At 68.7% G+C, this 54,339-nt stretch carries 57 protein-coding genes (2 of these 57 running past the window's edge); 33 read left to right on the plus strand and 24 right to left on the minus strand.

The annotated features are described in order from the left end of the window. Positions 1–364 carry the start of a type III PLP-dependent enzyme gene (locus tag H5395_RS08230; protein ID WP_182792085.1) on the minus strand. 794 nt of this gene lie to the left of the window's left edge, so the window shows 364 of its 1,158 coding nt (coding positions 1–364); it begins with the start codon at positions 362–364; its stop codon lies beyond the left edge, outside the window. A 144-nt stretch (positions 365–508) separates the two neighbouring features. Here H5395_RS08230 and H5395_RS08235 point away from each other — a divergent pair, with 144 nt between their 5' ends. Next, a complete protein-coding gene (locus H5395_RS08235) occupies positions 509–940 on the plus strand; it encodes an Lrp/AsnC family transcriptional regulator (RefSeq protein WP_182792086.1) in 432 nt (143 codons plus the stop codon). 3 nt (positions 941–943) lie between these two features. On the opposite strand, the gene H5395_RS08240 is transcribed toward H5395_RS08235, so the two are convergent. Together H5395_RS08240 and H5395_RS08245 are read right to left on the minus strand one after the other, a co-directional pair. Further along, on the minus strand, positions 944–1,417 hold the full coding sequence (locus H5395_RS08240) for a VOC family protein (protein WP_182792087.1): 474 nt from the start codon (positions 1,415–1,417) through the stop codon (positions 944–946). After that, the gene (locus tag H5395_RS08245) at positions 1,414–2,079 is read right to left on the minus strand and encodes a helix-turn-helix domain-containing protein (RefSeq protein WP_234450731.1); all 666 of its coding nucleotides are present in this window, start codon (positions 2,077–2,079) and stop codon (positions 1,414–1,416) included. The genes H5395_RS08240 and H5395_RS08245 overlap by 4 nt, the downstream gene beginning before the upstream one ends. Positions 2,080–2,184: 105 nt before the next feature. Here H5395_RS08245 and H5395_RS08250 point away from each other — a divergent pair, with 105 nt between their 5' ends. The 4 genes from H5395_RS08250 (at position 2,185) to H5395_RS08265 (ending at position 7,249) form a co-directional block, all read left to right on the plus strand. Continuing rightward, on the plus strand, positions 2,185–2,916 hold the full coding sequence (locus tag H5395_RS08250; RefSeq protein ID WP_182792088.1) for a DUF1428 domain-containing protein: 732 nt from the start codon (positions 2,185–2,187) through the stop codon (positions 2,914–2,916). 76 nt (positions 2,917–2,992) lie between these two features. Continuing rightward, positions 2,993–3,796 carry a VOC family protein gene (locus tag H5395_RS08255; RefSeq protein ID WP_182792089.1) on the plus strand — a complete coding sequence of 268 codons (804 nt, stop codon included), beginning with the start codon at positions 2,993–2,995 and terminating at the stop codon, positions 3,794–3,796. A 70-nt stretch (positions 3,797–3,866) separates the two neighbouring features. Next, complete coding sequence (locus H5395_RS08260) at positions 3,867–6,926, plus strand: valine--tRNA ligase (RefSeq protein ID WP_182792090.1); 3,060 nt, start codon at positions 3,867–3,869, stop codon at positions 6,924–6,926. Beyond that, on the plus strand, positions 6,923–7,249 hold the full coding sequence (locus H5395_RS08265; protein ID WP_182792091.1) for a DUF1992 domain-containing protein: 327 nt from the start codon (positions 6,923–6,925) through the stop codon (positions 7,247–7,249). The genes H5395_RS08260 and H5395_RS08265 overlap by 4 nt, the downstream gene beginning before the upstream one ends. Before the next feature lie 363 nt (positions 7,250–7,612). On the opposite strand, the gene H5395_RS08270 is transcribed toward H5395_RS08265, so the two are convergent. Then, entirely contained in the window at positions 7,613–8,653 is a 1,041-nt protein-coding gene (locus H5395_RS08270) for an FAD-binding oxidoreductase (protein ID WP_182792092.1), read from the minus strand. Positions 8,654–8,696: 43 nt separating this feature from the next. Between H5395_RS08270 and mnmD the strand changes: the two genes are divergently transcribed. Beyond that, complete coding sequence (gene mnmD / locus H5395_RS08275) at positions 8,697–9,347, plus strand: tRNA (5-methylaminomethyl-2-thiouridine)(34)-methyltransferase MnmD (RefSeq protein ID WP_182792093.1); 651 nt, start codon at positions 8,697–8,699, stop codon at positions 9,345–9,347. Here mnmD and H5395_RS08280 read toward each other — a convergent pair. Continuing rightward, a complete protein-coding gene (locus H5395_RS08280; RefSeq protein WP_182792094.1) occupies positions 9,344–10,069 on the minus strand; it encodes a rhomboid family intramembrane serine protease in 726 nt (241 codons plus the stop codon). The two genes, mnmD and H5395_RS08280, sit on opposite strands and share 4 nt — an antisense overlap. 142 nt (positions 10,070–10,211) lie before the next feature. Here H5395_RS08280 and H5395_RS08285 point away from each other — a divergent pair, with 142 nt between their 5' ends. Together H5395_RS08285 and H5395_RS18860 are read left to right on the plus strand one after the other, a co-directional pair. Then, a complete protein-coding gene (locus H5395_RS08285) occupies positions 10,212–11,537 on the plus strand; it encodes a 4-aminobutyrate--2-oxoglutarate transaminase (protein ID WP_182792095.1) in 1,326 nt (441 codons plus the stop codon). 144 nt (positions 11,538–11,681) lie between these two features. Then, positions 11,682–12,896 carry a BON domain-containing protein gene (locus tag H5395_RS18860; protein ID WP_234450730.1) on the plus strand — a complete coding sequence of 405 codons (1,215 nt, stop codon included), beginning with the start codon at positions 11,682–11,684 and terminating at the stop codon, positions 12,894–12,896. Between the two features lie 50 nt (positions 12,897–12,946). On the opposite strand, the gene H5395_RS08295 is transcribed toward H5395_RS18860, so the two are convergent. From H5395_RS08295 to H5395_RS08315, 5 genes are all read right to left on the minus strand, one after another. Further along, complete coding sequence (locus H5395_RS08295; protein ID WP_182792096.1) at positions 12,947–13,744, minus strand: alpha/beta hydrolase; 798 nt, start codon at positions 13,742–13,744, stop codon at positions 12,947–12,949. Next, on the minus strand, positions 13,741–14,538 hold the full coding sequence (locus H5395_RS08300) for a crotonase/enoyl-CoA hydratase family protein (RefSeq protein ID WP_182792097.1): 798 nt from the start codon (positions 14,536–14,538) through the stop codon (positions 13,741–13,743). Before H5395_RS08300 ends, H5395_RS08295 begins: the two co-directional genes overlap by 4 nt. 5 nt (positions 14,539–14,543) lie before the next feature. After that, the gene (locus H5395_RS08305) at positions 14,544–15,470 is read right to left on the minus strand and encodes an AEC family transporter (protein ID WP_182792098.1); all 927 of its coding nucleotides are present in this window, start codon (positions 15,468–15,470) and stop codon (positions 14,544–14,546) included. 64 nt (positions 15,471–15,534) lie between these two features. Then, positions 15,535–15,765 carry a sulfurtransferase TusA family protein gene (locus tag H5395_RS08310; protein ID WP_182792099.1) on the minus strand — a complete coding sequence of 77 codons (231 nt, stop codon included), beginning with the start codon at positions 15,763–15,765 and terminating at the stop codon, positions 15,535–15,537. Next, the gene (locus tag H5395_RS08315; protein WP_182792100.1) at positions 15,762–16,259 is read right to left on the minus strand and encodes a DUF2478 domain-containing protein; all 498 of its coding nucleotides are present in this window, start codon (positions 16,257–16,259) and stop codon (positions 15,762–15,764) included. Before H5395_RS08315 ends, H5395_RS08310 begins: the two co-directional genes overlap by 4 nt. An 88-nt stretch (positions 16,260–16,347) precedes the next feature. Between H5395_RS08315 and mobA the strand changes: the two genes are divergently transcribed. The 6 genes from mobA (at position 16,348) to pdeM (ending at position 23,703) form a co-directional block, all read left to right on the plus strand. Next, the gene (mobA, locus tag H5395_RS08320; RefSeq protein WP_182792101.1) at positions 16,348–16,935 is read left to right on the plus strand and encodes a molybdenum cofactor guanylyltransferase MobA; all 588 of its coding nucleotides are present in this window, start codon (positions 16,348–16,350) and stop codon (positions 16,933–16,935) included. Then, positions 16,926–17,837, plus strand: a complete 912-nt coding sequence (locus tag H5395_RS08325; protein ID WP_182792102.1) for a DMT family transporter — start codon at positions 16,926–16,928, stop codon at positions 17,835–17,837. The genes mobA and H5395_RS08325 overlap by 10 nt, the downstream gene beginning before the upstream one ends. 23 nt (positions 17,838–17,860) lie before the next feature. Beyond that, complete coding sequence (locus H5395_RS08330) at positions 17,861–18,856, plus strand: ligase-associated DNA damage response exonuclease (RefSeq protein ID WP_182792103.1); 996 nt, start codon at positions 17,861–17,863, stop codon at positions 18,854–18,856. Between the two features lie 70 nt (positions 18,857–18,926). Then, entirely contained in the window at positions 18,927–20,642 is a 1,716-nt protein-coding gene (locus H5395_RS08335) for a cisplatin damage response ATP-dependent DNA ligase (RefSeq protein WP_182792104.1), read from the plus strand. Continuing rightward, positions 20,639–23,077: a ligase-associated DNA damage response DEXH box helicase gene (locus H5395_RS08340; RefSeq protein ID WP_182792105.1), complete on the plus strand. Its 2,439-nt coding sequence runs from the start codon at positions 20,639–20,641 to the stop codon at positions 23,075–23,077. Before H5395_RS08335 ends, H5395_RS08340 begins: the two co-directional genes overlap by 4 nt. After that, positions 23,074–23,703: a ligase-associated DNA damage response endonuclease PdeM gene (pdeM, locus tag H5395_RS08345; protein WP_182792106.1), complete on the plus strand. Its 630-nt coding sequence runs from the start codon at positions 23,074–23,076 to the stop codon at positions 23,701–23,703. The genes H5395_RS08340 and pdeM overlap by 4 nt, the downstream gene beginning before the upstream one ends. 53 nt (positions 23,704–23,756) lie before the next feature. Here pdeM and H5395_RS08350 read toward each other — a convergent pair whose 3' ends face one another. The 6 genes from H5395_RS08350 to H5395_RS08375 form a co-directional block, all read right to left on the minus strand. After that, the gene (locus tag H5395_RS08350; RefSeq protein WP_255440568.1) at positions 23,757–24,461 is read right to left on the minus strand and encodes an outer membrane protein; all 705 of its coding nucleotides are present in this window, start codon (positions 24,459–24,461) and stop codon (positions 23,757–23,759) included. A 284-nt stretch (positions 24,462–24,745) separates the two neighbouring features. Further along, positions 24,746–27,184, minus strand: a complete 2,439-nt coding sequence (gene gyrB, locus H5395_RS08355) for a DNA topoisomerase (ATP-hydrolyzing) subunit B (RefSeq protein WP_182792108.1) — start codon at positions 27,182–27,184, stop codon at positions 24,746–24,748. Positions 27,185–27,295: 111 nt separating this feature from the next. After that, positions 27,296–28,261: an ABC transporter permease gene (locus H5395_RS08360; RefSeq protein ID WP_182792109.1), complete on the minus strand. Its 966-nt coding sequence runs from the start codon at positions 28,259–28,261 to the stop codon at positions 27,296–27,298. Further along, positions 28,261–29,340 carry an ABC transporter permease gene (locus H5395_RS08365; protein ID WP_182792110.1) on the minus strand — a complete coding sequence of 360 codons (1,080 nt, stop codon included), beginning with the start codon at positions 29,338–29,340 and terminating at the stop codon, positions 28,261–28,263. Before H5395_RS08365 ends, H5395_RS08360 begins: the two co-directional genes overlap by 1 nt. Next, entirely contained in the window at positions 29,340–30,944 is a 1,605-nt protein-coding gene (locus H5395_RS08370; RefSeq protein WP_182792111.1) for an ABC transporter ATP-binding protein, read from the minus strand. Before H5395_RS08370 ends, H5395_RS08365 begins: the two co-directional genes overlap by 1 nt. 6 nt (positions 30,945–30,950) lie before the next feature. After that, positions 30,951–31,934 carry a BMP family protein gene (locus H5395_RS08375; RefSeq protein WP_182792112.1) on the minus strand — a complete coding sequence of 328 codons (984 nt, stop codon included), beginning with the start codon at positions 31,932–31,934 and terminating at the stop codon, positions 30,951–30,953. Positions 31,935–32,079: 145 nt separating this feature from the next. Between H5395_RS08375 and bioB the strand changes: the two genes are divergently transcribed. From bioB to H5395_RS08415, 8 genes are all read left to right on the plus strand, one after another. Beyond that, positions 32,080–33,117, plus strand: a complete 1,038-nt coding sequence (gene bioB / locus H5395_RS08380; protein ID WP_182792113.1) for a biotin synthase BioB — start codon at positions 32,080–32,082, stop codon at positions 33,115–33,117. Continuing rightward, positions 33,114–34,262, plus strand: a complete 1,149-nt coding sequence (locus H5395_RS08385) for an 8-amino-7-oxononanoate synthase (protein WP_370576415.1) — start codon at positions 33,114–33,116, stop codon at positions 34,260–34,262. Before bioB ends, H5395_RS08385 begins: the two co-directional genes overlap by 4 nt. Beyond that, positions 34,247–34,876 (plus strand): dethiobiotin synthase, encoded by a 630-nt coding sequence (bioD, locus tag H5395_RS08390; protein WP_182792114.1) that lies wholly within the window; start codon positions 34,247–34,249, stop codon positions 34,874–34,876. Before H5395_RS08385 ends, bioD begins: the two co-directional genes overlap by 16 nt. After that, on the plus strand, positions 34,873–36,114 hold the full coding sequence (locus H5395_RS08395; RefSeq protein WP_182792115.1) for an adenosylmethionine--8-amino-7-oxononanoate transaminase: 1,242 nt from the start codon (positions 34,873–34,875) through the stop codon (positions 36,112–36,114). Before bioD ends, H5395_RS08395 begins: the two co-directional genes overlap by 4 nt. A 158-nt stretch (positions 36,115–36,272) precedes the next feature. Continuing rightward, positions 36,273–36,608, plus strand: a complete 336-nt coding sequence (locus H5395_RS08400) for a hypothetical protein (RefSeq protein ID WP_234450728.1) — start codon at positions 36,273–36,275, stop codon at positions 36,606–36,608. 17 nt (positions 36,609–36,625) lie between these two features. Continuing rightward, positions 36,626–36,898, plus strand: a complete 273-nt coding sequence (locus tag H5395_RS08405; RefSeq protein ID WP_182792116.1) for an I78 family peptidase inhibitor — start codon at positions 36,626–36,628, stop codon at positions 36,896–36,898. Positions 36,899–37,038: 140 nt separating this feature from the next. Next, positions 37,039–37,374: a DUF2794 domain-containing protein gene (locus tag H5395_RS08410; RefSeq protein WP_182792117.1), complete on the plus strand. Its 336-nt coding sequence runs from the start codon at positions 37,039–37,041 to the stop codon at positions 37,372–37,374. A gap of 82 nt (positions 37,375–37,456) precedes the next feature. Beyond that, complete coding sequence (locus H5395_RS08415) at positions 37,457–37,807, plus strand: hypothetical protein (RefSeq protein WP_182792118.1); 351 nt, start codon at positions 37,457–37,459, stop codon at positions 37,805–37,807. A 3-nt stretch (positions 37,808–37,810) separates the two neighbouring features. Here the strand turns inward: H5395_RS08415 and H5395_RS08420 are convergent, their stop codons facing one another. Then, positions 37,811–39,673 (minus strand): extracellular solute-binding protein, encoded by a 1,863-nt coding sequence (locus H5395_RS08420; protein ID WP_182792119.1) that lies wholly within the window; start codon positions 39,671–39,673, stop codon positions 37,811–37,813. Between the two features lie 353 nt (positions 39,674–40,026). Continuing rightward, positions 40,027–40,467 carry a DUF1440 domain-containing protein gene (locus H5395_RS08425; protein ID WP_182792120.1) on the minus strand — a complete coding sequence of 147 codons (441 nt, stop codon included), beginning with the start codon at positions 40,465–40,467 and terminating at the stop codon, positions 40,027–40,029. A gap of 150 nt (positions 40,468–40,617) precedes the next feature. Here H5395_RS08425 and H5395_RS08430 point away from each other — a divergent pair, with 150 nt between their 5' ends. Further along, positions 40,618–41,400 carry a 3-hydroxybutyrate dehydrogenase gene (locus tag H5395_RS08430; RefSeq protein ID WP_182792121.1) on the plus strand — a complete coding sequence of 261 codons (783 nt, stop codon included), beginning with the start codon at positions 40,618–40,620 and terminating at the stop codon, positions 41,398–41,400. On the opposite strand, the gene H5395_RS08435 is transcribed toward H5395_RS08430, so the two are convergent. Next, positions 41,397–42,284, minus strand: a complete 888-nt coding sequence (locus H5395_RS08435; RefSeq protein ID WP_182792122.1) for a LysR substrate-binding domain-containing protein — start codon at positions 42,282–42,284, stop codon at positions 41,397–41,399. The two genes, H5395_RS08430 and H5395_RS08435, sit on opposite strands and share 4 nt — an antisense overlap. Positions 42,285–42,385: 101 nt before the next feature. On the opposite strand from H5395_RS08435, the gene H5395_RS08440 reads away from it, so the two are divergent. The 7 genes from H5395_RS08440 (at position 42,386) to H5395_RS08470 (ending at position 47,892) form a co-directional block, all read left to right on the plus strand. Beyond that, the gene (locus tag H5395_RS08440) at positions 42,386–42,634 is read left to right on the plus strand and encodes a hypothetical protein (RefSeq protein ID WP_182792123.1); all 249 of its coding nucleotides are present in this window, start codon (positions 42,386–42,388) and stop codon (positions 42,632–42,634) included. Between the two features lie 138 nt (positions 42,635–42,772). Then, positions 42,773–43,507 (plus strand): response regulator transcription factor, encoded by a 735-nt coding sequence (locus tag H5395_RS08445; protein WP_182792124.1) that lies wholly within the window; start codon positions 42,773–42,775, stop codon positions 43,505–43,507. A gap of 5 nt (positions 43,508–43,512) precedes the next feature. Next, a complete protein-coding gene (locus H5395_RS08450; protein WP_182792125.1) occupies positions 43,513–44,646 on the plus strand; it encodes an FIST N-terminal domain-containing protein in 1,134 nt (377 codons plus the stop codon). Continuing rightward, positions 44,640–45,965 (plus strand): hybrid sensor histidine kinase/response regulator, encoded by a 1,326-nt coding sequence (locus H5395_RS08455; RefSeq protein WP_182792126.1) that lies wholly within the window; start codon positions 44,640–44,642, stop codon positions 45,963–45,965. The genes H5395_RS08450 and H5395_RS08455 overlap by 7 nt, the downstream gene beginning before the upstream one ends. Before the next feature lie 74 nt (positions 45,966–46,039). Next, positions 46,040–46,714 carry a hypothetical protein gene (locus tag H5395_RS08460; RefSeq protein WP_182792127.1) on the plus strand — a complete coding sequence of 225 codons (675 nt, stop codon included), beginning with the start codon at positions 46,040–46,042 and terminating at the stop codon, positions 46,712–46,714. Continuing rightward, entirely contained in the window at positions 46,711–47,046 is a 336-nt protein-coding gene (locus H5395_RS08465) for a hypothetical protein (protein WP_182792128.1), read from the plus strand. Before H5395_RS08460 ends, H5395_RS08465 begins: the two co-directional genes overlap by 4 nt. A gap of 63 nt (positions 47,047–47,109) precedes the next feature. Further along, a complete protein-coding gene (locus H5395_RS08470) occupies positions 47,110–47,892 on the plus strand; it encodes an SDR family oxidoreductase (protein ID WP_182792129.1) in 783 nt (260 codons plus the stop codon). A gap of 114 nt (positions 47,893–48,006) precedes the next feature. Here H5395_RS08470 and H5395_RS08475 read toward each other — a convergent pair whose 3' ends face one another. Further along, positions 48,007–48,519: a CAP domain-containing protein gene (locus H5395_RS08475; protein WP_182792130.1), complete on the minus strand. Its 513-nt coding sequence runs from the start codon at positions 48,517–48,519 to the stop codon at positions 48,007–48,009. A gap of 146 nt (positions 48,520–48,665) precedes the next feature. After that, complete coding sequence (locus H5395_RS08480; protein WP_182792131.1) at positions 48,666–49,133, minus strand: Rrf2 family transcriptional regulator; 468 nt, start codon at positions 49,131–49,133, stop codon at positions 48,666–48,668. Positions 49,134–49,318: 185 nt separating this feature from the next. On the opposite strand from H5395_RS08480, the gene H5395_RS08485 reads away from it, so the two are divergent. Continuing rightward, the gene (locus H5395_RS08485; protein ID WP_182792132.1) at positions 49,319–49,978 is read left to right on the plus strand and encodes an alpha/beta hydrolase; all 660 of its coding nucleotides are present in this window, start codon (positions 49,319–49,321) and stop codon (positions 49,976–49,978) included. 42 nt (positions 49,979–50,020) lie between these two features. On the opposite strand, the gene H5395_RS08490 is transcribed toward H5395_RS08485, so the two are convergent. Beyond that, positions 50,021–51,157: a Hint domain-containing protein gene (locus tag H5395_RS08490; protein ID WP_182792133.1), complete on the minus strand. Its 1,137-nt coding sequence runs from the start codon at positions 51,155–51,157 to the stop codon at positions 50,021–50,023. A 239-nt stretch (positions 51,158–51,396) separates the two neighbouring features. Here H5395_RS08490 and H5395_RS08495 point away from each other — a divergent pair, with 239 nt between their 5' ends. Then, on the plus strand, positions 51,397–52,611 hold the full coding sequence (locus tag H5395_RS08495; RefSeq protein WP_182792134.1) for an NADP-dependent isocitrate dehydrogenase: 1,215 nt from the start codon (positions 51,397–51,399) through the stop codon (positions 52,609–52,611). A 63-nt stretch (positions 52,612–52,674) separates the two neighbouring features. Here the strand turns inward: H5395_RS08495 and H5395_RS08500 are convergent, their stop codons facing one another. Continuing rightward, positions 52,675–53,223, minus strand: a complete 549-nt coding sequence (locus H5395_RS08500) for a hypothetical protein (protein WP_182792135.1) — start codon at positions 53,221–53,223, stop codon at positions 52,675–52,677. A gap of 19 nt (positions 53,224–53,242) precedes the next feature. Next, entirely contained in the window at positions 53,243–54,031 is a 789-nt protein-coding gene (locus H5395_RS08505) for an MBL fold metallo-hydrolase (RefSeq protein ID WP_182792136.1), read from the minus strand. 132 nt (positions 54,032–54,163) lie between these two features. Between H5395_RS08505 and purQ the strand changes: the two genes are divergently transcribed. Beyond that, a protein-coding gene (purQ, locus tag H5395_RS08510; RefSeq protein WP_182792137.1) for a phosphoribosylformylglycinamidine synthase subunit PurQ crosses the window boundary here: on the plus strand, positions 54,164–54,339 show its start. Its footprint extends 493 nt past the window's final position; only the first 176 of its 669 coding nucleotides appear in the window; its start codon is at positions 54,164–54,166; its stop codon lies off the right edge, out of view.

Below are 54,339 nucleotides of genomic sequence, written 5' to 3' on the forward strand. Positions count from 1 at the left end.
CCACCGACCAGGCCTTGATGCCGGCGGCCACCGCATGGGCGATCTCGGCGCGGCTTCGCACCGGGTTGTGGTAATGCCGCGCGGCCATGGGGGCGAGGCGGCCGATCAGGTCGATCTCGAAGGGCGAGGCCACGTCGAAGCCCTTGATCCCCGCCTGCACGAGATTCTGGATCACCGCCTCGTCGGGGTTCGACTTGACGGCATAGGTGACGAAGCCGGGAAAGCCCGCCAGGAAGGCGCGGGCGCGGTCCTGCAGGACGGTGGGGGCGAAGACCATCACCGGGTTCTCGGGCTTGAGGCTGCGGACGATCTCGGCCGGGTTCTCCCACACGGTCTTGGCCAGGTGGCCTTCGGTCAGTCCCATGCGCAATCCTTTCCATGTCCGGGGGGTCCGCCGATCAACGCGGAAAGCGCCCTATGGGACGCATTCGGGGCGATGAAAAGGATGGATCGTCGCGCGGGGCCGGTTAATGTGACCGGCAAGGCCGTCAAATCGACAAGAGGGACCATGGACGACACCGACCGCGCGATCATCGCGCATCTGGGGCAGGATGCGCGGATGTCGGTGGCGGTGCTGGCGCGGCGGCTTAAGCTGGCCCGGTCAACGGTGCAGGCCCGGCTGGAACGGCTGGAAACCAATGGCGCCATCGCCGGATACACCCTGCGGCTGGGCGAGGCCGCCCGCGTCACCCGCATCCGCGCGACCTGCCTTCTGACGATCGAGCCGAGGGCGCAGGCCGCGATCCTCGGGCGGCTCAAGGCGCTGCCGGCGGTCGAGAAGGTCCATTCCACCAGCGGGCGGGTCGATCTTCTGCTGCAACTGGGCTGCGCATCGACGGTCGAACTGGACGAACTGTTGGACCGCATCGGCAATCTGACGGGGGTGCGGTCGTCCGAAAGCTTGGTCCACCTGTCCACCAAGTTCGACCGGGCGGTGTAAGGGTCAGCCCGCGAAGGCGCGTTCCAGTTGGGCGAGGTCCAGCTTGACCATCCCCATCATCGCCTGCGCGGTGCGCGCCGCGCCGTCGCGGTCGTCGCTTCGCATCATCTCGGCCAGCCGCTTTGGGGCGATCTGCCACGCCACGCCCCAGCGGTCGCGCAGCCAGCCGCATTGTTCAGGGGCGCCGCCGTCCAGAAGCGCGTCCCAGATGCGGTCGATCTCTCCTTGCGTGTCGCATTCGACCATCAGTGAGATTGCATGGTTGAACGTGTCCATCGGTCCGCCGGTGAAGCCGACCATCGGCTGTCCTGCCAGCGTGAACTCGACAATGGTGACGCTGCCGGGCGGGCCTGACGGGGTTTCGATGGGCATCGTCGTGACGTGGTCGATCCGGCTGTCAGGGATCACCGAGGCATAGAAGCGGGCGGCTTCCTCGGCCTCGGAATTGTACCACAGATGGGGGATAAGGCGGGTCATGCGTCTTCTCCTGCGGGAATGGGGCGACGCAGGCGGAACAGGTCCACGAAACCCTGCCCGCGCGAAAGGTCGCCGGTGAAACGGACCTGCCCGCTTGCGGCGACATCCGCCAGCGGAACGGGGCCGTAGATCGTCGCGGCCATGTCGTTGGGATGGCCGGTGAAACTCATCTCTCCGGCCGCTGCGTCGGTGCGGCGGATGTGCAGGCCTTGCGCGTCGGCGGTCAGGGCGAAGGCCTCGCCCTCCATCTCGAAGCCGGCGGTGAAGCGTCCGGCGGGTCGGATCATCGCCTCCATCGACAGCATCAGCGCGGTCGGGCTGATCGGCAGCCGGGGATCGTGGCCCGGCATCGCCGCGCCCCAGCGGCAGAGTTCGCGCAGCACCGGGCGCAGGCCAAGGCCGCTTTCGGTCAGTTCATAGGCGGGCGCGCTGGCGGGCGCGGGCAGGCTGCGGCGGCGCAGGATGCCCGCGCGTTCCAGGTCTTCCAGCCGGCGGGTCAGGATGTTGCTGGCCACCCCCGGCAGCCCGGCGCGGATCGCGCCGAAGCGCTTGGGGCCCAGCATCAACTCGCGCACCACCAGCAGCGCCCAGCGGTCGCCGATCAGGTCCAGCGCATGGGCGGCAATGCAGCCCTCGCCATAGGTCTTGCGGATTTCTGCCAATGCGGGTGCCTCCTGCTGGCACCTTACAACATTTCAGTTGCTTTTTGCAACCGATCTGGCAGCCTAAGTCGCATCGGACGACATTCCACCGGAAAGGACAGCGAGATGCCTTACTACACCGGATCGGTTACTCCCGTGCCGAAGACCAGCAAGGACGCCTACCTGCAGATCAATCGCCGCGCCTGGCCGCTGATGCAGCGGCGGGGCGCGGTCCGCATGGTCGAGACCTGGGCCGAGGACATCCAACCCGGCAAGCAGACCGACTTCCTGCGGGCCGTGGATGCGCAGGATGGGGAGGCCGTAAGCTTCGGCTGGGTCGAATGGCCCGACCGCGCAACCTCGGACGCCGCCTGGGCCGACATCATGCAGAACCCCGAGGAAATGCGTCAGACGATGGGCGAGACGCCTTATGACGGCAAGCGGATGATCTTCGGCGGGTTCCAGTCCTTCGTGGCCGATGGCAGCGACCGGGGCGGCGGCTATTATCAGGGCTTCCTGACGCCCGTGCCGCAAGGCAACCGCGACGCCTTCGAGAAGCTCGCCCATTCGGCATGGGAGGAGATGTTCAGGCCCTTCGGCTGCCTCGGCAATTTCGAAAGCTGGGGCGACGACGTGCCGCGCGGCAAGCTGACCGACATGTATCGGGCGGTCGACGCGCAGGAGGGCGAGGTGATCGTCATGTCATGGGCCGGCTGGCCCGACCGCGCCACCTGCGAGGAGGCGGGGCGCAAGATGGAGGCCGCGATGGAGGGCCAGCCGATGCCCGACATGCCCTTTGACGGCAAGCGCATGATCTGGGCCGGGTTCGAGACGCTGTTCGACAGCGACCGGGCCTGAGGGACGCGATGCAGGACCGTGGCGCGGGGCCTTCTGCAGCGCCACGGCCGCGCGGCAGCACAGTCGGGAGAGAGGCATGACCTATCAGGGCAACCCCTGCTGGTACGAGCTGGGGACAGGCGACGTCGAGGCGGCCCGCGCCTTCTATGCCGGGCTTCTGGGATGGGAGATCACGGACGCCGGCATGAAGGACTTCACCTATCTGCTGGCGCAGTCGGGCGGCGATATGGTCGCCGGGATGATGTCGCTGCAGGGGCAGGAGGGCGCGCCGCCGCCCAACTGGCTGATCTATTTCGCCGTCGATGACTGCGACCGGACGGCCGAGGACATCGCCCGCGCAGGTGGCCGGGTGATGCGCGGCCCGGCCTATATCCCCGGCACCGGCCGTTTCGCCATCGCCGCCGATCCGCAGGGCGCGGTCTTCGGCATCCTCGAACCCGACATGACGGGCATGAGTGAAGCTGACGCTGCCAAGGCCGAGCGCGGCGAGGGCGCCTTCGACCAGCGGAAGGAGGGGCATGGGAACTGGCATGAACTCATGTCCTCGGACCCCGAGGCGGGCTTTGCCTTCTACGCGGAGCTGTTCGGCTGGACCAAGGGCGAGACGATGAACATGGGGCCGATGGGCACCTACCAGCTGTTCCGCCACAAGGGGACGGATATCGGCGGGATGATGGGCTTGGGCGATGCCTCCGCCCCTGTCTGGCTGCCCTATTTCGGCGCGAACGGCATCGTGGGCGCGATCAGCCGCGTCAAGGCTGCGGGCGGCGCGGTTGTCCATGGCCCGGTCGAGGTGCCGGGCGGGGCCTTCATCGCGGTCTGCAGCGATCCGCAGGGCGCATGGTTTGCCTTGGTCGGGCCAAGGGAACATACGGGCTGACGCATCCGCTTGCCCCTTGGCCCCTTCCCCTTGCTTCGGTAAGTCCGATCCAAGCAAGGGGACCCGACCGATGAGCATGGACAAGATCTTCGACGCCGCCACCGTTGAGGCCCGCATCGCGGCTGAGTGGGACAAGCGGCAGGCCTTCGCCGCCGGCGCGAACGCGAAACCGGGGGCGCCCGGCTTCTCGGTCGTGATCCCGCCGCCGAATGTCACCGGCAGCCTGCACATCGGCCACGCGCTGAACAACACGCTGCAGGACATCCTCGTCCGCTGGCACCGGATGCGCGGCTTCGACACGCTGTGGCAGCCGGGGCAGGACCACGCGGGCATCGCCACCCAGATGGTGGTCGAGCGCCAGATGGCCGAAGCGCAGGAGCCCGGCCGCCGCGAGATCGGGCGCGAGGAGTTCCTGCGCAAGGTCTGGGCCTGGAAGCGCGAATCCGGCGGCACCATCACCGGCCAGTTGCAGCGGCTGGGGGCAAGCCTCGACTGGTCGCGCAATGCCTTCACCATGTCGGGCGCTCCGGGCGCGCCCGAGGGCGAGGGCGGCAACTTCCACGACGCCGTGATCCGCGTCTTCGTGGACATGCATGACAAGGGCCTGATCTATCGCGGCAAGCGGCTGGTGAACTGGGACCCGCGCTTCGAGACCGCGATCTCGGACCTCGAGGTCGAGAACCGCGAGGTCGATGGCCAGATGTGGCACTTCAAGTATCCGCTGGCCGGCGGCGAGACCTATGAATACGTGGAACGCGACGCCGACGGCAACGTGACCCTGCGCGAGACGCGGGACTACATCTCGATTGCCACGACCCGGCCGGAAACCATGCTGGGCGACGGCGCGGTGGCGGTCCATCCGGGGGATGCGCGCTATGCCCCCATCGTCGGCAAGCTGTGCGAGATCCCGGTCGGGCCGAAGGAGCATCGCCGCCTGATCCCCATCATCACCGACGACTACCCCGACCCGGATTTCGGCTCGGGCGCGGTCAAGATCACCGGGGCGCATGATTTCAACGACTATGGCGTGGCGCAGCGGAACGGCATCCCGCTTTACGCCCTGATGGACGGGCAGGCGCGGATGCGCGAGGACGGGCTGTCCTATGCCGAGTCCGCCGCCATCGCCACCGCCGCCGCGCGGGGCGAGGACGTGGGCGACGTGTCGGCGGTCAACCTTGTCCCCGAGGACCTGCGCGGCCTCGACCGCTACGAGGCGCGCGAGCGGGTGGTCGAGGCGATCAACGCCGAGGGTCTGGCCGTCACCGACGCCGAGGGCAGCCCGTGGGTCGAGCGCCGGAAGATCATGCAGCCTTTCGGCGACCGCTCGGGCGTGGTGGTCGAGCCGATGCTGACCGACCAGTGGTTCGTGGACACAGCGAAGATCGTCCAGCCCGCCATCGACGCGGTGCGCACGGGCCGCACCCGCATCCTGCCCGAGCAGCATGAGAAGGTGTATTTCCACTGGCTGGAGAACATCGAGCCGTGGACGATCAGCCGCCAACTGTGGTGGGGCCACCAGATCCCGGTGTGGTATGGCCTCGATCTGGAAGCGCCCGATTTCCGCGACGACCAGGGCGACGACCAGCTTGACCCGGTCGAGATGCTGCGCCTGCTGAACGAGGACCGGCTGGTGCGGCCGGGCGAGATCCAGCATTGCGCCGCCAGCTTCGACGAGGTGCGGGCGAAGTTCTTCGACGAGCTTGCCGCCCAGCCTGCGCCCATCGCCACGGGTTCGGTGATCGAGGTCGAGGACCGCGAGGCCGCAGTGGACGCCTTTGCCATGGGACTGGCGGAATACCAGACCACGGGCGATCCGACCCGCATCGTCTATCCCGTCTGGCGCGATCCGGACGTGCTGGACACCTGGTTCTCCTCCGGCCTCTGGCCCATCGGGACGCTGGGCTGGCCCGAGGACACCGAGGAACTGCGCCGCTATTTCCCGACCGACACGCTGATCACCGGCTTCGACATCATCTTCTTCTGGGTGGCCCGGATGATGATGATGCAGCTTGCGGTCGTCGGAGAAGTCCCCTTCCGCACCGTCTATGTCCACGGCCTCGTCCGGGACGAGAAGGGCGCGAAGATGTCCAAGTCCAAGGGCAATGTCATCGACCCGCTGGACCTGATCGACCAGTTCGGGGCGGACGCCCTGCGCTTCACCCTGACCAGCATGGCCGCGATGGGCCGCGACCCCAAGCTGGGGCCGAAGCACGTCGAGGCGAACCGCAACTTCGTCACCAAGATCTGGAACGCCACGCGGTTTGCCGAGATGAACGGCGTGTTCTCGGCCCCCTCGGACCAGCCCGCGCCGCAGCATACGGTGAACCGCTGGATCATGGGCGAGACGGCACGGGCGCGGCTGGCTCTGGACGAGGCGCTGGCGGGCTATCGCTTCAACGACGCGGCGCAGGGGCTTTACGCCTTTGTCTGGGGGAAGGTCTGCGACTGGTATGTGGAGTTCGCCAAGCCCCTGCTCGACGGCGAACATGCGGATGAAACCCGCGCCACGATGCGTTGGGTGATCGAGCAGGCGATCACCATGCTGCATCCGATCATGCCCTTCGTGACCGAGGAAATCTGGGCGCTGACCGGCAACCGTTCGACCATGCTGGTGCACGGGGACTGGCCGACCTATGGGACGGAACTGATCGACCCGGTGGCGGACCGGCAGATGAATTGGGTCATCGGGCTGGTCGAGGGTATCCGGTCTGCCCGCGCCCAGATGGGGGTGCCGGCAGGGGCGAAGCTGGACCTGATCGTGACCGAGGCCGATCCGGCCGCCCGCGCGGCGCTGGCCGCCAACGCGCCGCTGGTCGAGCGGCTGGCGCGGGTGAACCCGCCCGTTGATGGCGCGGCGGGGCGCGGGATGATCGCGGTGGCGGCGCCGGGCGCGTCCTTCGCGCTGCCCATCGGGGACGTGATCGACGCGGGCGCCGAGACGGCGCGGCTGGAGAAGGCATTGGCCAAGGTCGAGAAGGACGCGGCAGGCTTGCGGGGGCGGCTGTCGAACCCCAGGTTCGCGCAGAACGCCGACCCCGAGGTCATCGAGGACACGCGCGGCAAGCTGGCCGATCTGGACGAGGACATCGCCCGCACCCGCGCCGCGCTGGAGCAGTTGAGGAGTTTTTGACGCATTGGTTTGAACGCATCGCCCTGCGGCGCATCGACGAGGCCGCGGCGAGGGGGCAGTTGAGCGGCTTGCGCGGCGAAGGCAAGCCGATTGACCGCGACCGCCTGCGGGAAACCTCGGAGGATGTCATGTACCGCATGATGTCCGACGCGGGCTTCCTGCCACCCGAGTTGCAGATGGCTAAGGACATCGAGGCCAAGCGTGCGGTCCTGGACCAGATCGAGGACGAGGCCGAGCGCACCCGCCTGCAGAAGCAGATCGCCCTGCTGGAACTGAAGCGCGGCATGGCTGCCGACCAGCGCAGGCGCTTCGCGTCGGGCTGAGGCACTTGAGGTGCGGCCGCGCCCCAAGATGGGTACTTGGGCCAGAAAGAAGCCGTGGGTGGTATGCTGCAGCGGCAGATGGTGCGCGCAAAGGCTGCCCGTATCATTCCCAAGCCTTATTGGAGGGGTGTCCCACGCACGCATCCTTGTGATGCGCCATCAGTGTGGATGGTGCGTGAAGATCACGCATCCTGCCTCTGCCTCTGCGTCCGGGTTTGGCGCTGGCGAAAGGGATATCAGGATTTTTCGGGAATGCAGGGTGAGCGATCTGCACGCACTGCTATAAAGCAGTGTCACTCAAGATGGTGCGCGCAACAAACCATCCTGCGTCGTTCAAGCCGTTCGGCTACATGGTCCGCATTGTCATTTCAGGCGGAAATCGGCGGGGATGCGATCGGTGGCTTCGAGGACCAGATCGGCCATCAAGGCGGCGATGACAGGGGCCATGGCGAAGCCGATCTTGAAGCCTCCGTTTGCCACGAAATGGCCGGGGCGGCCGGGCCATGGGCCCAGCAGCGGAGCGCGGCTGGCGGCGCGGGGGCGGATTCCGGCCCAGCGGTCGATGATGGGAGCATCGGCCAGCGCGGGGCAGAGGGTGCGGGCGCGCTCGATCAGGGGGTCGAGTTGGGTGTCCGTCTCCGTGGCGTCGATGAAGTCGCGTTCCGATGTCGAGCCGATGGCGACCGTGCCATCCGCATGGGGGACGATGTGCAGGCCTTCGGCAAAGACCTGCGGCGCGTCCGGGGCGGCATGGGCCAGCAGCGCGGACTGTCCCTTGACGCCATTGCCCATGCTGCGCCCGAGATCGATGGAAAGGGCGGCAAGCCCGGCAGCTCCGGCGGCCCAGATGGCGGGGCTTTCCACCCTGTCCGGCGATTGCTGCCCGGCGCCTTCCTCGATCTCGCCGTCCTTGGCTCGGATCGCCGCGGCCAGCGCCGCACAGGCGCGGCGAGGCGACAGGCGCGCGGAAAGGGTGTCGGTGAGATAAAGCCCGCTGTCGCTGACGGGCAGCAGCAGTCCTTCTGGCGTCTCGGTCAGCGCCATGCGGAAGGGCGCGGGCCAGACTTCGGCCGCCGCCGCGATGCGGGCGCGGAGGCGGTCCGGCGTGGCGGGATCGACCGGCTGGATGCGGCCAGTCCGCGCATAGCCGGGATCGACGCCACCCGCTTGCGCGATCCCGGCCCACCAGCCTTCGGCCGCGAGCAGCGCGTCAAGCTGCATCTGCTTCTTGGCGTTCCAGTTCTCGGGCGCATGCGGGGCCAGCGCCCCCACCGTGCCGCCGCTGGAGCCTGCGCCGACACGCTCGGCCTCAATCACCCGCACTTGCGCGCCTCGGCGCATGCACTCCCAGGCGCATGCGAGGCCGAAGATCCCGGCGCCGATCACCGTCACCCTGCTTGCCATCGCATCGCCCTTTCCGCATGAGCCGCGAAGGGAGTTAGCGCCGATGACCGATGACGACCAGAGCGGGCTGGACTGGCGCGGCGCGATCCCGGTGTCGCGGCGCTTCGACGACCCGTATTTCAGCTTGGCCGGGGGGCTGGAGGAGACGCGCCATGTGTTTCTGGCGGGCAACGACCTGCCCCTGCGCCTGCGGCCCGGCTTTCACGTCGCGGAAACGGGTTTCGGCACCGGGCTGAACCTGCTCGCGCTGGCCGAGGCCGCAACCGTGCCTGTGCGCTTTTCCAGCTTCGAGGCCTTTCCGATGACGGTGGACGAACTCGCCCGCGCCCATGCCGCCTTTCCCGGACTGGCCCGGCTTTCGGCCGAGTTGCGGGCAGGCTGGGGCGCGCCCAGCTTCCGCGTCGGCCATGTCACCGCCGGGATCATCACTGGCGATGCGCGTGAGACGCTTCCCGCATGGCAGGGCATGGCCGACGCCTGGTTCCTGGACGGCTTTGCGCCCGCGAAGAACCCGGAGTTGTGGTCCGAGGCGCTGCTGGCCGAGGTCGGCCGCCACACCGCGCCCGGCGGCAGCTTCGCCACCTATACCGCCGCGGGCCATGTCCGCCGGGCGCTGGCGGCGGCGGGCTTCGCCGTCGAGCGCGCGCCCGGCTTTGCCGGCAAGCGGCACATGAGCCGGGGCGTCAGGCCCTAGCGGCGCACCTGCGGGATGCGGCTGGGGGCGTATTCGACCGGCGGATGGGGCGGCTGGCCGTGGGTGATCCGCCAGAAGGCGGGGCCTCCGCGCCGCAGGAACAGGGGCAGGGCCAGCACGATCCCGGCGACGAAGCCCCCCGCATGGGCCCAGTAGGCCACACCCGCATCGCCCCCGATCATCGCGTAGCCCGAGAAAAGCTGGACCGCGAACCAGACCGCCAGCATCACCCAGGCCGGGATGGTGAACATCTTGATGAGAATGATGATGATCGCCACCACATCCACCTTGGCGCGCGGGAACATCAGCAGGTAGCCCCCCATCACCCCGGCGATCGCGCCCGAGGCGCCGACCATCGGCACGCCCAGCATCGGCTCGGCCCAGACCTGCGCCGCGGCCGCCGCCAGCCCGCAGCCGAGGTAAAAGACCAGAAAGCCAAGATGCCCCATCTGATCCTCAAGGTTGTCCCCGAAAATCCACAGGAACAGCATGTTGCCGCCAAGGTGCAGCAGGCCCGCGTGCAGGAACATGTGGGTGACCCAGCCCCACAGCAGTTCCCCATGCACCACCGCGACGGGGTAAAGCGCCAGCCGTTCCCACAGCCAGACCATGCCGCCGGCCCAGGGCATGGTCAGCAGGAACATCGCCACGTTCAGCACGATCAGCGCATAGGTGACAACGGGCGTGCGCTCGGACGGGTTGTGGTCGCGGATCGGGAACATGGCCGGCCCTTTCGGCTGCAGGGATGGTGGGGTGCGGTGCCCGACCGTGCCACCCAAACACCCCATTGTGCGGATCGGTTCACAGGCTACAGATAAGGCCGACGGGCGCCGATGGCGCCGATGCACGCCGGGGAACGCGCCGATGACCACGATGACCGACCGCAGGAACGCCGCGATCTCGCGCGGGGTGGGGATGACCACGCAGATCTATGCCGAGCGGGCCGAGAACGCCGAGATCTGGGACAAGGACGGCAACCGCTATATCGACTTCGCCGCAGGCATCGCGGTGGTGAACACGGGCCACCGGCACCCGAAGGTGGTGCAGGCAGTGAAGGACCAATTGGACCGCTTCACCCACACCTGCCACCAGGTCGTGCCCTATGAGAACTACGTTTCGCTGGCCGAGCGGCTGAACGCGCTGGTCCCCGGCGATTTCGAGAAGAAGACCATCTTCGCCACTACCGGCGCCGAGGCGGTGGAAAACGCGATCAAGATCGCCCGCTTCGCCACCGGCCGCAGCGCCGTCGTGGCCTTCACCGGGGCCTTCCACGGCCGCACCTTCATGGGGATGACGCTGACCGGCAAGGTCCAGCCCTACAAGGCGGGCTTCGGGGCGATGATGCCCGACGTCTGGCACCTGCCCTTTCCGAACGAGTTGCACGGAGTCACCCAGGCGGATGCGCTTGCCGCCGTGGACAAGCTGTTCAAGGCCGACGTCGATCCCGCCCGCGTGGCCGCGATCATCGTCGAACCCGTGCAGGGCGAGGGCGGCTTCTACCCCGTCCCTTCGGGCTTCATGCAGAAGCTGCGCCAGCTTTGCGACGACCACGGGATGCTGCTGATCGCCGACGAGGTGCAGACCGGCTTTGCCCGCACAGGGCGGTTGTTCGCAATGGAGCTGCACGGGGTCGCGGCCGACATCACCTGCATGGCCAAGGGTCTGGGCGGTGGACTGCCGATTTCCGCTGTCACTGGCCGTGCCGAGGTCATGGACGCGCCGAACCCCGGCGGGCTTGGCGGCACCTATGCCGGCAACCCGCTGGGCGTGGCCGCCGCCCATGCGGTGCTGGACGTGATCGAGGAGGAGGGGCTGGCCGAGCGGGCCGAGCGGCTGGGCCAGCGGCTCAAGCAGCGCCTCGCGTCCTTGCGCGACGATGTGCCCGAGATCGTGGACATCCGCGGCCCCGGCCTGATGAACGCGGTCGAGTTCAACGTCGCAAACAGCGACAGGCCCTCGCCCGAGTTCACCAACCGCGTGCGAGAAGAGGCGCTGAGGCGCGGCCTGATCCTTCTGACCTGCGGCGTTCACGGCAATGTGATTCGTTTCCTGCCGCCGCTTACCGTGCCCGATCCGGTCTTTGACGAGGCGCTGGACATCATCGAGGATTCAATCAGGGCGGCGCGCGTATCCTCCCGCGGGGCCTTGGAAAAAGATGGGCAACTGGCACCGGGAAAGCAGGAGGCCTGAGGCGCGGCGCACGGTCCCGGCAGTGCCGCCTGCCCGCGGAACAGGCAGACCTGCGGTGATCTGCCTGTAAACCAAGCGGCATCGAAAAACATTGTCCTTGTGTCGCCGCTGCCACAGCGGCTGTGCAAAAGGAGGATGTTCCCAATGCAGGACGACAATCGCTACGACCGTGACAACCGGCGCCGCGAGGCGGGGCGCAATGACCGGGACGACGAGTTGCGGGCCAGCCGCCGCTATGGCGACCCCGACCATCCCGGCATGATCAGCGACCGTGACTGGGCGGGGCCTTCGGAATATGGCCGTCATGACAGTGGCCGGGGCTATCGCGGCGGTGACTACGGCAGCGGCTATGGCGGCGGCGACTCGGGCCGCGGCGGTTACGGCGGCACAGAACAGGGCCGCGGTGGCTACGGCGGGGGTGGCTACGGCGGCCGAGGCTACGGTGGACAGGGTGATTACGGCCAGTCCGGCCGTGGCATGTCCACCAGCTATGACTATGCCGGCCGCAATCTCAGCGGCGGCTCGTCGCGCGGCTATGGCGGCGACTACGGCCGCAGCGGCGGCTATGGCGGTGGCGGTCAGGACCGCGACTGGAGCGACGAAGCGGACCGCGGCGCCCAGCGCGGCGGGCAGTGGCGCGGCTCGGACTTCGGGTCCGCTGGCTACTCGGGTGGCTCGGGTGGCTATGGCTCCGGCTATTCGGGCGACTACGGGTCCGGCTACTCGGGCGACTACGGCTCGGGCTACGGCGGCGGTATGGGCGCGCGGCGCGGTGCCGGAATGGGCGCGGGCATGGGCGCGGCCGGCGGCGGCTTCGGCCGGGGCGTGGACACATGGGGCGAGGACGGCTCGTTCCGCGGCGCCCAGGGCGGCAGCGGAGAGACGGGTTCCCATCGCGGGCGAGGCCCCAAGGGCTATTCGCGGTCCGATGACCGGGTGCGCGAGGACGTGTCCGACCGCCTGTCCGACGACCACATGATCGACGCCTCTGACATCGAGGTCGAGGTCAAGGGCGGCGAGGTCACGCTGAGCGGCCAAGTGGAGAACCGCCAGGCCAAGCGCCTGGCAGAGGACATCGCCGAGCGGGTCATGGGCGTGAACCACGTCCAGAACAACCTGCGCGTCAAGGGCTCGTCCTCGGGGTCGATGAGCGGGTCAGGCGGGTCCTCGGGCGGCAGCAGCGGGACGACCGGGGGCTTCGGCTCCGGCGAGTCCGGCGGCTCGTCGGGCACGATGAGCGGCTCGGTCGGGTCGGGTAGCGGTTCGTCCAGCGGTTCCAGCGGCAGCGGCTCGTCCGGCTCGTCCTTGGGCTCGTCCAGCGGTTCCTCGACGGGTTCGGGTTCGTCCAGCCGCAGTTGAGCGGAGCGGATGAAAGAGGCGGGCGGCCGACGGGCCGCCCGTTTCCGCGTCTAGAGGCCGCCCAGAAGCGCCTCGGTCAACGGATGCGCAGGGTCGGTCAGCCCGTCGATGACATCCAGGTGGTGCCGCCCGGCCTCGACCATCAGCTCGGTCCGGTTCGGGATACCCGCCCATGCCGCGTGGATCAGGCGCGACTGCTGGACAAAGACTGGCCGCTCGTCCGCGCCGACCCAGACATGCAGGTCGAGATCGCGGGCGGGCAGGTGGAACAGCGGGCTTTCGCTATGCGCGACCTCGTCCGTCAGCCCGAGGTCGCCCTGCATGGCGGTGAACTGCAGCGGCCGCAGGTCGAAGAGGCCCGAGATCGTCAGGCAGCGCCGGATGCGGGCCAGCACCGGCGCCGGAAGCGGGCTGTCCCTGCAGATCAGCCGCGCGGCCAGATGACCCCCTGCGGAATGGCCGGCTAGCGCGATCGGTCCCTTTATCCGCTCGGCCGCCATGGCCACCTGCGCCGCCACCGCGTCCCGCATTTCGGCCAGTGTGCCCGCCGGCGCAAGCGGATAGCCGGGTAGCACCACCGCCCAGCCCCGCGCCAGAGCGCCTTGCGAGAAGTGAGAGAACCACCCCGGCCCGAACTTCACCCAGTAGCCGCCGTGGACAAAGACCATCAGCCCCTTGGGTGGCCCCTCGGGGCGGTAAAATTCGCCAGCTTCGCCCGCCTCGGGTGGGTGCATGGCCCGAAAGGCGGCGGCGTCGCGCAGCCATCGGTCCGGGATCTCCGCACCGCCGGGGATATGGGCGATATTGGCATAAGCGTCGTCCCAGTCGGCGATGCCATCCACGATCATGCGGGCTTCACCTTGGCCGCCGTCCCCTTGGCGAAAGCTTCCAGCCGGGCCTTGGCGGCCTCCTGCGTGTTCACCATGCCGGCCACGACCGACTCGGCATAGGCCGCGTCCAGCGCGCTCATGTTCTGCATGTGGCTAATGGCCGAGCAGATGGCGAAGTTGGAAAGCGGCGGGTTCTGGGCCGCGGCGCGAGCGATCTCGTAGGCCTTGGCCTCGGCATCATCGACCAGATACTGGGCAAGGCCCACGTCCACCGCCTCCTGCCCGCGATACAGGCGGCCCGACAGCATCATGTCGATCATCCGCGCCTTGCCGATCAGGTCCGCCACCCGGATCGTCGCGCCCCCGCCGGTGAACAACCCGCGCTGGCCTTCCGGCAGGCCAAAATAGGTGGACTGGTCCGCGACCCGGATATGGGCGGCCGAGGCAAGCTCCAGCCCCCCGCCCACGACCGCGCCCTTCAGGGCGGCGATGATGGGGACGCCGCCGTATTCCATCTTGTTGAAGGCCTCGTGCCAGCGCAGGCAGACATGCATGAAGTCGGACGCGCTGCGGTTCGCGTGGTAATGTTCCACCAGATCCAGCCCTGCGCTGAAGTGCGTGCCTTCGCCCCGCAGCACGCAGGCGCGCACGCCCGCGCGGGGCAGGGCGGTGAAGACGTCCACCAGTTCCTCGACCGTGGCCGCGTCCAGCGCGTTGCGCTTGGCGGGGCGGTTCAGCGTCACCGTGGCGATGCCATCTTCGTCCACGTTCAGGCGGAGGTTTTCCAAGGGCAGGTCAGGGAGGGTCCGCATGAGGTTCAGCCTTTCGTAATCAGGTGGATGACATAGGGCAGGGTCAGGATGCAGCCCGCCGTGGACACGAGGATCGTGGCCGAGACGCGCTGCTCGGCCAGCGCGAAGTGGTGCGCGAGGATATGGACGGTGCCCGCGACCGGCAGGGCGGCGGCGGCGATCATCACCCCGGCGGCCGTGGGTTCGACCGCCAGCACGAAGGCCGCAAGCGCCACGGCGGCCGGGTGCAGGATCAGCTTGGCCCCGCTGAGCCACGCGGCCGGCCCCAGCCGTTCGGCCGGACGGTGCGCCAGCGAAGCGCCGATGGCGAACAGCGCGCCGGGGGTCGCGGCCCCGCCCAGAAGCGTCATGAACTCGGCCGCGGGCGCGGGCCATGGCAGGCGCAGGGCGGACCACAGCAGCCCCGCCGCCATCGAGCCGATCATCGGGTTGCGGATGATGCCCTTCAGGACCGGCAGGAAGGTGCCGAACCCGATGCGGCCGTGGCGGACCGCCGCGACGATCAGCGTGACCAGCATGGCGAAGACCGCCAGATCCAGCGCCAGCACCATCAGCACCGGCCCGACCGCCGCCGGCCCCAGCAGCACGACCAGCATCGGCACGCCCAGAAAGCCCGTGTTCCCCGTGATCGCCGTATGGGCCAGCATCGCTGCCTCGGGGGCGGGCGAGCCACGGCTACGGGCGATGGCTGCGACCAGCAGCCAGACCACGGCAGAACCTGCCACATAGGCCAGCGCGAAACGCAGGTCGAACAGTTCGCGGATGTTCAGCGAGGCGGCAAAGCCGAACAGCATCGCCGACAGCGCGAAATAGAAGACGAATTTCGTCAGCGCCGCCGTCGCCTCGGCCGAGAACAGCCGCAGCCGCCCGGCCAGCCAGCCGGTCCCGATCAGTGCAAAGAACGGCAGCGTCTTGAGAAAGATCGCCAGCACGGGCGTTCCTCCCTCGACCGCCTTCGGGGCGCGACAGAAGCATCCCCGTGCGCGGGACGCAAGATCAGCCGCGCCGCACGAGGTAGCGGCGGGCGCCGTCGGGCAGGGGGTTTGAGGCGACCAGTTCATGCCCGCCCTCGGCGCAGAAATGCGGCACGTCCAGCACCGCCGCCGGGTCGGTCGCCACCAGTGCCACCGTCGCCCCGGCGGGCAGGGAAGAGAGCGTCCGGCGCAGCTTCAGCACCGGCAGGGGGCAGAGAAGATGCCGCGCGTCGATTTCCGCGTCCGCGGTCATGCGGCGGCGCGGTGGCTGCGACACCAGCCTTCGGCCCCGGCCCAGGTCAGCGGCCGGGCATAATCTCCGGCGAAATCGATGAAGGCGGGGACAAGCTCGGGCGCGACGGCGACCAGGACGGGGGTGCCGTTTGCCAGCGCGTCGGCGATGAAGTCGCGGAAGCCCCGACCCGCGGCCTCCTGCTTGCCGAACTTGTTGACCAGCGCGAGGTCGGCGCCTTCCAGCCCCCGGGCCGCCAGCGCCGCCGCCCGTTCCAGCGCATCCGTATCCAGCCGGCAGCCCTGCGCGCCCGCGCCCAGCGATTGCGAGATGCGGATGGGCGGGGCGTCTGTGCCCAGCACCGTCAGTTCCATGTCGCAGGCGCAGTCGCCGCCGCGGTCAAGGTTGGCCTGCACGGCGCCCGCCAGCCGCAGCCCTTGCGCCGCAAGCCTGCAGGCCAGCGCGGCCATCCGGGCGTTGCCGTCGTCCTCGTCGTGGATCACATATCCCAGCATGGCCGCGATCCTAAGATGAGCGGCCTGCCCCGGCAAGCCGCTGCGTGCCTGCTTGCGGCCCTCCGACGCGCAGCGCAGACTGTGCCGGATGAGCAGGGAAATCGCGGGAATCGTGCTGGCCGGGGGGCAGTCGCGTCGGATGGGCGGCGGCGACAAGGGGCTGCTGGACCTCGGCGGGCGCCCGGTCATCGCCCATGTGATCGAACGTCTGGGCTGCGCCCGCGCGATCAGTGCGAACGGCGATCCGGCGCGTTTTGCAGACTTCGGCCTGCCCGTTCTGCCCGACAGCCTGCCGGACTGGCCGGGGCCGCTGGCGGGCGTGCTGGCCGGGATGGACTGGGCGGCGGCGCGGGGTATCCCCCGCATCGTCACCGCCGCCGCCGACACGCCCTTCTTCCCGCGCGACCTCGCGGCGCGGCTTGCAGGCGTCGAGGCGCCGGTGATCATGGCGAGCAACGACGGCGACCATCCCGCCTTCGCCCTCTGGGACGTTTCCCTGCGCGACGACCTGCGTGCCGCGCTGCACTCGGGCACCCGGCGGATGCGCGACTGGATGGACGCGCATGGCGCCGTCCGGGTCGGGTTTCCGGGCGACGATCCCTTCTTCAACATCAACACGCCCGCCGAGCTGGCAACGGCCCGCCTCAGGCTGTCGCAGGAACAGGAATGGACCTGAAATCCGCCCTCATGGGCCTGAGCTTCGCGGCGATCTGGGCCTCGGCCTTCACCTCGACGCGGATCGCGGTGATCGAAATGCCGCCGCTGCTGGCGCTGGTGATCCGATTCAGTGCCTCTGCCGTCATCGCCATCGGGCTGGCCTATGCGATGGGCCAGTCGATGCGGCTGTCGCGGGCCGAGTGGCGCACGGTGGTCGTCTTCGGCCTCTGCCAGAACGCGCTCTACCTTGGCCTCAACTGGGTCGGGATGCAGTGGGTCGAGGCGTCGGCCGCCTCGATCATCGCCTCGATGATGCCGCTGCTGGTGGCCTTCGCGGGCTGGGCCTTCCTGCGCCAGCCGCTGCGGCCGCAGGCGGTGGCGGGACTGGTGATCGGCGTTGTCGGAGTCGTCATCATCATGAGCGTGCGGATCTCGCAGGGGATGAACCTTCTCGGCCTCGCTCTGTGCCTTGCCGCCGTGGTGGCGCTGACCGTCGCCACGCTGGCGGTGCGCGGCGCGGGCGGGGGGCCGAACGTGATGATGATCGTGGGCCTGCAGATGGCGGTGGGTGCGGTGGCGCTGGTCCTGCCCGCGGCGGCGCTCGAATGGGGCCGGTCTTTCGAATGGAGCGGGCGGCTGATCGGCGCGCTGGCCTATTCGGTCCTCGTGCCCGGCATCCTTGCGACTTTTATCTGGTTCCGGCTGGTCACGCGCATCGGCGCGGTCAGGGCGGCGGCCTTCCATTTCCTGTCCCCGCCCTTGGGCGTCGCTACCGCCGCGCTGTGGCTGGGCGAAAGCTTCGGCTGGTCGGACGTGATCGGGTCCATCATCGTCGCCATCGGCATCCTGATGGTGCAGCTTGCCCGTGTCGCCCCCACGCCTGCCGTGCCGGGCCTCGCGGCGGAACCACGGAACGCATGACCCCCCGCCGAGGTTGAGCGGCGATGCGCGCCGACGATTTCCTTCATCCCACCGATGCCGGGCTTTACTGCCCTTCGGGTGATTTTTTCATTGACCCACTGCGACCCGTGCCCCGCGCCCTCATCACCCACGGCCACGGCGACCACGCCCGGTCCGGCCACGGCGCGGTCATGGCCACGCGCGAGACGCTGGAGATCATGGCGATCCGCTATGGCGAGGATTTCACTGCCTCCCGGCAGGTGGCCGACGGGCCAACGCAAGTGGGCAGCGTTGAGGTCAGCTTCCACCCCGCGGGCCACATCCTCGGCTCGGCCCAGATCCGGCTGGCCTGTCAGGGCGGGCCAGTCATCACCGTTTCCGGCGACTACTGCCGCACCCCCAACCCCGTCTGCGCCCCGTGGGAACCTGTCCCCTGCGACATCTTCGTGACCGAGGCGACCTTCGGCCTGCCGGTCTTCAAGCATCCCGACCCGGCGGCGGAAACGCAGAAGCTGCTCGCCAGCATGGCCGAGTTCCCCGACCGCCCGCATCTGGTCGGCGCCTATGCCTTGGGCAAGGCGCAGCGGGTGATCGCCCTGCTACGGCAGGCGGGCTACGACGCGCCGATCCACCTGCACGGCAGCGCCCAGCGGCTGAGCGACTACCATGTGGCCGAGGGCATCCCGCTGGGCGACTTGCGCCCCGCCACCACGCCGAAACAGATCGAGGGGCAGGTGGTCATCGCCCCCCCCTCGGCTTTCGCCTCGCCTTGGGTCCAGCGCTTCCGCGATCCGGTGATCTGCTTCGCCTCCGGCTGGATGGCCGTCCGCGCCCGCGCCCGGCAAAGGGGCGTGGAACTGCCGCTGGTCATCAGCGACCACGTGGACTGGCCACAACTGACGCAGACGCTCACTGAACTGCGCCCCTCGGAAGTCTGGGTCACCCATGGCGCCGAGGAAGCGCTGGTCCGCTGGTGCGAGCTGAACCAGCTTCGCGCCCGCCCCCTGCGGCTGGTCGGCTACGAGGACGAGGAAGAATGAGAGGTTCTTCTTCGGACAAATATCCCCGGGGGGCTCGGGGGGCAGGCAGCCCCCCGTCCGGCGGTGCCGCATGAAGGCCTTCGCCGCCCTGCTGGAACGGCTGGCCTTCACGCCCGCGCGCAATGCCAAGCTGCAGATCCTGCAGCACTACCTGGAACGCACGCCCGACCCCAACCGCGGCTATGCCTTTGCCGCTCTGACGGGCAATCTCAAGCTGCGCGCCGTCACACCCGGCCTGCTGCGCGGCCTCGCGGTCGATCGCTTCGACGAGCTGCTCTTCGCCCTGTCCTACGACTTCGTCGGCGACCTCGCCGAAACCATCGCGCTGATCTGGGAAGGCGAGCCGCAGGGTGACCTGTCCATCACCGAAGCCGTTCACCTGCTGGAAACCACCGGCAAGGCCGGGCTGCCCGCCGCCATCGCCGGCGTTCTGGACCGGCTCGGCCCCTCCGAGCGGCTGGCCTTCCTCAAGCTCGCCACCGGCAACCTGCGGATCGGCCTGTCGGCGCGGCTGGCGCGCACGGCGCTGGCGCAGATGGGGGCGCCCACGCTGGGCGAGATCGAGGAGGTCTGGCACGGCCTCAAGCCCCCCTATCCCGAGGTCTTCGCCTGGGTCGAGGGCGGCCCGCGCCCTGACCGCGCGGCGCTGGCGCCCTTCCGGCCGGTGATGCTCTCGACCCCCACGGACTTGGACGAACTCCGCGCGCTCGACCCTGCCGACCATGTCGCGGAATGGAAATGGGACGGCATCCGCGTGCAGGCTGTCAGCGAGGGCGGGGTCAGCCGCCTTTATTCCCGGACCGGAGAGGACATTTCCGGCGCCTTCCCCGACCTGATCGCCGAGATGACCTGGGAAGGCGCGGTCGATGGCGAGCTTCTGGTCCGCAACGAGGGCGGGGTCGCCACATTCAACGACCTCCAGCAGCGGCTGAACCGCAAGACGGTCAGCCGCGCCATGCTGCAAAGCCACCCGGCGGGCCTGCGCGTCTATGACCTGCTGATCTGGAACGGCGAGGACCAGCGCGCCCGCCCCCTGACGGACCGCCGCGCCGTGCTTGAGACGGCGGATTTCCGGTCCGACCGCATCGACATCTCGCCGCTTCTGCCGTTCGGGACATGGGACGACCTCGCCGCCCTGCGCGCCGATCCGCCCGACCCGGTGATCGAGGGGGTGATGATCAAGCGCCGCGACGCGCCTTACACCGGCGGCCGTCCCCGTGGTCCCTGGTTCAAGTGGAAGCGCGACCCCCGCGTGGTGGACGCGGTGCTGATCTATGCCCAGCGCGGGCACGGCAAACGCTCGGGCTATTATTCGGACTTCACCTTCGGCCTCTGGGATGGCGACACGCTGGTCCCGGTCGGCAAGGCCTATTTCGGCTTCACTGATGAGGAGCTGCGCGAACTTGACCGCTTCGTCCGCAACAACACGACGGAACGCTTCGGCCCCGTCCGCGCCGTCGCCCCGAAGCTGGTGGTCGAGGTCGCCTTCGAGGGCGTCAACCGATCCGCCCGCCACCGTTCCGGCGTGGCCCTGCGCTTCCCGCGCATCAGCCACATTCGCTGGGACAAGCCGGCGGTCGAGGCGGACCGGCTGGACACGCTGGAAGCGATGATCGACGCGCCCAATGTCTTCGACGCCGAGGCAGCTCGGGCCGGCGTGCGCCACGGGCGGACGAAGCGGCGTAACGGGGCGAGCGATCTGCCCGAAGAAGCGGGGGCTTCGCGCCCCCTGAATGGCGTCGAGACGCCATCCACCCCCGCGGGATATTTGGACGAAGAAGAATGAGCCTTCCCCCCGCCTTCGCCGACTGGTTCGCGCGGCAGGGCTGGACTCCGCATCCGCACCAGCTTGCGCTGCTGGAGGCCACGGGCGACAGCCTGCTGATCGCGCCCACGGGGGGCGGCAAGACGCTGGCCGGGTTCCTGCCCTCGCTGGTGGAACTGGCCGGGGGGTGGAGGGGGCTGCACACACTCTATGTCTCGCCGCTGAAGGCGCTGACGGCGGACATCGGGCGCAACCTCGCGCGCCCTGTCGCGGACCTGAACCTGCCCATCCGGGTCGAGGATCGCACCGGCGACACCAAGGCCAGCGCCCGCCAGCGCCAGCGCACCGACCCGCCGCAGATCCTGCTGACGACGCCCGAAAGCCTCGCGCTGATGCTGAGCTACCCCGAGGCGCCGAAGATCTTCGGCAGCCTCCGCCGCGTGGTGCTGGATGAATTGCACGCGCTGGCGGAATCCAAGCGCGGCGACCAGTTGATGCTGGGACTCGCGCGGCTGCGCAGCCTTTCGCCCGGCCTGATCGCCACCGGCCTGTCGGCGACGGTTGAGGACCCGCAGGCGCTGGCCGGGTTCATGGGCGGGGCGCAGGTCGTCCATGCCGATCCCGGCCCCGACCCGGACATCGCCATGCTGCCGACCAGCCGCCCGCCGCCCTGGGCCGGGGCAGGGGGGCGCTATGCCGTCAGCGACGTGCTGAAGGCCGTGGCCGAGGCCCGCACGACGATCATCTTCATCAACACCCGCGCCCAGGCCGAGCTGTTCTTCCAGGCGCTCTGGGCCGAGAACGACCAGAACCTCCCCATCGGTCTGCACCACGGCAGCCTTGCGCGCGAGGCGCGCGCGCGGGTCGAGGCCGCGATGGCCGCGGGCGAGTTGCGGGCAGTTGTGGCGACGGGCAGCCTTGATCTCGGGATCGACTGGGGCGACGTCGATCTGGTGATCCAGGTGGGCGCGCCCAAGAACGTCAAGCGGCTGGTCCAGCGGATCGGACGGGCGAACCACCGCTACAACGCGCCGTCCCGCGCCCGCATGGTCCCCGCCAACCGATTCGAGGTGATCGAGTGCATCGCCGCGCTGGAAGCCGTGCGCGAACGCGACCTTGATGGCGACGCGAGGGGGCCGGGGCCGCTTGACGTCCTCTGCCAGCATATCCTGCTGACCGCCTGCGCGGGGCCTTTCGACGCCGATGCGCTTTATGCCGAGGTCCGCACCGCCGGTCCCTACCGTGACCTGTCCCGCGCCGATTTCGACGATTGCCTGAACTTCGCGGCGACGGGAGGCTATGCGCTCCGCGCCTATGACCGCTGGCAGCGGCTGATGCAGCGGGGCAACCTGTGGGGCCTGCGCGACCCCCGTGCCGCCCGCGACCTGCGGATGAACGTCGGCACCATCGTGGAAGCCGAGATGACCAAGGTCCGCTGGAAGCGCGGCGGCGGGCTGCTGGGCGAGGTCGAGGAATCCTTCGCCGCCACCCTCGTCCCCGGCGACAGCTTTCTGACCGGCGGCAAGATCGTCCGCTACGAATCCCTGCGCGAACTGGTGGTCGAGGTCAGCCCCAGCCCCCGCAAGGAACCCAAGATCGCCGTCTTCACCGGCGTCAGGATGCCCATGTCGGCGGAACTGAGCCACCGCGTCCTGTCCCTGATCGGCGATCCTTCCCGCTGGGAGGTTCTGCCCCGACCCACCCGCGACTGGCTGTCCCTGCAGGCCCAGGTTTCGGCCGTGCCCCGCCCCGGCACGCTGCTGGCCGAGACCTTTCCGCACATGGGCCGCTGGCACATCGCGGTCTATGGCTTCGCCGGGCACAATGCCATGCAGACGCTGGGCCTGCTTCTGACGCGGGCGATGGAGGAGTCGGGGCTTGGTCCGCTAGGGTTTTCCTCGACCGACTACGCGCTGCTGATCTGGTCGCTGGACCCGGTGAGGGACCTTGCGCCGCTCTTGGACCGTGACAAGCTGCGGGCGGGCCTGGGGGACTGGCTCGCGGGCAATGCGGTGATGAAGCGGACCTTCAAGAACGTCGCCATCATATCTGGCCTGATCCAGCGCAACATGCCGGGCGGGCGGCGGTCGGGCAAGCAGGCGACCTTCTCGACCGACATCCTTTACGACACCCTGCGCCGGCACGACCCCGACCACCTGTTGCTGCGGATCACGGCAGCCGAGGCCGGTCGCGGCCTGGTCGATTTCGGCCGTATTGAGGAGATGCTGGACCGCTCGCCCGTCCTTGACCACCGGCAACTGGACCGCGTATCCCCGCTGGCCGCGCCCCTGATGCTGGAAATGGGGCGCGTCAGGATCGAGGGGCAGGGTCGGATGCGGCTGGCCGAGCAGGAGGCAGAGGCTTTGATGCAGGCGGCAGGATTGCAGTTTACCGACAATCCGGCGGGCTTCGACACGCCGGCCGAGCCGCCGCATCGCTCGCGCCGGGCGCGATGACCGGCTTTGCCTTCACTTGGCACGGGCTTCAGCTTGAGGCGCGCTGCTCGGGCGCGCTGTGGTGGCCCGAGGAGCGCTGGTTGGTTGTCGCCGACCTGCATCTCGGCAAGTCCGAGCGCATGGCCCGGCGCGGCGGCGCGCTGCTGCCGCCCTATGAGGGGATCGAGACCCTGCGCCGCCTTGAGGCAGAGGCCGAGGCGCTGGACCCGGCAGTGATCGTCAGCCTCGGCGATGGCTTCGATGACGACGCGGCCGCAGAGGGGCTGAACCCCGCTGTGGAAAAGGCCGTCGCCGCGCTGGGGCAGGGGCGGCGCTTGCTGTGGATCGCGGGAAACCACGACCCGAAAACCGGTGGCGAGGCGCTGAAGATGGGCCGGGCCACCCTGCGGCACGAGCCGCAAGGGGACGGCCCCGACATCAGCGGCCATTTCCACCCGGTCGTGCGGCTGGCGGGGGCGCGGCGGCGGGCGCTGCTGGTCGGGCCGTCGCACATGATCCTGCCGGCCTTCGGGGCCTATACCGGGGGGCTGGATGCGGGCTCGCGGGTGATCACCCGCTGGGTGCCGCAGGGGTTCGCGGTCGCTTGCCTGCACAAGGCCCTGCCGGTGCCCCTGCGGGCCGCATGATCGGAAAAGGCCGCCGGAAGAACCAGCGGCCTGCATGGGTCCTGAATCTCCGCTCAGAAGCGGAAGTTCAGACCGACCTTGACGTTGTGGAAGCTGGACGAGGCGGAAGTGTTCGCCCCCAGAATTTCGACGTCGGTCGTGCCGAAATCGCTGTACTCCCATTCACCCGTGACGGAGAGGCGATCATTGATGAGCCGCTCGACACCGAGGCCGACGACATACCCATCCGCGTCATATTCGACGTCACTTCCGCCGGCCGACAAGGTGAAGTTACCCTCCTGATAGCCGGCGATGCCGTAAACCAGGGTATCCGGCCGCGCCAGATAGCCGGTCTTCAGCTTGAGTGCCCAAAGATCGTCCACTTCGGATTTGAACGTTCCGCTTCCCAGACCGGGAACATCATAGCCGAAGTCATCCGAGATGTTGCTGAAGGTGTAAGAGAGTTCCGGTCCGATCACCCACCGATTGCGCTGCCAGCGATACCCGACGTGCAGCCCCCCGTTGGCCCCCGAAATTTCCGCATCCCCCAGATTGGCGATGAACCGGTCGTCGGCGGTATATGCGCCAACCCTGTCATCCCCCCCGAACGCATAGCCCAGCGTGATGCCGGCATAGCCGCCCTGCCAGTCGGACGCGGCCGGTGCGACGATGACCGGTGCGGGTTCGACATCGACGACGGGGGCGATATAGCCGCCGGCGTAAGCGGAGGGGACCGAGAACAGGACAGCGGCAGAGGCCACGACGAGGTTGATGCGCAAGGTGAACCTCACTTCATAAGGATTCGGTTCCTGGCAGGGCCCGGACCATCTATGACTGACAACTGGCATGAAATCGCTCTGTTCCCAAGGGGATGAGCGGAAAACTACGGGTTTGTGTGACGGCATGGGCACGATCCCGAAAGGGGCAGCGGATCATGGTCGGGACCGGCCCGTCGAAGCCTGCTTTCCGTAACTGTCTGATACGAAATCCATTTTCCCGGACAGCTCCGGTGCCCCCCTCGGTCGCGCAGGCCCGAGCCTGTCAGGCGAGGGTGGCGGATTTGTCACGTATCAAGGTTTTCGACGCTCAGCGCATTGGCCTGGATGAAGTCCCGGCGCGGTTCAACCACGTCGCCCATCAGCTTGGTAAAGATGTCGTCGGCCTCGGCCACGTCCTCGACCCGGACCTGCAGCAGGGTGCGGGCCACCGGGTCCAGCGTGGTTTCCCACAACTGCTCGGGGTTCATCTCGCCCAGTCCCTTGTAGCGCTGAAGGGTCAGGCCCTTCTCGCCTTCCGCGAAGATCGCGTCCAGCAGCGACAACGGCCCGTGGATCGGGATGCTGCGGTCCTTGCGGACCAGCGTCGCCCGGTCGCCGTAAACTTCGCGCAGGGCGTCGGTCAGGGTGCCCAGCCGCCGGCTTTCGGCCGAGCGCAGCATCGGGCCGTCGAGCAGCCGCGACTCCTCGACCCCGCGCAGCAGGCGCGACAGGCGGATGCCGCCGTCCTGCGTGGGGCGCGCGGACCAGCCGCGTTCATATTCCTCGGCGATGGCGTCCAGCCGGGCCGCCACGGCCCCGCCGACGCCTGCCGCATCGCTGTCGATGGCGCCGGGAACCATCGCGCCTGCAATGGCCGCCTGTTCGGTGATGTGATGCGGATAATGGGTCGGATAGGTGGCGATGACGCGGCGGGCAAGCCGCGCCTCCTCGACCACGCGGGCGAGGTCGGCGCCGGTGATCTCCTCGCCGGAACCGAGCCGCAGGGCAGTGCCCTCGATCCCCTGCTGGATCAGGTAATCCTCGAGCGCGGCCTGGTCCTTGAGATAGACCTCGGACCGGCCCCGCGCGACTTTGTAAAGCGGGGGCTGGGCGATATAGAGATGGCCTGCTTCGATCAGTTCCGGCATCTGCCGGAAGAAGAAGGTCAGCAGCAGCGTGCGGATATGCGCGCCGTCCACGTCAGCGTCGGTCATGATGACGATCTTGTGGTAGCGCAGCTTCTTCAGGTTGAACTCGTCCCGCCCGATGCCGGTCCCCAGCGCCGTGATCAGCGTGCCGATCATGTCCGAGGACAGCATGCGGTCGAAGCGGGCACGTTCCACGTTCAGGATCTTGCCCCGCAGCGGCAGCACCGCCTGGTTCTGGCGGGAACGCCCCTGCTTGGCCGACCCGCCGGCCGAGTCACCCTCGACAATGAACAGTTCCGCCAGCGAGGGGTCTTTTTCCTGACAGTCGGCCAGCTTGCCGGGCAGGCTCGCCACGTCCATAGCGGTCTTGCGACGGGTGAGTTCGCGGGCCTTGCGGGCAGCTTCGCGGGCCAGGGCGGCCTCGACGATCTTGCCGACGATCTGGCGAGCCTCGGCGGGATGCTCCTCGAACCATTCGGCCAGCTTCTCGTTCACCAGGTTCTCGACCGCAGGTCGCACTTCCGAGGACACCAGCTTGTCCTTGGTCTGGCTGGAGAACTTGGGGTCCGGCACCTTGACCGACAGCACGCAGGTCAGTCCCTCGCGCGCGTCGTCGCCGGTGAAATCGACCTTTTCCTTTTTGGCGATGCCGCTGTCCTGGGCGTATTTCCCGATCACCCGCGTCAGCGCGCCCCGGAAGCCCGCAAGATGGCTGCCGCCGTCGCGCTGGGGGATGTTGTTGGTGAAGGGCAGCACGGTTTCGTGATAGCTGTCGTTCCACCACATGGCGATCTCGACGCCGATGCCGTTGCGTTCGCCCACGATGAAGATCGGCTCGGGCATGACCGGGGTCTTCGAGCGGTCGAGGTATTTGACGAACTCGCGGACCCCGCCCTCGTAGAACAACTCGGTCCGCAGCGGTTCGGCGGGGCGTTCGTCTTCCAGCAGGATGCGGACGCCCGAGTTCAGGAAAGCCAGTTCCCGCAGCCGCGTTTCCAGCGTCTTGAACTGGTAGTCGAGGTTCGAAAAGGTTCCGCCCTGCGCGTTCTCCTTGCAACTGGCGAGAAACCGCACCTCGGTCCCCTTTTCGCCCGGCGCGGCGTCGCCCACGACGCGCAGGTGTTCCACCGTGTCGCCGTTCTCGAAGCGGACGAAATGCTCTTTCCCGCCCCGCCAGATGCGCAGTTCCAGCCAGTCCGACAGGGCGTTGACGACCGAAACGCCGACGCCATGCAGCCCGCCCGAGACCTTGTAGCTGTTGCTGTCGAACTTACCGCCTGCGTGAAGCTGGGTCATGATGACCTCGGCGGCGCTGACGCCCTCGGTCGGGTGCATGTCCACGGGGATGCCGCGGCCGTTGTCGCGGACGCTGACGCTGCTGTCGGCGTGGATGGTGACGCGGACATAGTCGGCGTGGCCCGCCAGCACCTCGTCGATGCCGTTGTCCACGACCTCGGTGACCATGTGATGGAGGCCCGAGCCGTCATCGGTATCGCCGATATACATGCCGGGCCGCTTGCGGACGGCTTCCAGACCCTTCAGAACCTTGATGGAATCGGCGCCGTATTCGATCGGCTGCGCGGTGGCTGCGCTCATTGCTGACATTATCCTGCGATTGTTGCCCATCATATAGGGCTCGCGCGCGCGAATGTCACGGGAAACACACAAGATTTTGCGGGTTTCCGGGGGGTTCCGGCAGGGTCTTGCCTAGCGTTCCTTGACGTAAGGCTCGCCCCCCGCGCGGGGCGGCGTGGCGCGGCCGATGAAGCCCGCGAGGATGATGACGGTCAGCAGGTAGGGCAGGGCGCTCATGACCATCGAGGGAATGGTGACGGGGCCGAGGTCGATCTCGGGATAGCGGTTGGCGACCGCCTCCATCAGCCCGAAGAGGAAGGTTGCCCCCAGCGCCCGCCAAGGCAGCCAGTTGGCGAAGATCAGCGCGGCCAGCGCGATATAGCCGCGGCCCGCCGTCATCTCCTTGACGAAGCCCGCCGAGAGGCCGGTGGCGAGGTAAGCCCCCGCCAGCCCCGTCAGCACCCCGCAGATCGCCACCGCCGCCCAGCGCAGGCGCGGCACCGACACGCCCGCCGTATCGACCGAGGCCGGGTTTTCCCCCACCGCCCGCAGCCGCAGCCCGAAGCGGGTACGGTAAAGCAGCCACCAGGTCCCCGGCACGAGCAGCGCCGCGACATAGACCAGCGCCGTGTGGCCCGACACGACCTCGGCGTAGAAGGGGCCGAGGACGGGGATGCCCCGCAGCGCCTCGGCCCCCGGCAGGGTGATGCTGCCGAAACGCGCCGCGCCCTCCAGCGAGGGCGTGCGGCCGCCCAAGCCGAACCAGCTTTGCCCCAGCAGCACCGTCAGGCCGGAGGCGAGGAAGTTGATCGCTACCCCCGAGATCAACTGGTTGCCACGAAAGGTGATCGCCGCCAGTCCGTGGATCAGCGACATCCCCACGGCCGCCAGAACCCCCGCCAACAGCCCCAGCCAGACGCTGCCCGTGATCGCCGCCGTGGCCGCCGCCGAGAAGGCCGCCATCAGCATCTTGCCTTCCAGCCCGATGTCGAAGACGCCCGCGCGTTCGGAATAAAGCCCGGCGAGGCAGGCCAGCAGCAGCGGCGTCATCAGCCTGACCGCGCTGTCGAGGATCTGCAGGACCGTCGCGTAATCCATCAGCGCGCGCCGAACAGACGGTTGAGGGGCATCCTGACCATGTTGTCCAGCGCCCCCGTGAACAGGATCACCAGCGCCTGGATCACCACGATCAGCTCGCGCGGGATCGAGGTCCAGAGCGCCAGTTCCGCGCCGCCTTGGTAGAGGAACCCGAACAGCAGCGCGGCCAGCACGATGCCGACCGGGTGGTTGCGCCCCATCAGCGCCACGGCGATGCCGATGAAGCCCGCGCCCTCGGCGCTGTTCAGAAGCAGCCGCCCGGCCTCGCCCATGACGTTGTTGATGGCCATCATCCCGGCCAGCCCGCCCGAGATCATCATGGCGATGACGATGATCCGCGTGGGCCGGATGCCCGCATAGCGCGCGGCGCGTTCGGACCGGCCGAAGGCGCGTATCTCGTAGCCCAGCGGCGTGCGCCAGATCAGCAGCCAGACCAGCAGGCAGGCGGCAAGGGCGATGAGGAAGCTGATGTTGGCCGGCGTGGACTTGCCCCACTCGATCCCCATCGCCGCCGCCATGTCGGTCAGGCGCGGCAGTTGCGTGCCCTCGGGGAAGCGCGCCGAGGCCGGGTCCATGCTGCCCACGGGGCGCAGCACGTTGACCAGCAGCCAGTTCAGCAGCGCGGCGGCGAGGAAGTTGAACATGATCGTCGTGATGACGATGTGGCTGCCGCGTTTCGCCTGCAGGATCGCCGGGACGAAGGCCCACATCGCCCCGAACAGCGCCGCCCCCACCATCGCGGCGGACAGGGCCACGCCCCAATGCGGCCAGGGCAGCGACAGCGCCACCAGAGCGACGCCAAGCCCGCCAAGGCTCGCCTGCCCCTCGGCCCCGATGTTGAACAGCCCCGCGTGGGCGGCCACTGCCACCGCGAGCCCAGTGAAGATGAAGTTCGTCGCGTAATAAAGCGTGTAGCCCCAGCCGTAGGACGACCCGAGCGCGCCCGTGACCATCACCTTCAGCGCCTCGACCGGGTTCTGGCCGATGGCCAGGATCACCAGCGCCGAGATCGCGAAGGCGAGGGCCAGCGAGATCAGCGGCACCAGCACGAGGTCGGCCCAGCGGGGCAGGCGGGTCATCAGATCATCCCCTTGGTGGGCTCGGGTTCAGGGACATCAGGAACACCCGGCTGGCCTGTCTCGGGCGGAATGCCTGATGGTGAGGCGCCCGCCATCAGCAGCCCCAGTTCGGCGGCCGAGGTCTCATCCGGCAGCCGCTCGCCCATGATGCGGCCATCGAACATGACGGCGATGCGGTCGCTGAGCGCCATGATCTCGTCCAGTTCCACCGAGACCAGCAGGATCGCGGCGCCGGCGTCGCGCAGTTCGATCAGGCGGCGGTGGATGAACTCGATGGCGCCGATGTCCACGCCCCGCGTCGGTTGGCCCACCAGCAGCAGAATCGGGCGGCTCTCGATTTCACGTGCGACCACGATCTTCTGCTGGTTGCCGCCGGAAAAATTGCGGGCGGGCAGGTCGGGGTCGCGGGGGCGGACGTCGAAACGCTCCATCTTGGCGGCGGCTTTGCTGCGGATGGCGACGTTGTCCATCAGCGCCCCGCCCTCGCGGTGGTGGCCGAGGACCGTGTTCTCCCAGGCCGAGAACTCCATCACCAGCCCCTCGGCCTGCCGGTCCTCGGGGATGTTGCCGATGCCCGCCTGCCTGCGCGCCCGCGCGTCGGTGCCGTCGAGCGGCAGGAGACGGCCCGCCAGCCGGGCCTGGCCGGTGACCTGCGCACCCGCCTCGGGATAGCCCCCAAGAATGTCCAGAAGCTGCGTCTGCCCATTGCCGCTGACGCCCGCGATCCCGAGGATCTCGCCCGCCCGCACCGTCAGGTCGATGCCGCGCAGCCGCTCCACCCCCGCCCGGTCCATCATCCGCAGCCCGCTGAGTTCCAGCACCGGCGCGCCCGGCGCGGCAGGTGCCTTGTCCACCCGCAGCAGCACCTTGCGGCCGACCATCAACTCGGCCAGCTGCTCGGGCGAGGTCTGCCGCGTCGAAACTGTCGCCACCATCTCGCCGCGCCGCATGACGCTGGTGTTGTCGGTGATCTCCATGATCTCGCGCAGCTTGTGGGTGATCAGGATCACCGTCTTGCCACGATCCCGCAGGCCCTTGAGGATGCGGAACAGGTGGTCCGCCTCGGCCGGGGTCAGCACGCCTGTCGGTTCGTCGAGGATCAGGATGTCGGCCTGCCGGTACAGCGCCTTGAGGATTTCCACCCGCTGCTGGTGGCCGACCGACAGGGTTTCCACCACCGCATCGGGGTTCACGTCCAACTGATACTCCGCCGCCAGCCGCCGCAGTTCCTTGCGCGCCCGCGTCACCGAAGGCGCCAGCAGCGCCCCGTCCTCGGCCCCGAGGATGACGTTCTCGACCACCGTGAAGTTGGGCACCAGCTTGAAATGCTGGAAGACCATGCCGATCCCCGCCCGGATCGCCGACTGGCTGTCGGTGATCCCGGCGTCGCGCCCGCCGACCATGATCTGCCCCGCGTCCGGCCGGTAGAAGCCGTAAAGGATCGACATCAGCGTGGACTTGCCCGCGCCGTTTTCCCCCACGATGCCGTGGATCGTGCCCGAAGGCACGACCAGGCTGATGTCGCGGTTGGCCTGCACCGGCCCGAAGGCCTTGGAGATCCCGCGCAGCTCGATCGCGGGCGGCGCGGGGGCCGGGGTGACCATGCGCCGTCAGTCCGCCGGGCAGGCGTTGTCGGTCATGTAGTCATGCGGCACGATTTCCCCGGCGATGATCTTGGCCTTGGCCTCCTCGACGGCGGCGGTCATCTCGGGCATGATGAGGGGCGCGTTGTTTTCATCCATCGCCAGACCCACGCCGTCGGCCTTGAGGTCCATCAGCTTGACGCCCGGCTCGACCGCCTCGCCCGCCGTGAACGCCTCGTAGACCGAATTGTCCACGCGCTTGACCATCGAGGTCAGCACCTTGCCCGGATGCAGGTGGTTCTGGTTGGAATCGACGCCGATGGACAGGATGCCCTCGTCCGCCGCGGCCTGCAGGACCCCGATGCCGGTGCCGCCCGCCGCCGCATAGATCACGTCCGCGCCCTGCGCCTTCTGCGCGCGGGCGAGTTCCCCGCCCTTCACCGGGTCGTTCCAGGCCGCCGGGGTCGTGCCGGTGAAGTTGGTGATGACCGTCCCGTCCGGCCGCACGGACTTGAAGCCCTCGGCGTAGCCGCAGCGGAACTTGTGGATCAGCGGGATGTCCATGCCGCCGATGAAGCCCACGATGCCGGTCTGCGACGCCATCCCCGCCAGAATCCCCGCGAGATAGGACCCCTCGGGTTCGGCATAGACGTTGGACTGGACGTTCGGCTGGTCCACCACCGTGTCGATGATGACGAAGCGGGTGTCGGGATAGTCGGGGGCAACCTTGTTCAGCACCTCGCCAAAGGCGAAGCCCGTGGTCACGATGGGGTTCAACCCGGATTCGGCCAAGCGGCGCAGGGCCTGCTCGCGCTGGGCCTCGGACTGCATTTCCAGTTCCTTGTAGCTGCCCCCGGTTTCCTCCTTCCAGCGGGTCGCGCCGATATGGGCGGCCTCGTTGAAGGACTTGTCGAACTTGCCGCCGAGGTCGAAGACCAGCGCGGGCTCGGCCCAGGCGGCGGCGGTAGACAGCGCCAGCGCGGCGCTCGCCAGGCGAAGGGTCAGGGTCATGGCGGCTTTCTCCCGTTGGGTCTGGCGGGATTACAGGAAAAGCCCCGTGCGGCGTCAATCGGAAACGCCGCGGATGGCGCAGCGTCCGTTGGACAGGCGGCGGCGTTGCTGCTAACCGGCGGGGCAGACCAGACGAGAGGCCGCCATGAACGCTCCCACTGTTGCCCCCGTGACCGGACGCAGGCACTGGACCGCGGCCGAGGCGCGGGCCGTCATCGACCAGCCCTTCATGGACCTGCTGTTCCAGGCCCAGACGGTGCATCGCCAGCACTTCGACCCCAACCGAATCCAGTTGTCGCGGCTGCTGTCGATCAAGACCGGCGGTTGCCCCGAAGATTGCGGCTACTGCAGCCAGTCCGCGCGGCACGGCTCGGACCTGTCGGCCTCCAAGCTGATCGAGGTCCAGCGCGTGATTGCCGAGGCCGCGAAGGCCAAGGCGGCGGGCGCCACGCGCTATTGCATGGGCGCCGCCTGGCGCAGCCCCAAGGAACGCGACATGGCGCAGGTCGTGGCCATGGTCGAGGGCGTCAAGGCGCTGGGGATGGAGACCTGCATGACGCTGGGGATGCTGGACGCCGGACAGGCGCGGCGGCTGAAGGACGCGGGGCTGGATTACTACAACCACAACGTGGACACGTCCGAGTCGCATTACGCCAACGTGGTGACGACCCGGACCTATGCCGACCGGCTGGAGACGCTGGCGGTGGTGCGCGACAGCGGCATCAAGGTGTGTTCCGGCGGCATCATCGGCCTTGGCGAAGGCCAAGGGGACCGCGTCGAGATGCTGGTGACGCTGGCGAACCTGCCCGAGCCGCCGGAGTCGGTGCCGATCAACCTGCTGATCGCCATTCCCGGCACGCCGCTGGAGAACGCGGCCCCCGTCGATCCCATCGCCTTCATCCGCACGATTGCGCTGGCGCGGATCATGATGCCCCAAAGCCATGTGCGGCTGTCGGCGGGCAGGACCGAGATGTCGGACGAGATGCAGGCGCTGTGCTTCTTCGCGGGCGCGAACTCGATCTTCATGGGCGACACGCTGCTGACGGCGGCGAACCCCGGCGACGACCATGACATGAAGCTGCTGGCCAAGCTGGGGATGCAGCCGATGGTCGCGTGGGAACACGCGCCCGAGGACGTGGCCGCGCCCGCACCGGGCGAGATGCCGGTGCCGATCCTGCGGTGAGCATTTCTCCCGACGACCGGCTCGCGCCCTTCCGCGCGGATCTCGACGCCATCGCGGCGGGCGGGCGGACGCGTCGGCTGATCGGCCGCGCGGGGGTGGATTTCGCGTCGAACGACTACATCGGCCTTGCGGGCTCGCTGCGGCTGGCCAATGCCGTGCGCCGCGCACTGGAGGAAGGCGTGCCGGTCGGCGCTGCCGGTTCCCGCCTGCTGCGGGGCAATACCGAGTGGCACGAGGGCTTCGAGGACACCGCCGCGCGCTTCTTCGGGGCCGAGTCCGCGCTGATGCTGGGCGGCGGCTATCAGGCCAACGTGGCGGTGCTGGCGACCCTGCCCCAGCGTGGCGACCTGCTGCTGATGGACGGGCTGTCCCATGCCTCGACCCGCGAAGGCGCGCGGCTGACCCGCGCCGAGGTTGCCGAGTTCCGCCACAACGACGCCGGCCACGCGGCCGAGGTGATCGCGGGCTGGCGCGCGAAGGGGGGCAAGGGCGCGGTCTGGATCTGCGTCGAAAGCCTTTACAGCATGGACGGCGACCGCGCGCCGCTGGACGCCCTCGCGCCGTTGGCCGACCGCGAGGGCTTCCTTGTGGTGGACGAGGCCCACGCCACCGGCGTCTGGGGGCCTGACGGACGCGGGCTGTCCCATGCGCTGGAAGGCCGCGAGAACGTCGTGACCCTGCACACGCTGGGCAAGGCGCTGGGCGGCTCGGGCGCGGTGCTGACCCTGCCGCGGGTCTTGCGGGACGTCATCGTGAACCGCGGGCGGCCCTTCATTTTCGCCACGGCTCCCTCGCCGCTGATGGCCGTGGCGGCGACCGAGGCGCTGGCGATCCTGCGTGACGAGCCCGAGCGGCGCGCGGCGCTGCAGGGCCTGATCGACCTGTTCACGGCGGAACTGGCGCGGCGGCTGTCGCATCTGCCGCCCTCGGGCAGCCAGATCGTGCCGCTGATCGTGGGGGCCGAGGAGCCGACGATGCGCCTCGCCGCCCGTTTGCAATCCGAGGGGCTGGACGTGCGCGGCATCCGCCCGCCAACCGTGCCCCCCGGCACCTGCCGCTTGCGGGTGTCACTGACGCTGAATGCCCGACCTGCCGATATCACCCGGCTGGCCGAGGTGCTGGAGGACGCATGGCCCGCTTCGTGATCACCGGCACGGGGACCGACATCGGCAAGACCGTCTTCGCCGCCGGGCTGACCGGACTGATCGGCGCGGATTACTGGAAGCCCGTGCAGACCGGTGTCACGGGGCATGGTCCCGCGCCAAAGGGCAGCGACGCCGCCTTCGTTCATGGGATGACCGGCGCGCGCATCCACGGCAGCCTCGCGATCCTGCCCGTGCCGCTGTCGCCCCACCGCGCGGCGGAACTGGCGGGCGTGACCCTGGAGCCGGACACCTGGACACTCCCCGACGCCGACCCGCTGGTGATCGAGGGAGCAGGGGGCGTGCTGGTGCCGATCACCCGGCAGCTTCTGTCGGCCGACCTCTTCGCCCGCTGGGGTATCCCCGTTGTGCTGGTGGCGACCACGGGACTGGGGACGATCAGCCACAGCGTCACCGCCGTCGAATCCCTGTGCGCGCGGGGCGTGCCCCTGCACGGGATCGCCTTTGTCGGCGACGACAACCCCGACAACATCGCCACCATCGCCGACCTGACCGGCGCGCGGGTGCTGGGGCGGCTGCCGCGCCTTGATCCGCTGACGCCCGACGCCTTGCGCGCCGCGATGCAGGCCGCCTTCGACCCGCAGGATTTCGCATGACCGACTCGCCCGTCTGGCGCCCCTTCACCCAGCACGCGACCGAGCCCGAGCCTCCGGTCGTGCGGCGCACCCATGGGGCGATCATCGAGACCGACCACGGCCTCCTGATCGACGCGATCTCAAGCTGGTGGGTCATTACCCACGGCCACAGCCATCCGCCCATCATGCAGGCGATCCGCGAAGCCTCGGAAACGCTGGATCAGGTGATCTTCGCCGGGCTGACCCATGAACCCGCCGAATCCCTTGCCCGCGAACTGGTGGCACTGGCGCCGAAGGGACTCACACGCGTCTTCTACTCCGACAGCGGCTCGACCAGCGTCGAGGTCGCGCTGAAGATGGCGCTGGGCTTCTGGCGCAATACCGGCCGCCCGCGCCACCGCATTGCCGTTCTGCAGGACGGCTATCACGGCGACACCATCGGCACCATGAGCGTGGGCGAGCGCGGCGTTTTCAACGCGGCCTACGAGCCGCTGATGTTCGCCGTGGACAGGCTGCCCTTCCCGGAAGGAGACGGCGCGGAAACCCTTTCCGCCTTCGAGGCGATGGCTGCGGGTGGCGACATGGCCGCCATCATCCTTGAACCGTTGGTGCTGGGCGCGGGCGGGATGCGGATGTATGACCCGCAGGTGCTGGACGGCATCCGCCGCATCTGCGACCGCCACGGCGTGCTGATGATCGCCGACGAGGTGATGACCGGCTGGGGCCGCACCGGCCGGACCTGGGCCTGCGATCACGCGGGGGTCTCGCCGGACATCCTCTGCACGTCCAAGGGCCTGACCGGCGGCGCGATTCCGCTGGCGGCCACGCTGGCGACCGAGGACATCTTTCAGGCCCACTGGTCCGAGGACCGCAGCCGCACATTTTTCCATTCCTCCAGCTACACGGCCAACCCCCTCGCCTGCGCGGCGGGGCTGGCGAACGCCCGCATCTGGGCGGCAGACGGGATGCAGGCGCAACTCGACGCGGTCGCTGCCATGCAGGCCGAGCGGCTGCAGGCAATCGCCCGTGGCAGCCCCTTCACCAACGCCCGCCAGACCGGCACCATCGCCGCCATCGACCTGAGGGTGGATGCGGCGGGCTATCTCGCCGCGGTGGGGCCGCGGTTGCGGGCCCATGCGCTGGATCGCGGTGTGCTGCTGCGGCCCTTGGGGAACACGGTCTATGTCATGCCGCCCTATTGCATCACGGCGGATCAGCTTGATCAGGTCTGGCAGGCCATCGCGGATTTCGCCGGCTGAAACCGCCTGCTGATGCGCGATTGTGACAGGGGCGCCACCTTGCAACCCTGTGATCCCGCGCATGCTTTCCGGCTGCCGGACCCCCGCTTATAGTGGCCGGACCCGGAAAGCGCCGGAACAGGCCGCCCGACGAACAGACTCCAACAACGGTTGATGCGATGACAAGACTGACCGCCCTTGCCCTGACCACCGCCATGCTGGCTGGCTGCGTGGCCGTCCCGCCGCCCGCGCCGGTCGTCATCGACCCGGCCCCGGTGGCCGTCCCGACCGTCACCGGCGTCGCCGGTCTGCAATCGCGCGAACCCGACGGCTGCAAGGCGGGAACCTACCGCAGCGCCATCGGTCAGCCCGGCGCGGCGATCCCGACGCTCGGCATCACGCGGGAATATCGCATCGTTGAATACCGCGGGATCGAGCCGCAGGAGTATGATCCGCTGCGGCTGGTGTTCCGCCTGGACTCCGCCGGCAACATCCAGGCCGTCGATTGCGGCTGACCGAAAAGGAAACGACGATGCGCGCGCTTGCCCTTCTTCCCCTGCTGGCGCTGGCCGCCTGCGTCCAGCCGATCCTCGTTCCGGTCGAGGAACCCGACACCGACCAGTGCAACGCCTCGGCGCTGCAAGGCCTGATCGGCCAGCCCGCCACCGTGCTGCGCGACATGATGCTGAAGGCCGGCACCCGGGTCATCAACCCCGGCGACGCGGTCACGATGGATTTCCGCCCCGACCGCATGAACATCGAGATCGGCGCCTCGGGCCGGATCGAGAAGGTCGCCTGCTACTGAGGCGACCCTGACCGGCAGGCAAGGCGCGGGCGGTCCCGGACGGGGCCGCCCGTTTCCATGCGAGGGCTTTGCGGGCCGACGCGGCGGCGACCCGCATTTTGCCCGTTGATCGCATTCCGGCGCGGTGTCACGCTGGGGGCATGACGGTCCATCCCCTGCCTCCGCCCGGCCCCGCGCCCGATGTCGTTTCCTTCGACCGGCAGGAACTGGGGGTGATCCTGTCGCTTTACGGCCGGATGGTCGCGGCCGGGGAATGGCGCGACTACGGCCTGTCCTTTCTGCGCGAGATGGCGGTGTTCTCCGTCTTCCGCCGCGCGGCCGAGAACCCGCTTTACCGCATCGAGAAGCGGCCGAAGCTGAGGAATGCGCAGGGGATGTATTCGGTCGTGGCCATGGACGGCCAGATCCTGCGCCGCGGCCATGACCTGGCCACCGTTCTGCGCGTCCTGGAACGCAAGCTGATCCGTCCGGTCTGACCCGCGCAAGGGAACCGCGTCCCCTTGCCGCGGTTTGGGGCAGGAAGGCGGCCAGCCCGCTCAACCGGATGGAGATCAAGCGATGAGATGGACCCATGTGCAGGCGAACTGGTCTGCCTTCTACGAGGCCATTCTTGAGAAATGGGAGGATGCCGAGGAATCGATGCTGGACGAGATCGACGGCGACCAGCGCGCCTTTGTCCGCTACATCGCCGAGATCACCCAGCAGGAGCCCGAGGAAGCCCGCGACGAGATCAAGCAATGGCTTGCCGGGGAAATCCCTTCGGACATCGTGATGGACCCGCTGCACGACAATCACTCGATCGCGTTGTCGGGTAAGTATGTGGGCGAGGGCGAGGACGAATACTCGGACGATGCCCGCTTCGGGGATGACGACGATTATCCCGACGACGGCGACAACGAAAGCCGCTGAGGCTCAGTCGTCCGCCCGTTCCGACCACCACAGGTCCGGCAGGAACCCCGGCCAGTCGCCGTATTCGGTGGGCCGCGCCGGATAGCGCAGCCACGAGGCATGGGCGATGCGGCTGACCGGCGAATAGCTGACCGGGATCACATAGCGGCCCGTGGTCAGCAGCCGGTCGAGCGCGCGGATGGCGGCGACATGCCTGGCCTCGGTTTCCGCGTTCACCGCCTCGGCGATCATCGCATCCACCGCGGGTGACCTGACCCCCATCCAGTTGCGCGAACCCTGCTGGTCGGCGCTGGCCGATCCCCAGTAAAGCGCCTGCTCGTTGCCCGGCGACAGCGACAGCCCGCGTTCATACCAGCTCATGTCGAAGGCGAAGCGGTTGGTGCGTTCCACATACTGGGCGCTGTCCAGCACCGTAACGCGCGGTTCGATCCCCAGCGGCCGCAGGGCCTCGGTGTAGATGTCGACGATCTGCTGGACCTCGGACCCGGCGCGCATGGCGCTGCCCGACTGGTTCAGCACGATTTCAGGCGCGAAGACCAGCCCCTCGGCGTTCCTCAGAACCCCGTCGCGCACGGTCCAGCCCGCCTCGGCCAGCAGCCGCATCGCCTCGCGCAGCGACGCGCGGTCCAGCATCCGGTCGGAACCGGGCGGCAGGGCATAGCCCTGGAAGGTGCCGGGCGGCACCTCGGCCGCAAAGGGGGCCAGCAGCGCAGCCTCGCGCCCCTCGGGCGGGCCGGGGCGCATGGCAAGGTCGGAATTGGCGAAATAGCTGGTGATCCGGGGATCGGTGCCGCCGGTCAGGGTCTGGTTGATGAAGCGGTAGTTGAAGGCCAGGATCATCGCCTCGCGCACCCGCCAGTCGGAAAACAGGGGCGAGCGGGTGTTCATCGCCAGCCCCATGATGCCGGATGGCCTGCGGTGCGGGATCTCGGACTTGACGACCCGGCCGCTGGTCATGGCCGGGAAGTTGTATTCCGTCGCCCATTTGACCGGGCTGAATTCGCGCCAGACATCGACCGCCCCGGCCTTGAAAGCCTGAAACATGGCGCTGCTGTCGGCGAAATAATCGTAGCGGATGGTGTCGAAGTTGTGCATCCCCCGCGTCAGGGGCAGGTCGCGCCCCCAGTAGTCGGGGTTGCGGCGGAAGCTGATGGACCGGCCCGGATCGACCCGGTCCACGACGTAAGGCCCCGACCCCACCGGCACCTCCAGCGACGAGGCGGCGAAATCCCGGCCGTCCCACTGGGCCTTCTTCAGCACCGGGCGCAGTCCCATCAGCAGCGGAAGCTCTCGGTCCTGTTCCGAGAACTCGATCCTGAGCGAGCGTTCCCCCGTCCGGCTGATCGAGGCGACCTTGGCCCAAGCCCCGGCATAGCGCGGATGCCCCTCGGTCCCCAAGGTCTGGAAGGACCAGATCACATCCTCGACCGTGACCGGCGAGCCGTCGGAAAACCGGGCCTCGGGACGCAACGTAAAGGCGACCCAAGAGCGGTCCTGATTCGTTTCAACGGTCTCGCACAAAAGACAATACAGCGTGAAAGGCTCGTCCAGGGACCGCAGCATCAGCGGTTCCGCGACATGCACGCCGACCGCCCAGGCCGGGTTGCCTTTCAGAACCCAGGGCTTGAGAGAATCGAAATTTCCGGGTTCGGCGAAACGAATCATTCCGCCTTTCGGGGCGGCGGCGTTGGCGTAGGGCATCTGCCGCAGGTCCGGCGGCTGCGCCGGTTCTCCAAACATTGCAAGGGCATGGGAGGGTTCGGCAGCACTTGCCAGCGGCATCGCTGCAACAGTCGCCAGCCCCAGCAAGATGCCGCGCATTCGGCGCCCGGTCGCGAAATCTTTAACAAACTTGAGGATTCGCATGGTCGCCTGTCCCGCTCTGCACGGCTTGGTTGCCGGTTCTCAGCCGGACACTACCTCTGCCTTAACCTCCCGGCAAACGAAGGCCTTGGCCTCGCGAGGTCTTGGGCGTATATCGAACTCACTGCTCGATAGGTTTCTTGCCTGTATGAAACCTGCCTCAGACTTGGCGCCCGCTTCGTGCGGGCGCCTTTTTTGTCTGGATGCAGTCTTTGCGCAAGTGAAAAACAACCTTGGGATGTTTGCGCTCAGCGGTGCCGGCGGCGTCGTCCGGTCGGCCCGTCCAGCAGCCGCAGCGTGCCTTCCAGCACCGCGCCATAGACCAGATGCGCGACCAGGCCCCGCGCATGGGCCTGTCATGGATATTCCGCGGGCCGCGCGCCAAGGCCGCTGGCAGTGTTCATCCCCTCGTCATGGAGGGCGAACATCCCCAGCCCGAACAGCGTCCCGCCCCCCGCGGTCAGCGAAGGGGCGCGGTTCCGCAGGGCCGCATAGGCCAGCGCTGGCACCATGCCGATGGCAAGATGGACGGCGACCCCGGCGGGATGCTGGTTGTCCCGGCCCTGCGGCTTGATGTCGGTGCCCAGCGCGCGGGCCGCCTTGCGGGCGATCAGGTGGCCGGGGTCCAGCCCCTCGGGGCGGACGCTGCGGGTCCGCTGGCGGGTCTCGGGGCTGAGGTTGTTCCACATGAACCAGTCCAGCCGGTCCAGCGCCACCGTGGCCGCGACCGCCGCCACCGTCCCCTTCAGCAGCGCGCGGCCGAGGTCGTCGTCGTTCCTGTTGCCGTGATGCGCCATGATCGTCGTCCTCCATCGGATCGGCCGGGAATCGAACGGACGGCGAACGCCCCGGTTCCGGCAGGCGGCGCGAGACGTTCCGGCAGGGGGCTGGCGGATGCGCTTTCCTGCGCTAAGGTCGCGGCGCAACGCGAATGAAGGGTGCAGGACATGGCGGACAGGATTCTGGCGGGCAAGGCGGCGGTCGTCACCGGATCGAACAGCGGCATCGGGCTGGGCGTGGCCGAGGCGCTGGCGGCGGCGGGCGCCGACGTGGTCATCAACAGCTTCACCGACACCCCCGAGGATCACGCGCTGGCAAAGCGGCTTTCGGCCGAGCATGGCGTGACCGTCCGCTACATCCAGGCCGACATGAGCAAGGCCGAGGACTGCCGCCGGCTGGTGGAAAGCGCGGGCCGCTGCGACATCCTGGTGAACAACGCGGGCATCCAGCACGTCGCCCCGATCCCCGAGTTCCCGGCGGAAAAATGGGACGCGATCATCGCCATCAACCTGTCCAGCGCCTTCCACACCACCGCCGCGGCGCTGCCGATGATGCGGGCTGCGGGCTGGGGGCGGGTGGTCAACATCGCCTCGGCCCATGGCCTGACAGCCTCGCCCTTCAAGTCGGCCTATGTGGCGGCCAAGCACGGGGTCGTCGGGCTGACCAAGGTGACGGCGCTGGAAACCGCGACCGATCCGATCACCTGCAACGCCATCTGCCCCGGCTACGTGCTGACGCCCATCATCGAGGCGCAGATCCCCGACCAGATGAAGACCCACAACATGGGCCGCGAGGAGGTCATCGCCAAGGTGATGCTCGCCCGCCAGCCCTCGGGCGAGTTCGCCACGGTCGAGCAGATCGGCGGCACCACGGTGTTCCTGTGTTCCGAGACGGCGACGCAGGTCACCGGCACGACGATCTCCGTGGACGGGGGCTGGACGGCGCTCTAGGCGCCGTCCCCTGCCACCTCGGCCAGCAGGAAGCGGCGGAAGGCGCGGATCGCGGGGCGGTTGCGCCGCGCGGGCGGGTGGACCAGCCAATAGGCCTTGCCGTCCGTCGCGGTCAGCGCAAAGGGCTGCACCAGCGCCCCGGCGGCAAGTTCAAAGCGGAAGAAGCGCGGCGTCAGCATCGCCACGCCATTGCCCGCCATCGCCAGCCGCGCCTCGTGGATCTGGGTGCCCAGCGTCAGCGAGGGGCGGGGCGGGTCGTCGCAGGACAGCCGCACCCCGGCCGCCGCCAGCCAGATCCCCCATGAGGGATCGTCGCGGGCGATCCAGGGCAGGGGCACAATTTGCTCGGGGGCAGTCAGCGGCCCGTGCCGCGCGATCAGGGCGGGCGACAGCATCGGCGTGAAATCGACGGTGAACAGCTTCTGCGCTGCCAGCCCCGGCCAGTCGCCCGCGCCGAAGCGGATCGCCACGTCGATATCCTCGCGGGCGAAATCGACAAGGTGGTCCGAGGCTTCCATCCGCACGGACAGATGCGGGTTCTCGGACTGGAAGTGCCCCAGCCGCTGCGACAGCCAGTTCCCGGCCAGCGTCTGCAACGTGGAAATCGACAGCGAGTCCGCCTCGGCCTGCGGCGCATAGGTCGCGCGCAGCAGGTCGAAGGCTTCGCGCGTCGGTCCCGCAAGGCGCGCGCCCAGCGCGGTCAACTCGACGCCCTTCGGCTTGCGCAGGAACAGGGGACCGCCCAGCCGCTCCTCCAGCAGCCTGATCTGGTAGCTGACGCCCGCCTGCGTCATGCCCAGTTCGCGCGCGGCGGCGGTGAAGGACATCTGCCGGGCGACCGAATCGAAGACGCGCAGCGCCGTCAGCGGAGGCAGGTTTTCCATCAGCCGGGCTTATGCCCCCATGCCGAGCCATGATTGGCGTGATAGCTGCAGACTGGGCATCTTCAGGTCAGGCATCAAGCCTGATGTGAAGGATCAGCGACATGGCAACGGTTATGGAATGCGGCGTGGCGCCGGCCACGCGGGGATGGCGGCTGCGCGGCTTCTGGGCCGCGCGGCGGATGCGGGCGCGGCACCGGGCGGAAATCGCCCGGCTGCAGACGATGCCCGACTATCTGCGCAAGGACATCGGGCTGGACGGCGGGCTGCCGCTGACGGGATACGAGAACGGCGGGCGGACATTCGTCAGCCACGGGCTGATCGACCGCACGCTGAGCGACTGGCACTGGTAGCCCCGCGCCAGCACCCGCGGGGCTGCGCCCCAAGGCCCCGCGGGCCGGTCGACACGGGCTTGCGCATGGGGCGCATGGTCCTAGACTGAAGCCCGGGACCGCGTCCGCGCCGATGCGCCCGACCGGGGAGGAAGAACCATGACAACAGCCAGCCAGAACGCCGAGCCCGACCGCGGGACCGGCACCGCACCCGCCCCCGCGCGGCCCCGCCTGTCCGCCGACCGCGTCAAGGACATCCTGATCGTCGATGACCACCCGCTGATGTGCGACGCGCTGGCCCTGACGCTGAAGATCAGCTTTGGCCGCAAGACCGTGCGGACCGCCCGCAGCCTTGCCGCCGCCGTGGAACAGATCCGCACCCACGGGGCGCCCGACGCGGTGATCCTGGACCTCAACCTGCCCGATGCGCGGGGCGCGGAAGGGATCGTCACCCTGCGCCGGCAACTGCCGGACGTGCCGATCACCATGATCTCGGCCGATCTGGAAAACGCCATGATCTCGGCCGCCATCGCGGCCGGCGCGCAGGGCTACATCTCGAAGTCGCTGGGCCGCGAGGCGCTGGTGGACAGCCTGCGCCGCATGTGGGAAGGTGAGCGGGTCACGCCCGAGGGCTACGAGCCCGAGGATGGCGGGACCGAGGAGGACGCGCGGGCCGAGCTTGCCCGCCGCTTCGCCACGCTGACGCCGCAGCAGATGAAGATCCTGCGGCTGATCTGCCAGGGCAAGGCCAACAAGGAAATCAGCTACGAGCTGTCGATCGCCGAGGCGACGGTCAAGACCCACATCACCGCGATCATGTCCAAGATCAACGCCCGCCGCCGCACCCAGGCCGTGCTGCTGGCCAACAGCGTCCGCCTGTTCGAACCGGGCTGAGCGCGATGACAGTCGCCGGCCTTGCGCCCGTCACGGTCAGCGTCCAGGCCGACGATCCGGGCGGCGCCGCAGCCTTGGCGCGCGGGCTCTCCGGCTGCGACCCGGCACTGGTGCTGATGTTCGGCTCGCCCAAGGCGGCGCTGGGCGGGATCGCGGGCGAACTGACCGGGATGCTGCCGGGCACCCGCATCGCCGGCTGTTCCTCGGCGGGCGAGATCGGCGCGCAGGGCTACCAGCGTGGCACCGTGGTCGCCATCGGCTTTCCCCGCCCCGCCTTCCGGGTGGGCGCGCTGGCGCTGGCCGACCAGTCGTCGATCCCGGTCTCGGCCTGGCTGTCGCAACTGCGCCAGTTGCGCGACGGCTTCGCGCCCGACCCTGCCCGCGCGCAGTTCGGCATCCTTCTGGCCGACGGCACCGCCTGCAACGAGGACGTGCTGGTCTCGACCCTCGACGCTGCCTTCCCCGGCCTGCCGGTGGTGGGCGGCTCGGCCGGCGATGGGCCGGATTTCCAGGATAGCTGCCAGATCCTCGACGGCGAGGTGGTCCCCGGCGCCGCCGTCTTCGTGCTGGTCGAAACGGTGCTGTCGGTGTCCGAGGTCAGCTTTGCCCATTTCGCCCCGACCCCCCGGCGCGCTGTCGTCACCCATGCCGATCCCTGCAAGCGCGAGATCCTCGAACTGAACGCCGAACCCGCCGCCCAGGAATACGCCCGCCTTGCGGGCCTCGACCCCGACCACCTGAAACGCGCCGATTTCGCCCGCCACCCGCTGCTGCTGAAGACGGGCCGCCGTTATCACGTCCGCGCCATCAGCGAGGTCGGCGAGACGGGCAGTCTGCGCCTGATGTCGGCGGTGGAACCGGGAACCGTTCTGACGCTGGGGCAGGCGGGCGACGTGACCGCGGGCTTTGCCGACGCGCTGGACGCCCTGCCGCGCCCGCCGCTGATCGTGCTGGGCTTTGACTGCATCCTGCGAAGGCTGGCGGTGGAACAGGCCGGCATGACCGAGGCGATGGCCGACCTGTTTCACCGCTACCGCGTCTGCGGCTTCAACACCTATGGCGAGCAGATGAGCGGGATGCATGTCAACCAGACCTTTGTCGGCCTGGCGCTGATGGAGCCTGACCCGCCGCAATGCTGAGAAACAGTGACGATCCCGTCCGGCGCGCCGAAAAGCTGGAACGCATCGCCGAGGTGCTGATCGAGCGCGTGGACCGGCTTGAGGAAACGCGCGGTTCCGCCTGGTCGATGTTCCAGGCCGCCGTGGCCCTGGAACGCGAGGCGCTGGCCCGCACCCGCGATCTTGAACAGGCGCTTGCGGACCTGTCGGAAAAGAACCGCGACCTCGCCGTGGCCCGCGCGGCGGCCGAGGAGGCCAACCGGTCCAAGACCCGCTTCCTGCGCGCGGCCAGCCACGACCTGCTGCAGCCACTGGCTGCCGCCCGGCTGTTCCTGTCGGCGCTGACCGACACGAACCTCGACCCTCTGCAGCAGGAGCTTGCGGGCCGCCTTGCCGGGGCCTTCGAGTCGGTCGAGGAACTGATGCACGCCGTTCTCGACATCAGCCGGCTGGACAGCCAGCGGATCGAGTTCCACCGCAAGCCCGTCGAACTCGACACCCTGTTCCGCCGCCTCGCCGTCGAATACGCGCCGATGGCCGAGGCCGCGGGGCTGCGGCTCAGCTTCGTGCCGACCTCGGCGGTGGTGGACAGCGACCCGACATTCCTGCGCCGCATCGCCCAGAACCTTGTGTCGAACGCGATCAAGTATACCGAAAGCGGTGGCGTGGTCGTGGGCGTCCGCCGCCGCGCCGGGCTGATCTGGCTTGAGGTGCACGACAGCGGCACCGGCATCAGCGAATCCGACCGCGCCCGCATCTTCGACGAGTTCCAGCGCGCCGTGCGCGACGGCGGGCCGCAGGGCATGGGCCTGGGCCTGTCGATCGTGCGCCGGGCCTGCGTCAAGCTGGGCCACCCGCTGGAGGTGGAGAGCCAGCCCGGCCGCGGCACCGTCTTCCGCGTCGGCCTGCCGCCGGTCCAGCCCAAGGGCGAGTGTCAGGGATGCCCGGATGCCGCCCCCCACGCCCTGCGCGCCCGCGTGGCGCTGATCGTGGAAAACGACGCGGCCATGCGGCGGGGGTATGAGCTGATGCTGGCCGGACGCTTCGGCATGGTCGTGCGCGCGACCGGCGGCACCGCCGAGGCGCTGGCGGCGATGGGGCAGGACGATCCGCCCGACGTGATCCTGGCCGACTACAACCTCGACAACGGCGATACCGGCATGGCCGCGATCCGGGCGCTGCGCGCAGCGGCCGGCCAGCGGGTGCCGGCCGTGATGGTGACGGCCCAGCGCGACCCGCAGATCGCCCGCGACTGCGCCGCGCTGGACGTGCCGCTGGTCGAAAAGCCGGTCCGCCCCGAGGAACTGGGCGCGATCCTGCTGCGGGTGCTCTCACGCTGACGGATGCGCGGGCAGGCAGGGGCTTGGCAAGTGCCGGGCGCCGCTTCATCGTGACCCGCAACGGAGGAGACCCGATGCGATACCTGAAAAGCCTGCGTGCAGGACTGGCCGCCGCGCTGCTGGCCTGCGGCCTCGCCGCGCCGCTTGCCGCCAGCGAGGCGGGCGACCTGATCTTTGCCGAACGTGGCCCCTGGGCCTTGGGCGCGCGGACCCTGACCTGGGCCGAGACGCAGGAAGGCCCGGCGCTGCCCGGCTTCCGCCAGATCCGCGACGGCCGGCTGGTGCTGTCCGAAGCCAGCGATACCTCGGATGGCAAGCCGGTGCTGCAGCTTGAACAGTCGGCGGGCGAGACCAGCCGCAGGATCGGCCCCTTTCCGGTCTCGGGCGGCGATCCGGTGGTGATCCTCTTTCTTGAAAACACCGTCCGCGACATGGCGACCCTGACCGGCGGCAATCCCCATTACATCCGCAACCGCATCAAGGACGCGGTGTTCCGGGGCGGCTCGGTCCAGCGGGAAGGCGGCGTCACCACCGTGGTGGCGCGGCCCTTCGACGGCGACCCCAACGCCGAACGCATGGGCGGCTTCGCCGCGCTGGAACTGCGCTTCGTCATGGGCGAGGACGCCACTGCCCCCATCCGTGAGATGGTGGCCGAGACGGGCCAGCCTGTCGCCGTGGAAACCCCGCGCGAGATGGCGGGGCAGGTGATCGCCCCCGCCCCCTACCGCCATGCGCTGGTGATGCAATGAGGGCCGCTTTCGCCCTGTCGGGGCTGCTCGCCGCCGGCGCTGCGGCCGCGCAAGAGGTGAACGACTACCCGACCGCCAGCCGCGTCGAATACGCGGTCGCCTGCATGGCGGCCAATGGCGAGACACCGGATGCGCTGCAGCGCTGTTCCTGCGCCATCGACGCCATCGCCGACGTGCTGCCCTTTGACGATTATGCCGCCGCCGAGACGGTGCTGCGGATGCGCCAGACCACCGGCGAGCGGTCCGGCATGTTCCGGGGCGGCGGGATGATGGAGATGATGGTCGCCGACCTGCGCCGCGCCGAGGCCGAGGCCGAGATCCTCTGCTTCTAACGCGCACTTGACCTTGGAGGCGGACAAGGGTTCGTTCGGCCAGCACATCGAAAGGGGTTGACCATGGATCTGGGCATCAGGGGCAAGAAGGGGCTGGTCTGCGCGGCTTCGAAGGGCCTGGGGCGCGGCTGCGCCGAGGCGCTGGCGGCCGAGGGCGTGGACCTCGTGATCAACGCGCGCGGGGCCGAGGCGCTGGAACAGGCCGCCCGCGAGATCGCGGAAGCTCACGGCGTCACCGTCATTCCCGTCGCCGCCGACATCACCACCGCCGAAGGCCGCGCACAGGTGCTGGAGGCGCTGGGCGGGCAGGCCGACATTCTCGTGACCAACGCCGGCGGCCCACCCCCCGGCATCTGGACGGACTGGAGCCGCGAGGACTTCATCCGCGCCATCGACGGCAACATGCTGTCGGCCATCGCGCTGATGCAGGCACTAGTGCCCGGCATGATGGACCGCAACTGGGGCCGGGTCGTCAACATCACCTCGGCCGCTGTCCGCGCGCCCATCCCGCAGCTTGGCCTGTCGAACACGGCCCGGAACGGCCTGACCGGCTTCGTTGCCGGCATGTCGCGGCAAGTCGCCGAAAAGGGCGTCTGCGTGAACAACCTGCTGCCCGGCATTCACGACACCGACCGTGCGACCTCGCTGGACCAGGGCGTGTCCAATGCCCAGGGGATCACCCCCGACGAGGCTCGCCGCCAGCGCGAAGCCACGATCCCGACCCGGACCTATGGCCGGGCCGAGGATTTCGGCGCCGCCTGCGCCTTTCTCTGCGCGCAGCAGGCGCGGTTCATCGTGGGGCAGAACCTTGTCCTCGACGGCGGCGCGCTGAACGTCACCGTCTGACGCGCGCGAACAGGGCCGCGTCCTGGCGGCGCGGCCCTAGTGTTTCTTCTTCGTAGAAATATCCCGGGATCGTCGTATACGACGATGGGGCAGCGCCCCGGTCCGACAGTGCCGTCAGGCGCCGACCAGCACCGTCCACCAGATCTTGTTGGTCGGTTCCTGGAACCAGCCCATGCCCAGTTCGCGCGCCGCCGGGTCCATCAGGATGTCGCGGGTGTCGCGGGACTGCATCCAGGCGTTCAGGGTGCCGATCTCGTTCTCGTAGGTTTCCGAGATGTCCTCGCCCAGCAGCCGCCCGGCATACCCTTGCCGCCGCGCCCGGTCCAGGGGTGACGACCCGTCCGAGCCGAAGTGCCAGGCCCGGTTCTGCGCCGACATGTCGCGCGAATGCGCCATCGCCGCCGCGCCCAGTTGCGGGCTCAGCACCAGCGCCTGCAACCCCTGCTGGGTCCGCAGCATGTTGATCTGGGTCAGCGCCCGCGTCGGGATCTCGGCGGCGTCGCGGGCCGAGATCCGGTAGGCCACCGGGATCGGCTGCCCGTCCGGGCCAACGGTGGCCTGCGGTTGGATGGCGCAGGCCGACAGCGTCATCACGGCAAGGGCGGCGGCAAGGGTCAGCTTGGTCATGTCAGGTCCGTTCAAGGGTTTGCGCCCGATTATCGGGCCGCATGGGGTCCTTCAAACCCAAGAATGCGTGTGGGGCGACAATCGCGCCGCAAGCGTTGCATCCCTGCCGTAAAAGGCCAGCCGTAAAGGACCTGCCGTGGCGGGGATCAGGCGGGCGCGCCTTCGTCCTCGACCGACAGGATCGCGGGGACGGCGGGGCAGGGCAGCAGCCCGTTCATCGCCACGTCGCCCAGCGTCGTGTTGTGCAGGAAGACATAGACATGGGCCGACAGCCCTTCCCACAGCCGGTTGGTCAGCGACTGCGCCCGCGTCCCGCTTTGCCCCCCCGAGGCGCCGGCGCCGACATGCAGCGCGCTGACCGTCTCGTCCACCGCGCCCAGGATGTCCGCCACCCGAATCGTTTCGGGCGTGCGGGCCAGCCGGTAGCCGCCCCCCGGGCCGCGCACGCTTTCGACCAGCCCGGCCCGGCGCAGGCGCACGAAAAGCTGTTCCAGGTAGGGCAGCGAGATGTTCTGCCGCTTCGAGATCGCCGCCAGCGTCGTCAGCCGCCCCGGACTGGTCGCCAGGTCGACCAGCGCGACCATCGCATAGCGGCCCTTTGTGGAAAGCTTCATCTGCCCCTCGTGTGATCACGGGCGGGACCAATTGACGCCGTCTCGCGCCCTGCGCTAAGCCCGCCCTGCCGTTTCTTGCGAAATCCGGTCGCGCGTCCCAGATTTCCGTCTAAGGTCTGCCATCCGCTGCGTCAAGGAACCCGCCCGGGCCACACCGCCGCAGGGCGCAGCCGAACAGGAGTGTCATGCCCGAGCTTATCTTCCCCGGACCCGAAGGCCGCCTGGAAGGCCGCTACCACCCGCAGCCCAAGCCCGACGCGCCGCTGGCGATCGTGCTGCACCCGCATCCGCAATACGGGGGCACGATGAACAACCGGGTGGTCTACAACCTGCATTACGCCTTTCACCGGATGGGCTTCACCGTGCTGCGCTTCAATTTCCGGGGCGTCGGCCGCAGCCAGGGCGAGTTCGACCAGGGCATCGGAGAGTTGTCGGACGCGGCATCCGCGCTGGACCACCTGCAGGCGATGAACCCCAATTCCAAGCACTGCTGGGTCGCGGGCTTCAGCTTCGGTGCCTGGATCGGGATGCAGCTTCTGATGCGCCGCCCCGAGATCACGGGCTTCGTCAGCGTCTCGCCGCCCGCGAACATGTATGACTTCAGCTTCCTCGCGCCCTGCCCGTCCTCGGGCCTCATCATCAACGGCACCGCCGACCGGGTGGCGCCCCCCAAGGACACCAACGCCCTTGTGGGCAAGCTGCGCGAGCAGAAGGGCATCACCGTCACCCACGAGGAAATCGAGGGCGCCGACCACTTCTTCCGCGACGACGAGGCCCACATGAAGCCGATGATCGACACCGTGCAGGCCTATGTCCGCCGCAGGCTGACGGAAACCACCCGCTGAAGGACGCAGGCCCCCCGCACCGTGCGGGGGGCCTGCGCCGGATCAGCCGGCCAGCGCGACGCGGTTCTTGCCGTGGCGCTCGGCCAGCTTGCGGGCCAGCCGGCCGGGCACCAGTTGGCGGGCGGGAGGAAAGCTGCCCTCATCCTCGCGCAGTCCGGGGAAGATCGCGTGGATTTCCGCGGCCGCCTCCGCGCCCAGCGCGGCGATCGCCATCGGGCCGGGGTAAAGCGATTCCGTCTCGGCACCGTTCGAGACCAGCACCTCGTGACGGTCGAACATCAGGTGCAGGTAGGTGACGCCGCCCGCGCCGGCCTCCGCCTCGATGCCCGGCAGCGACAGAAGCTGCTTGGCCGCGACCAGCACCTCGGGCGCGCCGAACATCCGCATCGCGATGGACGAGCGCACCAGGACCCGGTGCTGCGGCGAGACGACAAGATCCTGCAGGGGCAGGCCCCCGCCCAGCGCCCCCGCCCCGATGCGGATGGGGCGCAGCTGCGGCCGGGCGGCAAGCTCGGCTTCGGACAGCATCCGCCGCCCGGCCCAGCGGACGGGCTGCAGGCCGTTGTCGCGGGTGCTGACAAGATCGCCGACGGCGATGCTTTCGACGGGACGTTCGGTGTCGCCGGTGCGGATCATGGTGCCCACGGTGAAGCAGGGAACGATGGGAAGATCGAAGATCTCGGCGGTGAAGGAGGTCCGCGACGAGGGATAGGTGCTGGCCGGAAGCGGCTTTGCCTTGAGGATCGTGACCCCGCGCAGCCCGTCGATTCCGTCCCAGTCCTTCAGCGTGTTGACCGAAGGGCGGAAGAACATGTCGCCATTGGCCATCTGGATCAGCACGCCGGACTGCCGGACCGTGGTCTCATCGGGCAGGGTCAGTTCATAGTCGACCTCGAAGAAGCCCGTGATCCGGCTTGAGACCCTGGTTCCGTCCTCGGGCGAGGCATAGGTCATCGCCGAGGCCGCCTGGCTGCCGTAGGTGGTCGCAAAGCCCCAGTCCGGCTTCCACCAGGTGCCGACGTTGTATTCCTTGCCGCTGACCGCGACCGCCTTGATCTCGGAAGGGCCGAAAGCCTCGTGGCCGACCAGCTTGTCGGCTTCCTTCTGCGTCGCCGTCGAATTGGGGGTGGTGTTGAATTGCGGCTTGTTGCCGAACCAGAGCAAATTGACCGTCGCCATGAAAACATCCTGACCTGAAAACTGGTAATGGATGTCGTGCTACATTCCCTTTCAATTTCGGCGAACCTGTGCTTCCAGACAGTTTTACGAGAATTATTAGCTATTTAGACAGGTCAGGCCGATTGACGTAGCGGCAGGCTGCGGGACTGATGGCCTGCGGCATACCATCGCATACCGTCTTCCCATCCGCGGGGATTGGCGCTATGAGCCTGCGACACCAACGCCAAAGGGGGACCCCCATGTCGAAGATCAAGGTCGCCAACCCGGTCGTCGAACTCGACGGCGACGAGATGACCCGGATCATCTGGGACTTCATCAAGCAGAAGCTGATCCTGCCCTACCTGGACATCGACCTGAAATATTACGACCTCGGGATCGAGGAACGTGACCGGACCGAGGACCAGATCACCATCGACGCCGCCAATGCGATCAAGCAATACGGCGTCGGCGTGAAATGCGCGACCATCACGCCCGACGAACAGCGGGTCGAGGAATTCGGCCTCAAGAAGATGTGGAAGTCGCCCAACGGCACCATCCGCAACATCCTGGGCGGCGTGATCTTCCGCGAGCCGATCATCTGCAAGAACGTGCCCCGTCTGGTGCCGCACTGGACCCAGCCGGTCATTGTCGGCCGCCACGCCTTCGGCGACCAGTACAAGGCCACCGACTTCCTGTTCCCCGGCAAGGGCAGGCTGACGATCAAGTTCGTCGGCGAGGATGGCGAAACCATCGAGCACGAGGTCTTCCAGGCCCCCTCCTCGGGCGTCGCGATGGCCATGTACAACCTGGACGACTCGATCCGCGACTTTGCCCGCGCATCCATGAACTACGGGCTGAACCGCGGCTATCCGGTCTACTTGTCCACCAAGAACACCATCCTGAAAGCCTATGACGGCCGCTTCAAGGACCTGTTCCAGGAGGTCTATGAGGCCGAGTTCGCCGACAAGTTCAAGGCCGCCGGCATCACTTACGAACACCGCCTGATCGACGACATGGTGGCGTCCAACCTGAAATGGTCGGGCGGCTATGTCTGGGCCTGCAAGAACTATGACGGCGACGTGCAGTCGGACACCGTGGCGCAGGGCTTCGGCAGCCTCGGGCTGATGACCTCGGTGCTGATGACGCCTGACGGGCAGACCGTCGAGGCCGAGGCGGCGCACGGCACCGTCACCCGCCACTACCGTGAGCATCAGAAGGGCAAGGAGACCTCGACCAACTCCATCGCCTCGATCTTCGCCTGGACCGGCGGGCTGAAGCACCGCGCCAAGCTGGACGGCAACGAGGAACTTCAGCGCTTCGCCGAAACGCTGGAGCGCGTGACCGTGCAGGCGGTCGAGGACGGTCACATGACCAAGGACCTCGCCCTGCTGGTCGGGCCGGACCAGAAGTGGCTGTCCACCATGGGCTACCTGGAAAAGGTGGACGAATACCTGAACAAGGCGCTGGCGGGCTGAGCCTGCGCCCATCAACGGAAAGGGCCGGGCAGCGATGCCCGGCCCTTTTTCCATGCGCCGGGATCAGCCTTCGGGCGCGGCGGCAATGGAATCCACGATCTCTCCGGCCAGCGCATGGGCGCCCCCGACCACGGCAGGGTCGAGTTCCGTGACCTCCTGGCCCGTGACCTCGCCGACCTGCACGTTCAGCGCCCGGCCCCGCACCTCGGCCACGCAGAGCGCGTAGGTCACATCCTTCACCTGGGTTCCCATGCACTCCATTCCGGTGCCGGCAGGGCTTCGGACCGTGGCGCGCGTCATCGGGATGTCCCCGTCCGCCATGTAGGCCGCAGCCCGTTCCACGTTGCCCGCGATGCCGCCCTCATACAGCCGATACAGCAGCACCTGCACGTTCCGGCTGTCGTCCGGGTGATGATAGGTCGCGGCGATCCGCCCTTCCTGTGGCTTGCTCTGGATCGAGGCGCGGGTCAGGCCGTCGATCTCTTCGGGAAAGCCCGGAAGGAAGGCGTTGGTGGGATGGCCCTGCACGACATTGGGCGGGCCGTCGGTCTGGGCGGCAGCAGGGGTGCCAAGCGCGGCAGCCATGGCCGCCGCGAGCAGGACTCTGGTCATGGGTTCTCCTTGTCCCGCGTCACTCGCCCGTGGGATTGTCCGAGGCGGGATACCAGTCCACGATCACGACCTCGGTCCCGGCCCCCGTCGCCTGCAGCTTTTCGGCGAACTCGGCCGGGTCGCTGCCCTTGTGGTGATAGGGGATGACCATGCGCGGGGCCATTTCCGCCACGCCTTCCACCGCCTGATCCACCTCCATCGTGTAGGGCAGGTTCATCGGTACGAAGGCGACCGCGATGTCGGCCTGCGCGCGGAACTCGGGCGTGGCCTCGGTGTCGCCGGCGATATAGATGCGGCCGTGGTCGGGCGAGGTCAGGACATAGCCGTTGTCGCGGCCCTGCGGGTGATACTGCATCCGCTCGGGCGTGATGTTATAAGCGGGCACGGCCTCGATCGGGATGCCCGCGACCTCGCCGCTGTCGCCGTTGGCCATGACTGTGGCGCGGGCGCGCAGGTCCTCGGGCAGCTTTTCGGCCACGGCGGGGTTGACGACCAGCGCCACGCCCTCGGTGACGATGGCAGCCAGTGTGTCGGGGTCGAAATGGTCGCCATGCTCATGCGTGACCAGCACCGCCGTGGGCGTGCCCGCCGCGGCATATTGCCCGGCGTCCCCCACCGGATCGACAAGGATGCGCTGGCCGCCCAGGGTCAGCATCAGGCTGGCGTGCTCGAAGGGCGTCAGGAACTCCGGCGCCCCGGCGCTGCTGGCGGCAGGAACGGCGGCCTGCGCCCGCAGCATCGCGGGCAGGCTGGCGGCGGTCCCTGCGGCGAGCGCGGCGGCGAGGGTCTGGCGTCGGTTCAGGCGCATGGTGTCTCTCCACGGAACGGGGGTCCACGGTCAATTCCGGCCGGGCGCCTGCGGTTCCCGGCCCCTCAGCCCTTTTCCCGGAGGCCCCGAGGGGCTATCTCCACCTCGTCCCCAGCCCCGGAGCCTTTGCCGATGAGAGCCGCCGTCATCACATTCCCCGGTTCCAACTGCGACCGCGACCTCCTCGTTGCGCTGAAGTCCGCGGGCGCCGGGGTTTCCCGCGTCTGGCACAAGGACGACGCGCTGCCCGAAGGGACCGACCTCGTGGCGGTGCCCGGCGGCTTTTCCTTCGGCGACTACCTGCGCTG

This window comes from Paracoccus sp. MC1854, from assembly GCF_014164635.1.
GTDB lineage: Bacteria > Pseudomonadota > Alphaproteobacteria > Rhodobacterales > Rhodobacteraceae > Paracoccus.

What these genes read in the sequence shown, in the direction of transcription:
- H5395_RS08235 (WP_182792086.1), top strand. Translation starts at nt 509, where the DNA reads ATGGACGACACCGACCGCGCGATCATCGCGCATCTGGGGCAGGATGCG.
- H5395_RS08425 (WP_182792120.1), bottom strand. Translation starts at nt 40,467, where the DNA reads ATGGCGCATCACGGCAACAGGAACGACGACGACCTCGGCCGCGCGCTG.
- H5395_RS08490 (WP_182792133.1), bottom strand. Translation starts at nt 51,157, where the DNA reads ATGGCGACGGTCAATTTGCTCTGGTTCGGCAACAAGCCGCAATTCAAC.
- H5395_RS08335 (WP_182792104.1), top strand. Translation starts at nt 18,927, where the DNA reads ATGAAGGCCTTCGCCGCCCTGCTGGAACGGCTGGCCTTCACGCCCGCG.
- H5395_RS08270 (WP_182792092.1), bottom strand. Translation starts at nt 8,653, where the DNA reads ATGGCAAGCAGGGTGACGGTGATCGGCGCCGGGATCTTCGGCCTCGCA.
- H5395_RS08445 (WP_182792124.1), top strand. Translation starts at nt 42,773, where the DNA reads ATGACAACAGCCAGCCAGAACGCCGAGCCCGACCGCGGGACCGGCACC.
- H5395_RS08405 (WP_182792116.1), top strand. Translation starts at nt 36,626, where the DNA reads ATGCGCGCGCTTGCCCTTCTTCCCCTGCTGGCGCTGGCCGCCTGCGTC.
- H5395_RS08360 (WP_182792109.1), bottom strand. Translation starts at nt 28,261, where the DNA reads ATGGATTACGCGACGGTCCTGCAGATCCTCGACAGCGCGGTCAGGCTG.
- H5395_RS08255 (WP_182792089.1), top strand. Translation starts at nt 2,993, where the DNA reads ATGACCTATCAGGGCAACCCCTGCTGGTACGAGCTGGGGACAGGCGAC.
- H5395_RS08285 (WP_182792095.1), top strand. Translation starts at nt 10,212, where the DNA reads ATGACCACGATGACCGACCGCAGGAACGCCGCGATCTCGCGCGGGGTG.
- H5395_RS08315 (WP_182792100.1), bottom strand. Translation starts at nt 16,259, where the DNA reads ATGCTGGGATATGTGATCCACGACGAGGACGACGGCAACGCCCGGATG.
- gyrB (WP_182792108.1), bottom strand. Translation starts at nt 27,184, where the DNA reads ATGAGCGCAGCCACCGCGCAGCCGATCGAATACGGCGCCGATTCCATC.
- H5395_RS08505 (WP_182792136.1), bottom strand. Translation starts at nt 54,031, where the DNA reads ATGCGCCTGAACCGACGCCAGACCCTCGCCGCCGCGCTCGCCGCAGGG.
- H5395_RS08330 (WP_182792103.1), top strand. Translation starts at nt 17,861, where the DNA reads ATGCGCGCCGACGATTTCCTTCATCCCACCGATGCCGGGCTTTACTGC.
- H5395_RS08250 (WP_182792088.1), top strand. Translation starts at nt 2,185, where the DNA reads ATGCCTTACTACACCGGATCGGTTACTCCCGTGCCGAAGACCAGCAAG.
- H5395_RS18860 (WP_234450730.1), top strand. Translation starts at nt 11,682, where the DNA reads ATGCAGGACGACAATCGCTACGACCGTGACAACCGGCGCCGCGAGGCG.
- H5395_RS08240 (WP_182792087.1), bottom strand. Translation starts at nt 1,417, where the DNA reads ATGACCCGCCTTATCCCCCATCTGTGGTACAATTCCGAGGCCGAGGAA.
- H5395_RS08480 (WP_182792131.1), bottom strand. Translation starts at nt 49,133, where the DNA reads ATGAAGCTTTCCACAAAGGGCCGCTATGCGATGGTCGCGCTGGTCGAC.
- pdeM (WP_182792106.1), top strand. Translation starts at nt 23,074, where the DNA reads ATGACCGGCTTTGCCTTCACTTGGCACGGGCTTCAGCTTGAGGCGCGC.
- H5395_RS08370 (WP_182792111.1), bottom strand. Translation starts at nt 30,944, where the DNA reads ATGGTCACCCCGGCCCCCGCGCCGCCCGCGATCGAGCTGCGCGGGATC.
- bioD (WP_182792114.1), top strand. Translation starts at nt 34,247, where the DNA reads ATGGCCCGCTTCGTGATCACCGGCACGGGGACCGACATCGGCAAGACC.
- mnmD (WP_182792093.1), top strand. Translation starts at nt 8,697, where the DNA reads ATGACCGATGACGACCAGAGCGGGCTGGACTGGCGCGGCGCGATCCCG.
- mobA (WP_182792101.1), top strand. Translation starts at nt 16,348, where the DNA reads ATGAGCAGGGAAATCGCGGGAATCGTGCTGGCCGGGGGGCAGTCGCGT.
- bioB (WP_182792113.1), top strand. Translation starts at nt 32,080, where the DNA reads ATGAACGCTCCCACTGTTGCCCCCGTGACCGGACGCAGGCACTGGACC.
- H5395_RS08430 (WP_182792121.1), top strand. Translation starts at nt 40,618, where the DNA reads ATGGCGGACAGGATTCTGGCGGGCAAGGCGGCGGTCGTCACCGGATCG.
- H5395_RS08400 (WP_234450728.1), top strand. Translation starts at nt 36,273, where the DNA reads ATGACAAGACTGACCGCCCTTGCCCTGACCACCGCCATGCTGGCTGGC.
- H5395_RS08500 (WP_182792135.1), bottom strand. Translation starts at nt 53,223, where the DNA reads ATGACCAGAGTCCTGCTCGCGGCGGCCATGGCTGCCGCGCTTGGCACC.
- H5395_RS08300 (WP_182792097.1), bottom strand. Translation starts at nt 14,538, where the DNA reads ATGCGGACCCTCCCTGACCTGCCCTTGGAAAACCTCCGCCTGAACGTG.
- H5395_RS08340 (WP_182792105.1), top strand. Translation starts at nt 20,639, where the DNA reads ATGAGCCTTCCCCCCGCCTTCGCCGACTGGTTCGCGCGGCAGGGCTGG.
- H5395_RS08420 (WP_182792119.1), bottom strand. Translation starts at nt 39,673, where the DNA reads ATGCGAATCCTCAAGTTTGTTAAAGATTTCGCGACCGGGCGCCGAATG.
- H5395_RS08475 (WP_182792130.1), bottom strand. Translation starts at nt 48,519, where the DNA reads ATGACCAAGCTGACCCTTGCCGCCGCCCTTGCCGTGATGACGCTGTCG.
- H5395_RS08455 (WP_182792126.1), top strand. Translation starts at nt 44,640, where the DNA reads ATGCTGAGAAACAGTGACGATCCCGTCCGGCGCGCCGAAAAGCTGGAA.
- H5395_RS08365 (WP_182792110.1), bottom strand. Translation starts at nt 29,340, where the DNA reads ATGACCCGCCTGCCCCGCTGGGCCGACCTCGTGCTGGTGCCGCTGATC.
- H5395_RS08260 (WP_182792090.1), top strand. Translation starts at nt 3,867, where the DNA reads ATGAGCATGGACAAGATCTTCGACGCCGCCACCGTTGAGGCCCGCATC.
- H5395_RS08470 (WP_182792129.1), top strand. Translation starts at nt 47,110, where the DNA reads ATGGATCTGGGCATCAGGGGCAAGAAGGGGCTGGTCTGCGCGGCTTCG.
- H5395_RS08495 (WP_182792134.1), top strand. Translation starts at nt 51,397, where the DNA reads ATGTCGAAGATCAAGGTCGCCAACCCGGTCGTCGAACTCGACGGCGAC.
- H5395_RS08465 (WP_182792128.1), top strand. Translation starts at nt 46,711, where the DNA reads ATGAGGGCCGCTTTCGCCCTGTCGGGGCTGCTCGCCGCCGGCGCTGCG.
- H5395_RS08295 (WP_182792096.1), bottom strand. Translation starts at nt 13,744, where the DNA reads ATGATCGTGGATGGCATCGCCGACTGGGACGACGCTTATGCCAATATC.
- H5395_RS08485 (WP_182792132.1), top strand. Translation starts at nt 49,319, where the DNA reads ATGCCCGAGCTTATCTTCCCCGGACCCGAAGGCCGCCTGGAAGGCCGC.
- H5395_RS08460 (WP_182792127.1), top strand. Translation starts at nt 46,040, where the DNA reads ATGCGATACCTGAAAAGCCTGCGTGCAGGACTGGCCGCCGCGCTGCTG.
- H5395_RS08395 (WP_182792115.1), top strand. Translation starts at nt 34,873, where the DNA reads ATGACCGACTCGCCCGTCTGGCGCCCCTTCACCCAGCACGCGACCGAG.
- H5395_RS08375 (WP_182792112.1), bottom strand. Translation starts at nt 31,934, where the DNA reads ATGACCCTGACCCTTCGCCTGGCGAGCGCCGCGCTGGCGCTGTCTACC.
- H5395_RS08440 (WP_182792123.1), top strand. Translation starts at nt 42,386, where the DNA reads ATGGCAACGGTTATGGAATGCGGCGTGGCGCCGGCCACGCGGGGATGG.
- H5395_RS08435 (WP_182792122.1), bottom strand. Translation starts at nt 42,284, where the DNA reads ATGGAAAACCTGCCTCCGCTGACGGCGCTGCGCGTCTTCGATTCGGTC.
- H5395_RS08415 (WP_182792118.1), top strand. Translation starts at nt 37,457, where the DNA reads ATGAGATGGACCCATGTGCAGGCGAACTGGTCTGCCTTCTACGAGGCC.
- H5395_RS08410 (WP_182792117.1), top strand. Translation starts at nt 37,039, where the DNA reads ATGACGGTCCATCCCCTGCCTCCGCCCGGCCCCGCGCCCGATGTCGTT.
- H5395_RS08280 (WP_182792094.1), bottom strand. Translation starts at nt 10,069, where the DNA reads ATGTTCCCGATCCGCGACCACAACCCGTCCGAGCGCACGCCCGTTGTC.
- H5395_RS08450 (WP_182792125.1), top strand. Translation starts at nt 43,513, where the DNA reads ATGACAGTCGCCGGCCTTGCGCCCGTCACGGTCAGCGTCCAGGCCGAC.
- H5395_RS08325 (WP_182792102.1), top strand. Translation starts at nt 16,926, where the DNA reads ATGGACCTGAAATCCGCCCTCATGGGCCTGAGCTTCGCGGCGATCTGG.
- H5395_RS08310 (WP_182792099.1), bottom strand. Translation starts at nt 15,765, where the DNA reads ATGACCGCGGACGCGGAAATCGACGCGCGGCATCTTCTCTGCCCCCTG.